This window comes from Streptomyces sp. NPDC041068 (assembly GCF_040647455.1).
Classification (GTDB): Bacteria; Actinomycetota; Actinomycetes; order Streptomycetales; family Streptomycetaceae; genus Streptomyces.
In genome coordinates this window covers 1-57,128 of the sequence record NZ_JBEZCG010000017.1, presented here as the reverse complement: position 1 = coordinate 57,128, position 57,128 = coordinate 1, and the positions used below count along the sequence as shown (strand labels likewise).

At 70.9% G+C, this 57,128-nt stretch carries 46 protein-coding genes and 2 tRNA genes (1 of these 48 running past the window's edge); 22 read left to right on the top strand and 26 right to left on the bottom strand.

Annotated features, from left to right (window positions below; all coding sequences use genetic code 11):
• The 3 genes from AB0B50_RS33525 to AB0B50_RS33515 all read left to right on the top strand — a co-directional run.
• On the top strand, window positions 1-301 hold the 3' end of the coding sequence (locus AB0B50_RS33525) for a hypothetical protein (protein WP_362339586.1). Its footprint begins 713 nt before the window's first position; 301 of the gene's 1,014 nt are visible here — the last part of the coding sequence; the start codon falls outside the window, past its left edge; it ends in the stop codon at window positions 299-301.
• A 114-nt stretch (window positions 302-415) separates the two neighbouring features.
• Complete coding sequence (locus AB0B50_RS33520; RefSeq protein WP_362339585.1) at window positions 416-1,375, top strand: hypothetical protein; 960 nt, start codon at window positions 416-418, stop codon at window positions 1,373-1,375.
• 93 nt (window positions 1,376-1,468) lie between these two features.
• The gene (locus AB0B50_RS33515) at window positions 1,469-2,362 is read left to right on the top strand and encodes a hypothetical protein (RefSeq protein WP_362339584.1); all 894 of its coding nucleotides are present in this window, start codon (window positions 1,469-1,471) and stop codon (window positions 2,360-2,362) included.
• 125 nt (window positions 2,363-2,487) lie between these two features.
• Here AB0B50_RS33515 and clpX read toward each other — a convergent pair whose 3' ends face one another.
• The 5 genes from clpX to AB0B50_RS33490 all read right to left on the bottom strand — a co-directional run bounded on the left by clpX (window position 2,488) and on the right by AB0B50_RS33490 (window position 7,317).
• The gene (gene clpX / locus AB0B50_RS33510; protein ID WP_362339583.1) at window positions 2,488-3,774 is read right to left on the bottom strand and encodes an ATP-dependent Clp protease ATP-binding subunit ClpX; all 1,287 of its coding nucleotides are present in this window, start codon (window positions 3,772-3,774) and stop codon (window positions 2,488-2,490) included.
• 167 nt (window positions 3,775-3,941) lie between these two features.
• Window positions 3,942-4,646, bottom strand: coding sequence for an ATP-dependent Clp protease proteolytic subunit (locus AB0B50_RS33505; RefSeq protein WP_362339582.1), 705 nt, complete (start codon window positions 4,644-4,646; stop codon window positions 3,942-3,944).
• Between the two features lie 62 nt (window positions 4,647-4,708).
• Entirely contained in the window at window positions 4,709-5,314 is a 606-nt protein-coding gene (locus AB0B50_RS33500; RefSeq protein WP_362339732.1) for an ATP-dependent Clp protease proteolytic subunit, read from the bottom strand.
• A gap of 387 nt (window positions 5,315-5,701) precedes the next feature.
• The gene (gene tig, locus AB0B50_RS33495) at window positions 5,702-7,078 is read right to left on the bottom strand and encodes a trigger factor (RefSeq protein ID WP_362339581.1); all 1,377 of its coding nucleotides are present in this window, start codon (window positions 7,076-7,078) and stop codon (window positions 5,702-5,704) included.
• 162 nt (window positions 7,079-7,240) lie between these two features.
• Window positions 7,241-7,317, bottom strand: a tRNA-Pro gene (locus AB0B50_RS33490).
• 142 nt (window positions 7,318-7,459) lie between these two features.
• On the opposite strand from AB0B50_RS33490, the gene AB0B50_RS33485 reads away from it, so the two are divergent.
• The 3 genes from AB0B50_RS33485 (at window position 7,460) to AB0B50_RS33475 (ending at window position 10,615) form a co-directional block, all read left to right on the top strand.
• Window positions 7,460-7,530: transfer RNA gene (locus tag AB0B50_RS33485), tRNA-Gly, on the top strand.
• Window positions 7,531-7,878: 348 nt separating this feature from the next.
• The gene (locus AB0B50_RS33480) at window positions 7,879-9,267 is read left to right on the top strand and encodes a family 2B encapsulin nanocompartment shell protein (RefSeq protein WP_362339580.1); all 1,389 of its coding nucleotides are present in this window, start codon (window positions 7,879-7,881) and stop codon (window positions 9,265-9,267) included.
• Window positions 9,254-10,615 (top strand): cysteine desulfurase, encoded by a 1,362-nt coding sequence (locus tag AB0B50_RS33475; protein WP_362339579.1) that lies wholly within the window; start codon window positions 9,254-9,256, stop codon window positions 10,613-10,615. Before AB0B50_RS33480 ends, AB0B50_RS33475 begins: the two co-directional genes overlap by 14 nt.
• Window positions 10,616-10,634: 19 nt before the next feature.
• On the opposite strand, the gene AB0B50_RS33470 is transcribed toward AB0B50_RS33475, so the two are convergent.
• Window positions 10,635-12,761, bottom strand: a complete 2,127-nt coding sequence (locus tag AB0B50_RS33470) for a serine/threonine-protein kinase (protein WP_362339578.1) — start codon at window positions 12,759-12,761, stop codon at window positions 10,635-10,637.
• Window positions 12,762-12,854: 93 nt separating this feature from the next.
• Window positions 12,855-13,049 (bottom strand): hypothetical protein, encoded by a 195-nt coding sequence (locus tag AB0B50_RS33465; RefSeq protein ID WP_055570088.1) that lies wholly within the window; start codon window positions 13,047-13,049, stop codon window positions 12,855-12,857.
• Between the two features lie 641 nt (window positions 13,050-13,690).
• On the opposite strand from AB0B50_RS33465, the gene AB0B50_RS33460 reads away from it, so the two are divergent.
• Window positions 13,691-14,902 carry an acyltransferase family protein gene (locus AB0B50_RS33460; RefSeq protein WP_362339577.1) on the top strand — a complete coding sequence of 404 codons (1,212 nt, stop codon included), beginning with the start codon at window positions 13,691-13,693 and terminating at the stop codon, window positions 14,900-14,902.
• Between the two features lie 22 nt (window positions 14,903-14,924).
• Here the strand turns inward: AB0B50_RS33460 and AB0B50_RS33455 are convergent, their stop codons facing one another.
• The 3 genes from AB0B50_RS33455 to AB0B50_RS33445 form a co-directional block, all read right to left on the bottom strand.
• On the bottom strand, window positions 14,925-15,380 hold the full coding sequence (locus AB0B50_RS33455) for an HD domain-containing protein (protein ID WP_362339576.1): 456 nt from the start codon (window positions 15,378-15,380) through the stop codon (window positions 14,925-14,927).
• 110 nt (window positions 15,381-15,490) lie between these two features.
• A complete protein-coding gene (locus AB0B50_RS33450; RefSeq protein ID WP_362339575.1) occupies window positions 15,491-17,944 on the bottom strand; it encodes an FtsX-like permease family protein in 2,454 nt (817 codons plus the stop codon).
• Window positions 17,944-18,714 carry an ABC transporter ATP-binding protein gene (locus tag AB0B50_RS33445; RefSeq protein ID WP_362339731.1) on the bottom strand — a complete coding sequence of 257 codons (771 nt, stop codon included), beginning with the start codon at window positions 18,712-18,714 and terminating at the stop codon, window positions 17,944-17,946. Before AB0B50_RS33445 ends, AB0B50_RS33450 begins: the two co-directional genes overlap by 1 nt.
• A 351-nt stretch (window positions 18,715-19,065) precedes the next feature.
• Between AB0B50_RS33445 and AB0B50_RS33440 the strand changes: the two genes are divergently transcribed.
• Window positions 19,066-20,271, top strand: coding sequence for a cation:proton antiporter (locus AB0B50_RS33440; protein ID WP_362339574.1), 1,206 nt, complete (start codon window positions 19,066-19,068; stop codon window positions 20,269-20,271).
• Here AB0B50_RS33440 and AB0B50_RS33435 read toward each other — a convergent pair.
• Window positions 20,205-21,341, bottom strand: coding sequence for a hypothetical protein (locus tag AB0B50_RS33435; RefSeq protein WP_362339573.1), 1,137 nt, complete (start codon window positions 21,339-21,341; stop codon window positions 20,205-20,207). The genes AB0B50_RS33440 and AB0B50_RS33435 overlap by 67 nt on opposite strands.
• A 1-nt stretch (window position 21,342) precedes the next feature.
• On the bottom strand, window positions 21,343-22,518 hold the full coding sequence (locus AB0B50_RS33430; protein WP_362339572.1) for a PP2C family protein-serine/threonine phosphatase: 1,176 nt from the start codon (window positions 22,516-22,518) through the stop codon (window positions 21,343-21,345).
• 161 nt (window positions 22,519-22,679) lie between these two features.
• On the opposite strand from AB0B50_RS33430, the gene AB0B50_RS33425 reads away from it, so the two are divergent.
• Window positions 22,680-23,909 carry a GNAT family N-acetyltransferase gene (locus tag AB0B50_RS33425; protein WP_362339571.1) on the top strand — a complete coding sequence of 410 codons (1,230 nt, stop codon included), beginning with the start codon at window positions 22,680-22,682 and terminating at the stop codon, window positions 23,907-23,909.
• Between the two features lie 10 nt (window positions 23,910-23,919).
• Here AB0B50_RS33425 and AB0B50_RS33420 read toward each other — a convergent pair whose 3' ends face one another.
• The 3 genes from AB0B50_RS33420 to AB0B50_RS33410 form a co-directional block, all read right to left on the bottom strand.
• On the bottom strand, window positions 23,920-24,138 hold the full coding sequence (locus AB0B50_RS33420; protein ID WP_362339570.1) for a superinfection immunity protein: 219 nt from the start codon (window positions 24,136-24,138) through the stop codon (window positions 23,920-23,922).
• A complete protein-coding gene (locus tag AB0B50_RS33415) occupies window positions 24,138-24,959 on the bottom strand; it encodes a DNA-formamidopyrimidine glycosylase family protein (protein WP_362339569.1) in 822 nt (273 codons plus the stop codon). The genes AB0B50_RS33420 and AB0B50_RS33415 overlap by 1 nt, the downstream gene beginning before the upstream one ends.
• Before the next feature lie 100 nt (window positions 24,960-25,059).
• Window positions 25,060-25,545, bottom strand: a complete 486-nt coding sequence (locus tag AB0B50_RS33410; RefSeq protein WP_362339568.1) for a ribose-5-phosphate isomerase — start codon at window positions 25,543-25,545, stop codon at window positions 25,060-25,062.
• Between the two features lie 183 nt (window positions 25,546-25,728).
• Between AB0B50_RS33410 and AB0B50_RS33405 the strand changes: the two genes are divergently transcribed.
• Both AB0B50_RS33405 and AB0B50_RS33400 read left to right on the top strand, forming a co-directional pair.
• Window positions 25,729-27,183, top strand: a complete 1,455-nt coding sequence (locus AB0B50_RS33405) for an amino acid permease (RefSeq protein WP_362339567.1) — start codon at window positions 25,729-25,731, stop codon at window positions 27,181-27,183.
• 170 nt (window positions 27,184-27,353) lie between these two features.
• Window positions 27,354-28,703 carry an FAD-binding oxidoreductase gene (locus AB0B50_RS33400; RefSeq protein ID WP_362339566.1) on the top strand — a complete coding sequence of 450 codons (1,350 nt, stop codon included), beginning with the start codon at window positions 27,354-27,356 and terminating at the stop codon, window positions 28,701-28,703.
• Window positions 28,704-28,749: 46 nt separating this feature from the next.
• Here the strand turns inward: AB0B50_RS33400 and AB0B50_RS33395 are convergent, their stop codons facing one another.
• Window positions 28,750-29,328, bottom strand: a complete 579-nt coding sequence (locus AB0B50_RS33395) for a biotin transporter BioY (RefSeq protein ID WP_362339565.1) — start codon at window positions 29,326-29,328, stop codon at window positions 28,750-28,752.
• 263 nt (window positions 29,329-29,591) lie between these two features.
• Here AB0B50_RS33395 and AB0B50_RS33390 point away from each other — a divergent pair, with 263 nt between their 5' ends.
• From AB0B50_RS33390 to AB0B50_RS33375, 4 genes are all read left to right on the top strand, one after another.
• A complete protein-coding gene (locus AB0B50_RS33390) occupies window positions 29,592-31,079 on the top strand; it encodes an amino acid permease (RefSeq protein WP_362339564.1) in 1,488 nt (495 codons plus the stop codon).
• Between the two features lie 146 nt (window positions 31,080-31,225).
• Complete coding sequence (locus tag AB0B50_RS33385) at window positions 31,226-32,680, top strand: amino acid permease (protein WP_362339563.1); 1,455 nt, start codon at window positions 31,226-31,228, stop codon at window positions 32,678-32,680.
• Window positions 32,681-32,853: 173 nt separating this feature from the next.
• Window positions 32,854-33,504 carry a superoxide dismutase gene (locus AB0B50_RS33380; protein ID WP_362339562.1) on the top strand — a complete coding sequence of 217 codons (651 nt, stop codon included), beginning with the start codon at window positions 32,854-32,856 and terminating at the stop codon, window positions 33,502-33,504.
• Between the two features lie 163 nt (window positions 33,505-33,667).
• Entirely contained in the window at window positions 33,668-33,874 is a 207-nt protein-coding gene (locus AB0B50_RS33375) for a hypothetical protein (protein ID WP_362339561.1), read from the top strand.
• A 4-nt stretch (window positions 33,875-33,878) separates the two neighbouring features.
• Here AB0B50_RS33375 and AB0B50_RS33370 read toward each other — a convergent pair whose 3' ends face one another.
• Entirely contained in the window at window positions 33,879-34,520 is a 642-nt protein-coding gene (locus tag AB0B50_RS33370) for a DsbA family protein (RefSeq protein WP_362339560.1), read from the bottom strand.
• 144 nt (window positions 34,521-34,664) lie between these two features.
• Here AB0B50_RS33370 and pepN (AB0B50_RS33365) point away from each other — a divergent pair, with 144 nt between their 5' ends.
• Window positions 34,665-37,241: an aminopeptidase N gene (gene pepN / locus AB0B50_RS33365; protein ID WP_362339559.1), complete on the top strand. Its 2,577-nt coding sequence runs from the start codon at window positions 34,665-34,667 to the stop codon at window positions 37,239-37,241.
• A gap of 208 nt (window positions 37,242-37,449) precedes the next feature.
• On the top strand, window positions 37,450-38,493 hold the full coding sequence (locus AB0B50_RS33360; RefSeq protein ID WP_362339558.1) for a hypothetical protein: 1,044 nt from the start codon (window positions 37,450-37,452) through the stop codon (window positions 38,491-38,493).
• Window positions 38,494-38,614: 121 nt separating this feature from the next.
• Here the strand turns inward: AB0B50_RS33360 and AB0B50_RS33355 are convergent, their stop codons facing one another.
• The 5 genes from AB0B50_RS33355 to AB0B50_RS33335 all read right to left on the bottom strand — a co-directional run bounded on the left by AB0B50_RS33355 (window position 38,615) and on the right by AB0B50_RS33335 (window position 43,862).
• Entirely contained in the window at window positions 38,615-39,766 is a 1,152-nt protein-coding gene (locus AB0B50_RS33355) for a serine hydrolase domain-containing protein (RefSeq protein ID WP_362339557.1), read from the bottom strand.
• A gap of 110 nt (window positions 39,767-39,876) precedes the next feature.
• Entirely contained in the window at window positions 39,877-41,676 is a 1,800-nt protein-coding gene (locus AB0B50_RS33350) for a TIGR03767 family metallophosphoesterase (RefSeq protein ID WP_362339556.1), read from the bottom strand.
• 257 nt (window positions 41,677-41,933) lie between these two features.
• On the bottom strand, window positions 41,934-42,398 hold the full coding sequence (locus AB0B50_RS33345) for an NUDIX hydrolase (protein WP_362339555.1): 465 nt from the start codon (window positions 42,396-42,398) through the stop codon (window positions 41,934-41,936).
• 9 nt (window positions 42,399-42,407) lie between these two features.
• A complete protein-coding gene (locus AB0B50_RS33340; protein WP_362339554.1) occupies window positions 42,408-43,310 on the bottom strand; it encodes a pyridoxamine 5'-phosphate oxidase family protein in 903 nt (300 codons plus the stop codon).
• 96 nt (window positions 43,311-43,406) lie between these two features.
• Window positions 43,407-43,862: a VOC family protein gene (locus AB0B50_RS33335; RefSeq protein WP_362339553.1), complete on the bottom strand. Its 456-nt coding sequence runs from the start codon at window positions 43,860-43,862 to the stop codon at window positions 43,407-43,409.
• 125 nt (window positions 43,863-43,987) lie between these two features.
• Here AB0B50_RS33335 and AB0B50_RS33330 point away from each other — a divergent pair, with 125 nt between their 5' ends.
• Window positions 43,988-44,542, top strand: a complete 555-nt coding sequence (locus AB0B50_RS33330) for a CGNR zinc finger domain-containing protein (RefSeq protein WP_362339552.1) — start codon at window positions 43,988-43,990, stop codon at window positions 44,540-44,542.
• A gap of 219 nt (window positions 44,543-44,761) precedes the next feature.
• A complete protein-coding gene (locus AB0B50_RS33325; RefSeq protein ID WP_362339551.1) occupies window positions 44,762-48,067 on the top strand; it encodes a S8 family serine peptidase in 3,306 nt (1,101 codons plus the stop codon).
• Window positions 48,068-48,136: 69 nt separating this feature from the next.
• Here AB0B50_RS33325 and AB0B50_RS33320 read toward each other — a convergent pair whose 3' ends face one another.
• Both AB0B50_RS33320 and AB0B50_RS33315 read right to left on the bottom strand, forming a co-directional pair.
• Window positions 48,137-48,862 (bottom strand): hypothetical protein, encoded by a 726-nt coding sequence (locus tag AB0B50_RS33320; RefSeq protein WP_362339550.1) that lies wholly within the window; start codon window positions 48,860-48,862, stop codon window positions 48,137-48,139.
• A 1-nt stretch (window position 48,863) separates the two neighbouring features.
• The gene (locus AB0B50_RS33315) at window positions 48,864-49,397 is read right to left on the bottom strand and encodes a sigma-70 family RNA polymerase sigma factor (protein ID WP_362339549.1); all 534 of its coding nucleotides are present in this window, start codon (window positions 49,395-49,397) and stop codon (window positions 48,864-48,866) included.
• A 178-nt stretch (window positions 49,398-49,575) separates the two neighbouring features.
• Between AB0B50_RS33315 and AB0B50_RS33310 the strand changes: the two genes are divergently transcribed.
• Entirely contained in the window at window positions 49,576-50,592 is a 1,017-nt protein-coding gene (locus AB0B50_RS33310) for an aspartate-semialdehyde dehydrogenase (RefSeq protein WP_362339730.1), read from the top strand.
• A gap of 51 nt (window positions 50,593-50,643) precedes the next feature.
• Here the strand turns inward: AB0B50_RS33310 and AB0B50_RS33305 are convergent, their stop codons facing one another.
• Window positions 50,644-51,843, bottom strand: coding sequence for an MFS transporter (locus AB0B50_RS33305; RefSeq protein ID WP_362339548.1), 1,200 nt, complete (start codon window positions 51,841-51,843; stop codon window positions 50,644-50,646).
• Between the two features lie 97 nt (window positions 51,844-51,940).
• On the opposite strand from AB0B50_RS33305, the gene AB0B50_RS33300 reads away from it, so the two are divergent.
• Window positions 51,941-52,819: a LysR family transcriptional regulator gene (locus AB0B50_RS33300; protein ID WP_362339547.1), complete on the top strand. Its 879-nt coding sequence runs from the start codon at window positions 51,941-51,943 to the stop codon at window positions 52,817-52,819.
• 12 nt (window positions 52,820-52,831) lie between these two features.
• Here the strand turns inward: AB0B50_RS33300 and AB0B50_RS33295 are convergent, their stop codons facing one another.
• Complete coding sequence (locus AB0B50_RS33295; RefSeq protein WP_362339546.1) at window positions 52,832-54,109, bottom strand: flavin-dependent oxidoreductase; 1,278 nt, start codon at window positions 54,107-54,109, stop codon at window positions 52,832-52,834.
• 233 nt (window positions 54,110-54,342) lie between these two features.
• On the opposite strand from AB0B50_RS33295, the gene pepN (AB0B50_RS33290) reads away from it, so the two are divergent.
• Entirely contained in the window at window positions 54,343-56,910 is a 2,568-nt protein-coding gene (gene pepN / locus AB0B50_RS33290) for an aminopeptidase N (RefSeq protein WP_362339545.1), read from the top strand.
• Window positions 56,911-57,128 lie beyond the last annotated feature (218 nt).

The following is a 57,128-nucleotide window of genomic DNA, read 5'->3' as shown; positions in this document are numbered from 1 at the left end:
GAGCGTCACGCTGGTCGGCGAGCCCAAGGAGTACACGCCCTCCGAGCTCGACGGCGCCGTGCTCAAGTGCCAGGAGATGAAGGTCGACCTGGGCAGCGGCGCCGGCACCACCGGCTCCACGTCAGGGTCGTCGGGCCCGAGCTCGATGTCCGCGTCGACCTGCATCTGGGGCGACCACAGCACCATCGGCTACGTCGTCGGCACGGACGTGGCGAGCGCCGTCTCAGGCACGGGCGTCGACCTCGACGAGGCAGCGACCAACTCGGCCAAGCTCCGCACGGAAGTCCGCGTCAAGCTCTGACGCCTGCCGGGGCGTGTGCGGCCCGGCTCCGTGTGAGGGGGCCGGTCATGCGGCCGGGCCCCCTTGCGTCAGGATGTCGGCAACACACCAGCGTTTCGGAGGGGAACCCCACCCATGAGCTACAACCAGCCGGGTCCGTACGGCGGGCAGCAGCCCCAGCAGCCCGGACCGTACGGCGGCGGGCAGCCCCAGCAGCCCGGCCCCTACGGCCAGCCGCCCCAGGCCCCGCAGCCCGGCTACGGGTACCCCCAGCAGGCTCCCCCGCCGCAGCCCCAGCCCGGTTACGGCTACCCGCAGCAGGGCGGCTACGGCCAGCCGCAGCAGCCCGGCCCCTACGGCCAGGTCCCCCCGCAGGCTCCGTACGGCCAGGTCCCGCCCCCGCCGCCGGGCGGCGGAGGGAAGAAGACCGGGCTCGTCATCGGCGCGGTCGCCGTGGTCGCCGCGCTCGGCGTCGGCGCGTACTTCCTGTTCAGCGGCGGCAGCGGCAGCAGCGGCGGCGGCTCCGTCGCGGACGACGGCCCGCACAAGCTGACCACGCCCGCCACGATCCTCGGCGAGTACGAGAAGAAGGAAGGCCAGACCGGCGGCTTCAACTCCAGCGACCTGGAGGCCGCCGAGAAGGCGGGCGTGAAGGACCCGAAGGACGTCGACGCCGGCTACAAGTCGGGGGACGAGAGCAACCCCCTGGCGCAGAAGGCCATTCAGTTCATGGGCGTCTACGGCGAGATCGACGACCCGGGCAAGGTCGTCGACGGCATGTTCGCCAAGCTCAAGAAGGACTCCGAAGGAGACAGCTCCGATACCGGCGAACTCGTCGGCAGCCCCAAGGACTTCAGCACGGACGACGCCGTCCTCAAGTGCCAGGAGTCCGTGATCAAGAACGACAGCCCGAGCGGCGGCTCGTCCTCGGCCGCCAAGGAGATGCGCATGCCGGTCTGCATCTGGGGCGACCACAGCACCGTCGCGGTCGTGGTCCCCGTCGAGGTCTCCGACGCCCTGGCGGGCAAGGTCTCGCTCGCCGATGCCTCGGCCACCACGCTGAAGGTCCGCAAGGAAGTCCGCGTCAAGGCCTGACACAGGCCTCCGGCACCGGACTCGGCACCACCGCACCACCGCACCACCGCACCACCGCACCACCGCACCACCAACGAGGGGAACCCCACCGCAGTGAGCTACAACCAGCCCGGCCCCTACGGGCAGCAGCCCCAGCAGCCCGGACCGTACGGCCAGCCCCCGCAGGGCGTCCCGCCGCAGCAGCCCTACGGCCAGCCCGCCCCGCCGCCCTACGGCCAGCCCGCCCCCTACGGGCAGCAGCCGCCCCAGGCGCCCTACGGGCAGTTTCCCCCGCCCCCGCAGCAGGGCGGCAGCAAGAAGACGGCCTGGATCGTCATAGGCGCGGTCGTGGCGGTCGCGGCGATCGGGGCCGGGGCCTACTTCGCTCTCGGCCGGGGCGGCGGCAGCTCGTCCGTCGCCGACGACGGCAAGACGTACGAGCTGACGACGCCCGCGACGGTGCTCGGCGGGTCGTACACGAAGGCGGAGTCGGCCGCAGGTGGCGGCGGCATGTCCTCCAGTGACCTCAAGGACCTGGAGAGCAAGGGCGTCACCGATCCCAAGGACGCGAACGGCCAGTACACCAGCGGCACGAGCACCAGCCAGAAGACCCTCAACTTCTCCGGTGTGTACGGCAAGATCGACGACCCCGAGAAGGTCGTGGACGCCATGTTCGCCGAGATGAAGAAGAAGTCCTCGCAGGACAAGACCGGAAGCGTGAGGCTCATCGGCGACCCCGAGGAGTTCTCCCCGTCCGGCTTCGAGAACGGCATCATGAAGTGCCAGAAGGCCGAGTACCGGATGGGCGGCGCCGACAAGGCCGAGACGGAGGAAGGCATCCCCAACACCTTCCAGACGCCGATGTGCATCTGGGGTGACCACAGCACGGTCGCCTCCGTCGGCCACTCCGACGCGAGCGCCACCCTCAGCGGCAAGGACATCACGCTGGACACCGTCGCCGACCTGGCGGCCAAGCTCCGCGCCGACGTCCGCACCGAGGCCAAGTAGCCCGGCAGCCCGGCAGCCCGGCAGCCCGGCAGCCCAAACAGCCTTCCACAGGCGTACGTCGAAGGGGGCGCCCCGCGATCACTCGCGGGGCGCCCCCTTCTTCGTACTGCTCAACCGGCCTTCGGTCAGGCGGACTTCTGCTCTCCGGCCCCCGGGCCCCGCACCTCGCGCGGCACCAGCGTCGGGTTCACGTTCGAGCGGACGACGTCTGCCGTGATGACGACGCGGGCCACGTCCTTGCGGGACGGCACCTCGTACATCACCGACTGGAGGACTTCCTCCATGATGGCGCGCAGGCCGCGCGCGCCGGTCTGGCGCAGGATCGCCTGGTCCGCGATGGCCTCCAGGGCCTCGCGCTCGAAGTCCAGCTCCACGCCGTCGAGTTCGAACAGGCGCTGGTACTGCTTCACGAGCGCGTTGCGCGGCTCGACCAGGATCTGGAGCAGGGCCTCACGGTCGAGGTTGTGGACCGAGGTGATCACGGGGAGGCGGCCGATGAACTCCGGGATCATCCCGAACTTCACCAGGTCCTCCGGCATGATGTCCTCGAACTGGTCCTTCTCCTCCATCTCGCGCTTGGAGCGGATGGTGGCGCCGAAGCCGATGCCCTTCGCGCCCGCGCGGGATTCAATGATCTTCTCCAGGCCCGCGAAGGCGCCGCCCACGATGAACAGCACGTTCGTCGTGTCGATCTGGATGAACTCCTGGTGCGGGTGCTTGCGTCCGCCCTGCGGCGGCACGGAGGCGGTGGTGCCCTCCAGGATCTTCAACAGGGCCTGCTGGACGCCCTCACCCGAGACATCGCGCGTGATCGAGGGGTTCTCGCTCTTGCGGGCGACCTTGTCGATCTCGTCGATGTAGATGATGCCCGTCTCGGCCTTCTTGACGTCGTAGTCAGCGGCCTGGATGAGCTTCAGGAGGATGTTCTCCACGTCCTCGCCGACATAGCCCGCCTCCGTCAGCGCCGTCGCGTCCGCGATCGCGAACGGGACGTTGAGCATGCGGGCGAGCGTCTGCGCGAGGAGTGTCTTGCCGGAGCCGGTCGGACCGAGCAACAGGATGTTGGACTTGGCGAGTTCGATCGCGTCGTCACGGCCCTGTGCGCCGCCGTTCTCTCCGGCCTGGACCCGCTTGTAGTGGTTGTACACCGCTACCGAGAGGGCCTTCTTCGCGGGCTCCTGGCCCACGACGTAGCCCTCAAGGAATTCGTAGATCTCGCGAGGCTTGGGGAGTTCCTCCCAGCGCACCTCGCTCGTCTCCGCGAGCTCTTCCTCGATGATCTCGTTACAGAGGTCGATGCACTCATCGCAGATGTACACACCGGGGCCTGCGATGAGCTTCTTGACCTGCTTCTGACTCTTTCCGCAGAACGAGCACTTGAGCAGATCGCCGCCGTCACCGATGCGTGCCACGAGGTGCTTCCCCTTCGCCTGGGAGACGCCACGTTCAGCGGCTCCTGGTGCCTCATATCCGACGGTACCTTGCCGGGCCCCCCGTTCGGGCCCCCCTTGGCACGGTTCGCTTCGACGTGGGTCGTGCGCAAACCGTGCCAAGGAGCGGCAGATGCTACAGCGCTGCGTCAGGCGACCGCGGAATTGTTCATCTTCCGAGTGGAGATGATCTGGTCGACCAGGCCGTAGGCAAGCGCGTCCTCGGCCGTGAGGATCTTGTCGCGCTCGATGTCGTCGCGGATCTTCTCGATCGGCGTCGTGGAGTGCTTGGCCAGCATCTCCTCCAGCTGCGAACGCATCCGGAGGATTTCGTTGGCGGCGATCTCCAGGTCGGAGACCTGACCGCGGCCGGTCTCGCTGTAGGGCTGGTGGATCAGGATGCGGGCGTTCGGCAGGGCCATGCGCTTGCCCGGCGTACCGGCCGCGAGGAGCACGGCGGCGGCGGACGCGGCCTGGCCCATGCAGACGGTCTGCACGTCGGGCTTCACGAACTGCATCGTGTCGTAGATCGCCGTGAGGGCGGTGAAGGAACCACCCGGGCTGTTGATGTAGATCGAGATGTCGCGGTCGGGGTCCATCGACTCCAGGCACAGGAGCTGCGCCATGACGTCGTTGGCGGAGGCGTCGTCGATCTGCACGCCGAGGAAGATCACGCGCTCCTCGAAGAGCTTCGCGTACGGGTCGTACTCGCGCACGCCCTGCGAGGTGCGCTCGACGAAGCGCGGGATGACGTAACGGGACTCGGCGCGGGCGCCGGTGAACTCGGCCTGCGCGGCCTGGCTGTACTCGGCCTGGGTGCGCTCGTAGAGGCCGCTGCCGGGGAAGTTGTTCATCTCTCTTGGTCTCCTGAGGAGCGTGGGCTGAGGGGTCGGCTTGCGGGCGCTGAGGGGGTGCCTCAGGCTCCCGTGCCGCCTCCGCCCGGCATGCCGGCGGCGCTGGACATGATGTCGTCGATGAGGCCGTACTCCTTGGCCTCCTGCGGGTCGAACCAGCGGTCGCGGTCCGAGTCGCGGGTGACCTGCTCGACGGTCTGACCGGTGTGGAACGCCGTCAGCTCGGCCATCTTCTTCTTGGTGAGCAGGAGCCGCTCGGCGTGGATCTTGATGTCCGACGCGGAGCCCGCGAGGCCCGCGGACGGCTGGTGGATCAGGATCTCGGCGTTCGGCAGGGCGAAGCGCTTGCCGGGCGTGCCCGCGCTGAGCAGGAACTGGCCCATGGAGGCGGCCATGCCCATCGCGATCGTCACCACGTCGTTCTTGATGTACTGCATGGTGTCGTACACCGCCATGCCGGCCGTGATCGAGCCGCCGGGGCTGTTGATGTACAGGAAGATGTCCTTGTCCGGCTCGGCGGCAAGGAGCAGCAGCTGTGCGGTGATCTTGTTGGCAATGTCGTCGTCGACCGGCTGGCCGAGGAAGATGATCCGCTCGCCGAGCAGCCGGTTGTAGACCTGGTCGCCGAGGCCACCACCGATGGAGGGGTCGCCGGCGGCGGAGGGCATCAGATTCGTCACGTATCCACCTGCTCGTCTTACGACGGCGCCGGGCCGTCTCACGTCTTCTAGGGACCTGGGTTCCCGCGTGCGCACCGCTCTCGGGGCGGCTTCGGGGACTCCCCTGCCCTCGTATTCATGGACCCTAACGCGCGGGGCCCTCCGGGGAATCCCGGAGGCCTAACTGTTCGCTGTGAGCGCAGGTTGCGCCCCGTCAGGGGCCCGGGGAACTGCGCGGCCCGCCCCCACGGGCCGCAGTCGCGTCTGCCACATCAGGCTCTATGGCGAGTGCGGTTTTCCGTGGGTTGCTCGCGTAGTTCCCCGCGCCCCTAAAGACCGGGCCCCAGGGACTGACGTCCCTGGGGCCCGGTAGTGCGTTCAGCGAAGCGAGGCCACTCAGGCCTCGGTCTTCTCCTCGGCCGACTCGGCCTCGACCGTCTCGGCGGTCTCGGCGGTCTCGTCCTCGTCGTCGAGGTCCACGACCTCGCCGTTCGTGTCCTTGACGGTGGCGGCCTCGACGACGACCGCGAGGGCCTTGCCGCGGGCGACCTCGCCGACCAGCATCGGGACCTGGCCGCCCTCGACGACGGCCTGGGCGAACTGGTCGGGGGACATGCCGGAGGACTGCGCGCGACGCATGAGGTGCTCGGTGAGCTCCTCCTGGCTGACGTTCAGCTTCTCCTTGTTGACGAGCTCGTCCAGGACGAACTGCGTCTTGATGCCCTTCTCCGCCTGCTCCTTGGTCTCGGCGTCGAACTCCTCGCGGGACTTGCCCTGGATCTCCAGGTACTTGTCCAGGTCGAGGCCCATCTGGCCGAGCTGGTGGTGCTCGAGGTTGTGCGTGCGGGTCTGGATCTCGTCCGCGAGGAGCTTCTCGGGGACGGGGACCTCGACCAGCTCGAGCAGCTTCTCCAGGACGCGCTCCTGGGCCTGCGTCGCCTGGTCGTACTGCTTCATGTTCTCGAGGCGCTTGCGGCTGTCGGCCTTGAGCTCGTCGAGGGTGTCGAACTCGGAGGCCAGCTGCGCGAAGTCGTCGTCCAGCTCCGGCAGTTCACGCTTGGCGACCTGGGTGACCTTGACGGTGACCTCGGCCTCCTTGCCGGCGGCCGAGCCGCCCTTGAGCTCGGAGGTGAAGGTGGCCTCGCCACCGGCCTCCAGGCCCTTCACGGCGTCGTCGATGCCCTCGAGGAGCTCGCCGGAGCCGATCGTGTAGGAGACGCCGGACGCGACGCCGTCCTCCAGGACCTCGCCCTCGACCTTGGCCTCGAGGTCGATCGTCACGACGTCGCCGTCCTCGGCGGCACGCTCGACCGGGGAGGTGGAGGCGAAGCGCCCGCGCAGCTCCTCGACGGCCTTGTCGACGTCCTCGTCGGTGACCTCGACGGCGTCGACCTCGACCTCGATGCCGGAGTAGTCCGGGATCTCGATGGTCGGGCGGACGTCGACCTCAGCGGTGAAGTTGAGGGTCTCGTTGTCCTTCAGCTCGGTGATGTCCACCTCGGGCTGGCCCAGGACGTTGAGCTCGGCCTCGTTGACCGCCTCGGTGTAGAACTTCGGGAGCGCGTCGTTGACGGCCTCCTCGAGGACCGCACCGCGGCCGAACCGCTGGTCGATCACACGGGCCGGGATCTTGCCCTTACGGAAGCCCTTCACCGTGACCTGCTGGTTGATCTTCTTGTACGCCGCGTCGAGGCTGTCCTTGAGCTCCTCGAAGGGCACCTCGACAGTGAGCCGAACCCGGGTCGGGTTCAGGGTCTCCACGGCGCTCTTCACGGTTCGGTCTCCTTGGTGGGCTGACTGCTGGGTTTCTGCCCGGATCAGAGACACACGGGCACACAGCTTGCATAGTAACGGCACGCGGGAGCCGACCCACAATGCGATCTTGGATGCGATCCCATGGAGGGGACGTGGAGTGGAACGTGGAGTGGAACAAGGTGGTCGGGGTGGCGGGATTTGAACCCACGGCCTTCCGCTCCCAAAGCGGACGCGCTACCAAGCTGCGCCACACCCCGTCGGTGCGACACGTAGGGTACATGCCCGCAGGCCATGCGGCCCCCGGTTAAACAGGGGCTCATGAAGGGGGTGTGCGGCGAAGGCCCGCGACCCGCTACGATGCCTGTCGTACCGCGGCTTCCGAGTCGTGGCGCGAACCGTGCGGGCGTAGCTCAATGGTAGAGCCCTAGTCTTCCAAACTAGCTACGCGGGTTCGATTCCCGTCGCCCGCTCTCACGAGAGAACCCCAGGCCCTCAGGGTCTGGGGTTCTTCGCGTTCCGGGGCCGGGGTTCTTCGCGTTCCGGGGCCGGGGTTCTTCGCGTTCCGGGGTGGTGTCCATAACGGGATCTTTCAGGGCCGCATAGCTCGCCCTCAGGGACGTATCGGGTCGGAATTCGACAGGCGGGGGCGCCCGCGGCGGAGCCCGGATCGGCTTCCTCGCCGCTCAGCGGGCCCGTGCCCGTTCCGGTAGCGGCGGTTTTGCGCCTGGCCTATGCCAAAGGCGGCGAAAGGGCCCTTGTGGTCCGGGATGTGCCGACCGGACGATCGGTCCCCTTCACCCGCCTTCAGGGAGGTTCCGATGACCGATCGTCTGTCCCTCGGACCGGATGCCGCACGGCAGCTGGCGACCGCGACCAAGACCACTCCGCAGATGCGGGGCATCACCCCGCGGTACCTGCTGCGCGCCCTGCCCTGGGTCGACGTGGACTCCGGCGTCTACCGGGTCAACCGCCGCCGCACCTATGTGCTCGGCGACGACAGGATCAGCACGTACGAGGAGAGCGGCACCTCCCGTGTAGTGCCCGGCGACTTACGCGAGGTGCCGTATCTGCGCGAGGCCGACGACGCCACCCTCGCCTCGCTGGCCGACGCCTTCACCGAGGTGACCTTCGAGCCCGGTCAGGTGCTCATCCAGGAGGGCGACACCGCGGACCGGCTCTGGGTGCTCGTGACCGGCCGCGCCGAGAAGCGGGTGACCGGACGGTACGGCGAGGACGCGCTGCTCGACATCGCCGGCGACGGGCAGTTCTTCGACCTCGGCGCGTGGACGCGCGAGGAGCCGATGCCGTACCGCGTGCAGGCCCTCACCCGCGGCACCGCGCTCGTGGCCGACCGTGCCGCGCTCACCGCCGCCGCCGAGCGCGAGGAGGGTCTGCGTACGGCGATGGAGGCCTACGCCGCCGACGACGGGTCGATGCCGGGCTCCGAGGTGCCGGTGGACCTGGCGTCGGGGCACGTGGGCGAGCCCGATCTGCCGGGGACGTTCGTCGACTACGAGGACGCGCCCCGCGAGTACCACATGACGCTCGCCCAGACCGTGCTGCGCGTGCACACCCGCGTCGCCGACCTCTACAACGGGCCCATCGACCAGACCAGGGCGCAGGCGAACCTGACCGTCGCGGCGCTGCGGGAGCGGCAGGAGGCCTCGCTCCTGAACCACCCGGAGTTCGGTCTGTTCAACAGCGTCTCCGCCGGGCAGCGCGTGCAGTCGCGCACCGGGGCGCCCACCCCCGACGACCTGGACGAGCTCCTGGCGAAGGTGTGGAAGCAGCCCGGCTACTTCGTCGCGCACCCCAAGGCGATCGCCGCGTTCGGGCGGGAATGTACGCGCCGGGGTGTGCCCCCGGTGACGGACAGCCGGTTCGGCGCTCCGCTGCTGACCTGGCGCGGGGTGCCGCTGCTTCCGTCGGACAAGGTGCGGTTCACCAACGGCTGGGGCGCGCACTCGGGCACCACCGAGATCCTGCTGATGCGGATGGGCGAGGCCGAGCAGGGCGTGGTGGGGCTGCGGCCCGGCGAGGTCGCGGACGAGGTCGAGCCCGGTCTGTCCATGCGGAACATGGGCGTCGACAACAAGGGCATCACGTCGTACCTGATGACGGCGTACTTCAACACGGCGGTCCTGGTGGAGGACGCCATCGCCGTCCTCCAGAACGTCGAGGTGGGCAACTACCATGACTATTCCTGAAGTTGTGGCGCCGGTCACCTCTTCTTCGCAGGTCACTCCCCAGGTACCGGCTCCGGCCGTCCCGCCCCAGGTCTCCGCCCCGGCCTCTCCGGAGGTCTCGCCGCAGATCGTGGAGCCCGCGTCGTCGCCCGGCGCCTTCTCCGCCGAGGCGGTCCGCCAGGACTTCCCGATCCTGCACCGCACGGTGAACGGCCACCCGCTGGTCTGGCTCGACAACGCCGCCACCACGCAGAAGCCGCGCCAGGTGATCGAGGCCCTCACCGCGTACTACAGCGCGGCCAACTCCAACATCCACCGCGGCGCCCACACCATGGCCCGCGAGGCAACGGAGTTGTACGAGGCGGGGCGCGGTGCGGTCGCCACGTTCCTGGGGGCCGAGTCGCCGGACACCGTCGCGTTCACGCGCGGCACCACCGAGGCGATCAACCTGGTCGCCCAGACCTGGGGGCGGGCGAACCTCGGTCCCGGGGACGACATCCTCGTACCCGTTCTGGAGCACCACTCGGACATCGTTCCCTGGCAGATGATCGCGAGGCAGACGCGGGCGCGGGTGGTTCCCGTCCCGCTGGACGCCGACGGGCAGATCGACCAGGCCGCCTATGCGGATCTGCTGTCCTACCGCACCCGGCTCGTCGCGATCAGCCACGCGTCGAACGTGCTCGGGACCGTGCCGCCGGTCAAGGAGATGACCGCGCTCGCCCACCGCTACGACGCCAGGGTCCTGGTGGACGGCGCCCAGGCGGTGGCCCATCTCCCCGTCGACGTACAGGACCTGGGGGCGGACTTCTACGTCTTCTCCGGGCACAAGCTGTTCGCGCCCACGGGCATCGGGGCGCTGTACGCGAAGCCGGAGATCATGGCTGCCCTGAAGCCGTGGCAGGGCGGCGGGAACATGATCGAGTCCGTGTCCTTCGACCGGACGACCTTCGCTCCCCCGCCGCACCTCCTGGAGGCGGGCACCGGGCACATCTCCGGGGTCGTCGGTCTGCTGGCCGCGTTGAACTGGCTGTCCGGCTTCGACAAGGACGCCATCGCGTCGTACGAGAACGCGCTCATGGCTTACGCGCAGCAGGCCATGGCGACCGTGCCGGGCCTGTCCCTGCTGGGGGCCGCGCCGGACCGGATCGCGGTGCTGACGTTCACGCTCGCGGGCCACGATCCGGCGACGGTGGCCGACTGGCTGGACCGCGACGGCATCGCGGTCCGCGCGGGCCACCACTGCGCGCAGCCGGCGCTCGCGCACTACGGCCTGGAGTCGGCGGCCAGGGCCTCCCTGTCGCTCTACAACACGTCGGAGGAGGTGGATCGGCTGGTGGGGTCGCTGCGGGCGCTTCAGCAGGCGGGCTGAGGGTCCGCCGGGTGTCCCCCTACGGGTTGCGTACGTCGACGGTGTACACGGACCGCAATCCGTAGGGGACGTACAGGGCGTCCCCCACCAGCGCCAGGGGGGCTCCGCTCTCGGGCAGCATCTGGCCCGCGCCGACGGACCGTCCGGGACGGGTCCAGGCCACTTCGCCGGTCTCCCGGTCGAGCGCGGCCAGGCGGCCACTGGGTGACGCCGTGTAGACGTGGGTGGCCGATGCCAGGGGACGGCCGGGGAACTCGACGGTGGAGTAGCGGTCCCAGAGCTGGCGGCCGGTGCGGGGGTCGACGGCGCGCACGCCGCCGTTGGTGTACGTGAAGTAGAGCGTCCCCCGGCTGAGCGTGAGGGTCGCCCCCGGGGACTGGGCGCGGGAGAGCCGCACGGTGCGCTTGTCGCGGCCGCTCGCGCTCACGGATACGAACGCGCGGAGCCTGGTCTCGGAGGTGTCGGCAAGCACGAGGCGCCCTTCGGCCTGGCCGATGAGGGTGAGGTTGCCGCGCGTGGTGACCGTCCAGACCGGTTTGCCGGTGGCCGGGTCGAGGCGGGAGACGTGGGTGCCCGACTTCTCGCCGTGGCAGACCCGATAGCCCTTCGCGGCAGCCTCCCGCAGCTGGCAGTCCTGGCCGGGGAACGGACGCGTCCAGAGGGCTTTGCCGTGCTCGGGCTCGAGCAGGGCGTACGACTCGCCGTCCTTGCCCAGCGCGGCGAGGACGCCGTCCTCCGTGGCCGCGACGGTGCTCACCTCCGGGGTCGGGTCGGGCGGCATGGCGCCTTCGCCCCGCTGGGTCGAGGTGGTCCACAGCTCGGCGCCGGACCGGGCGTCCAGGGCCTGGATCGCGTAGTCCTCGATGCCCACCTCGCCGCCCTTCGCCTCCGTCTGGTCGTTGCGGAAGACGAAGACGCGGTCGCCCGCCGTCCCGATGACCGTGCCCTCCAGACCGCCGGTGTCGTCGGGGACCGAGTCGACGGGCAGGCCCCACTCCTGCTTTCCGGTGGCGAGGGAGAAGCGGGCGGCCTTGACGTCGTCGCCGGCGCAGATCAGGCCCCGCTCGGCGGCGGCGCACCGCTCGAAGGCCCCGGAGGGTTCGCCCTTGCCGCCGGTGGTGTCCTTCGCCGTCCACTCGCGCCAGCCGGCGGGCAGTTGGCTCGCCACCGGGCCGTCGTCCCTGGCGAGCCACACCACCGCGCCCGCCCCCAGGACCGCGAGCAGCAGCCCGCCCACCGACGCCGCTGTCAGCAGCCTGCGGCGGCGTGGGCGCGGGGCGGTGTCCTCGGCCGCGGGGGCCGGAGGCGTCGGCTCCTGGGGGCGTCTGGGCGGGGCCGGTTCGCCCTTGAGCAGGGCGAGGAGTTCGTCCGGGGTGGGGCGCGCCGCGGGGTCCTTGGCGAGGCAGTGCTCGATGAAGGGGCGCAACTCGGCGGGTACGCGGTCGAGTTCGGGGGCGGCCTCGACGACGCGGGTGGCCGTCTCGTAGGGGCTGTCGCTGTCGAAGGGGCCGCGGCCCGTCGCCGCGTACGCGAGGACGGCGCCGAGGGAGAAGACGTCGGACTCGGGGCCGACGTCGCGCGGGTTGGTGAGCTGCTCCGGGGACATGTAGGGCGGGGTGCCCATGACGCGGCCCGTCTGCGTGAGGGCGTCCGCGCCCAGGGCCTCCGCGGCCCGCGAGACGCCGAAGTCGATGACGCGGGGGCCGTCCTCGGCGAGCATCACGTTGGCCGGTTTCAGGTCGCGGTGGACGACCCCGACGCGGTGGATGTCGCGCAGCGCCTCGGTGAGGCCCGCGGCCAGTTCGCGCAGCCGGTCCAGCGGCAGCGGGCCCTCGCGGCGCACATGGCCGCCGAGGTTCTCGCCGGGGATGAAGACCGTGGCCATCCACGGGCGCTCGGCGTCCGCGTCGGCGTCCACGACGGGCGCGGTGAAGGCGCCGCTGACCTGGCGCGCGGCGGCCACCTCACGGCGGAAGCGGGTGCGGAACTCCTGGTCGTCGGCGTACTGGCCGTGGACGACCTTCAGGGCGAGGCGGCGCCCCGACGCGGAGCGGGCGAGATAGACGACGCCCATGCCGCCGGAACCGAGCCGGTCCTCGATCGGATATCCGCCGATGCGGTCCGGGTCCGAGCCGCGCAGAACCATCCCGTACGCCCCCGTCCCCGCGGCACTCTTCCCCGCTCTCCAGTTCCCCTTCCCCGCAGCGTACGCCGCCTTGGGTGAGCGCCCCGAAGGGGCTCAGAAACTGATCGAGTTGATGGTCTCCGCCACTTCGTTGAGGAACCGATTTATCGACGGCGCCATGCCGGTGGACGCGAGGAAGAAGCCGAAGAGCACCGCGACGATCGCGGGCCCCGCCTTGAGCGATCCCCCGCGGATCAGCACCACAAGGATGATCGCCAACAGCAATACCACTGACAGCGAAATGGCCACACTGATCACACCCTAGGTCGGTCGCTCTCCCGGCCCGGGGGGTACGACCCCGCACACCCCCGCCAGGGACCATCGTGCCACCAACGGGCCCACTGTATGCGGCCGGTGACACATCGTCGGCCAACGCTTCCCGGGGCCCGCGCGCAGGGGCGCCCCAGGGGCGCATGAACAGCGCACCCCCGCACGGCAATTCGACGACCTGCGCACATGGGTAATTCGGCTTGATCGCTGCCATCGCCACACACGACGTTCGCAGGAAATTCGAATTGTTGCCGGGGGCACACCCGGGGCCTCGATCTTCAACGAACTCTCCGACCAACCGGACATTTCACCAGAGTCGCCCGCGGACGTTATGCACCATTTAAACCGGATGAGTTGTGACGTACTGGACACGATACAGCCGCATCTCTTTGTCGACTCAACCGATTCCCGGGTACCCGCCACCCGTTAAGCGGGATTCTCCCCCGGCGATTGACAGTGATTGGCCGTGATTGACAGGGGATTGAGTTGAGAGAAGTGACGAGGGTTTTACGAAAACACTGCCGCGACGCTAGGGTGCCTCAGATGTTCCACGCTGCCACCACCCCCGCAGGCGCAGTGCGGTCCCGGATCGTCTCACCGAGCTCTTGGTGGGAGGGCCTGTGACCAACTCGGTGCACCCGCACGGACGCCACCGGGCGCCGCTCCCCCCGGCCCAGGTGCCGACGGCCGAAGTACCTTCCCCCCGCGCCCATCACCCGACCCCGCAGGCCGCGACCGCTACCGCTCCCCCCACCCCGTCCGGCCACAGCACCGCCCAGAACGCCGCGAAACCCGCCAAGCAGCGGGACGCGTTCTTCGACAACGCCAAGTACCTGGCGATCGTCCTCGTGGCGATGGCCCACGCATGGGAACCGCTGACGGACCACAGCCGCGCCGCCGAGGCGCTGTACATGACCGTCTACACCTTCCACATGCCGGCGTTCATCCTGATCTCCGGCTACTTCTCGCGCAGTTTCGACATGCGGCCCGACCGCCTCAGGCGTCTGGTCACCGGCGTCGCCGTGCCGTACGTCATCTTCGAGGTCGCGTACACCCTCTTCAAGCGCTGGGCGGACGACGACCCGACCCAGCCGATCAGTCTGCTCGACCCCTGGTACCTCACCTGGTTCCTGGTCGCGCTCTTCGTGTGGCGGCTCACCGTGCCGCTGTGGAAGATCGTGCGCTGGCCCGTGCCGCTCGCGCTGGCCGTCGCCATGCTCGCCGTGATCTCACCCGACATCGGCGACGACCTCGACCTGCAGCGCGTCCTGCAGTTCATGCCGTTCTTCGTGCTCGGCCTCTTCATGAAGCCCGAGTACTTCCAGCTGGTGCGCCGCCGCGAGGTGCGGATCCTGTCCGTGCCGGTGTTCGCGTGCGCGGTGCTCCTCGCCTACTGGGCCGCGCCCCGGATGACCTCCGTGTGGTTCTACCGCCGGGACAGCGCCCAGGAGTTGGGCGTGCCGTGGTGGGTCGGCATCGTGATGACGCTGGCGCTCTTCGGCTGCTCCGTCGTCCTCACCGCGTGCTTCTTCGCGTGGGTGCCGCGCCGCAAGATGTGGTTCACGATTCTTGGCGCCGGCACGCTGTACGGCTACCTGCTGCACGGCTTCCTCGCCAAGGGGTCCCGTTTCTGGGGCTGGTTCGAGGACTACGAGTGGCTGCACAAGCCGCTCGGCGAGATCTTTGTGACCGTGGTCGCCGCGAGTGTGGTGACGCTGCTGTGTACGCCTCCGGTGCAGCGGATGTTCCGCTTCGCGATGGAGCCCAGGATGGAGTGGGCCTTCAAGCGGGATGCGGCGCAGTTGGCCCGGGAGCGGGCCAAGTCCGCGTAGCGGGGCCTCGACGCACCGGGGTCTAGCTGATTCCCAACAGGGCGCGCATGTCGGCGTACTTCGCCGTCAGGCGCGCCCTTGTCGTTGCGTCGAGCACCGCCAGGCGGGCCGGGTCCGCGTTGTGGGCCAGGTCCGCCTCCTTCACCAGGCGGGCGCCCGGTGTGGCGAGGATTCTCTGGGCGTACGACTCCTCGGGCTCGTCCTTGCGTTTGGTGAGGGCGAGGACGATGGCTTTCGTACGGGGGGTCAGGGCCGCCTCTCGAAGCCACTGTTCGGAGAGGGCGTCGTCCTCCACGGAGTCGTGGAGCCAGGCGGCGGCGATCTGGTCCCCGTCGCCGCCCCTCGCCTTTACGCCGTCGGCCACGGCTTGGAGGTGTTCTGCGTAGGGGCGGCCTGCTTTGTCCGTTTGGGTGGCGTGGGCCCTGCGGGCCAGGGCTTCCACCTCGGACAGGGGGAGGAGGGGTGGGGTGGGGTTCATGCGGTGATTCTTTCCCCTGGCCCGCCCCTTCCCGAAACTGGGGCTCCGCCCCAGACCCCGCTCCTCGAACGCCGGAGGGGCTGAGAGGTGCGGACGCCGGAAGGGCTGAGCTACGCCGACCTCAGGGCCGCCCTTGCCGGGAGCGTTGTCGATGCCAGGCCCAGGAGGAGGACCGCTCCTGCGAACGAGCCGTACACCAGCGGGGGGATGTACGGGGATTCGCCCGTCAGCCCGTTCATCATGGGGATCAGCGTGGCCAGGGCGATGGCCGAGCCGATCGCGATGCCCGCGACGGTGACCAGCAGGGCCTCCCAGCGGATCATCCGCATCACCTGGCGGCGCGTGGAGCCGATCAGGCGCAGGGTGCCGAGTTCGCGGCGGCGGTCCAGGACCGTCATCACCAGGGTGTTGACCGCCGCGACGGCCGCGAAGCCGCCGAGGACGGCTGCCATCGTGGTGTTCGCCCAGGCGTTGAGCTCGCGGTCCATGGACTGGGCGGTGGCATAGCCCTCACGGTCCTTGAGTGCGCCGAGGCCCGAGAGCGCCTGGGCGGAGCCGCCCTTGGTCCAGATCTCCGTGGCGAAGGACGACGTGACGTGGTGCTTCACGTCGGAGGCGGGGATGGTCACTTGGGAGAGGCCCAGGCCCCTGCCGTACGTCGCAACGATCTTCGGCGTTGCCTCGGTGCCGTCGGGCAGGAGGATTTCGAAGCGGTCGCCCACGCCCACGTGGGCGTTGCGGGCGAGGGACGCGTCGATCGCGACCTCCCCCTTGCCGAGCTCCAGGGCGCCCGTCTCGACCTTCAGGTCCTGGACCTTCGCGAGGTCCGCGGCCGAACCGGTGATGCCCTGCGTCGACGCCGACTCCAGCCAGCGGTCACCGCCCGAGCCCACCGGGACGAGGAGTGAGGTCTTGAGGAGGCCGACCGCCGAGGTGACTCCTTCCGTGTCCGCCGCCTTGGCCACCGCTCCCGGGGGCAGGCCCGTGTCCGACGTGATGATGTGGTCCGCCGTGATGCCCTCGCGCTGCTGGTCGGCGGCGACCCGCTCCTCGCTCGTGTGCATGAAGACGAGGACGGACGAGAACGCCATGGCGAGCACGATCGGGGTGATCGCGGAGGCCAGACGGCGGGCGTTCGAACGGGAGTTGGCGGCCGCGAGCGAGGCGGACGCGCCGGCGCCGCGCAGCGGAAGGCCGAACAGGGCCGCGCAGCCGCGGGCCACCAGCGGGCCGAGCAGGGCCACGGCGAGCATGAAGAGCATGACGATGCCGAGCGCGGCGTTGGCCGCGTCCTCGCCGGTGTTGCCCGCGGCGACCCCCGCGAGGACGGTGCCGCCGACCGCCGCGGCGATCCCCAGCGGCGTACGGATCCAGCCGACCGGCGTCCGCTCCACGGAGGCCTCGCTGAGCGCCTGGCCCGGCTTGATGCGGGAGGGGCGGCGGGCCGCCATGTAGCCGGCGCCGAGCGCGGTGAGGACGGCGACGCCGATCGCGGAGACCATGGGGATGAAGGAGACGGAGAGGTCCACGGCCTGAGGGATCGCGCCCTTCTCCTTCAACTGCCCGAACCACCAACTGGCCAGGGCGATTCCGGGCAGGACGCCGACCGCCGCGGCGAGGGGCGCGACCAGCAGGGTCTCGGTGGCGATGGTGCGGCGGATCTGGCGCGGGGTGGTGCCGATGGCCCGCAGCAGCGCGTACTCACGGGCGCGCTGGCCCACCGAGAGCGCGACGGTGCCGGCCGCGGTGAAGACGGCGGTCATGGCGGCGATGCCGCCGAAGGAGCCGCCGAGCGCGGTGAGCATCTCCTTGGCGTAGGCGAGTTCGGAGCCCTCCGCGGCGCTGCGGTCGTCGCCGGTGTGGACCTTCGCCTTGCTCCCGAGGGCGTGCGCCACCTGGGACTTGAGGGTGTCGTCGGAGACGCCCGCCTTGGGGAGGACCGCGATGGCGTCGACCTTGCCCGGGTGGCCCGAGATACGGAGGGCCTCGGCGTCGGCGAACCAGGCGGTGGACGCGCCCTGTTGTGGCTCGACCGTGCCGGAGACGCGGAAGTCGCGGGGGCCGTCCGCCGTGGTGAGCGTGGCGCGCTCGCCCACGGAGGCGCCGGGCGCGGCGAGGACGACCTCGCCGGGCTGCGGGGCGCGGCCCGCGGTCAGCTTCTCGCCGGTGAAGGCCGTGGAGCCCCAGCCGTGCGCGGTGACGTCCTTGCCGCCGGACCGCAGGGGGAAGCTGACGTCGGCGACGGCGGCGCGGGCGCCGGGCACCGAACCCGCCTTGGCCACGAGGGAGTCGTCGAGCCGCGCCTGGTCGGGCAGCGGGGTGCTGGTCTCGGACCTGCTGTCGCCGCTGCCGGTGACGAAGTGGGCCGACTGGTCGGCGGCGGCCACCACGGGCGCGCCGGTGTAGCGGTTGGGCGGCACGGAGGCACGCAGCCCCGTCTCCAGGAGGATTCCGCAGGCGGCGACGATCAGCGAGGCCATCATCAGCGCGACGAAGGTGCCGACGAACGCGGCGGGTTTGAAGCGGACGGCCGCGCGGGCGAGGCCGTTGGGCATGTACGCCATTACGCGGCCACCCCCGCGTAGGCGGCCGGGGCGGCCAGGGCGGTCATGCGGGCCTTGATCTGCTCCGCGGAGGCGCGCTCCAGTCGGTCGACGATGGAGCCGTCGGCGAGGAAGAGGACGCGGTCGGCGTGGGCGGCGGCGGCCGGGTCGTGGGTGACCATGACGACCGTGGCGCCCATGGTGTCGACGGCGGAGCGCAGCAGGCCGAGGATCTCGGTGGCCGTGGTGGTGTCCAGGGCGCCGGTCGGCTCGTCGGCGAAGATCACGTCGGGCTCGGTGACCAGGGCGCGGGCGATGGCGACGCGCTGCTGCTGGCCGCCGGAGAGCTGGCCGGGACGGCGGCTCCCCTTGTCGCCGAGGCCGACGCGGGCGAGCATCTCGGCGGCCCTGCGGCGGTCGGGGCGGCGGCCCGCGAGGCGCATCGGCAGGACGACGTTCTGCTCGACGGTCAGCGAAGGCAGCAGGTTGAAGGCCTGGAAGACGAAGCCGAGGCGGGTGCGGCGCAGGGCGGTGAGCTTGTTCTCGCTCATGCCGGTGATCTCGGTGCCGCCGAGGTGGACGGTGCCCGAGCTCGGCCGGTCCAGGCCCGCCGCGCACTGCAGGAAGGTGGACTTGCCGGATCCTGAGGGGCCCATGACGGCGGTGAAGCTGCCGCGCGGCAGTGCGAGGTCGACGCCGGCGAGGGCGTGCACGGCACCGGAGCCGCGGCCGTACTGGCGGCGGACCCCGCGCAGCTCGACGGCCCAGTCGCCGGGCAGGCCGCTCGGCATCGGGGGCACCGCTGCCGCCCTCGTGCCCCCGTCGGTCCGGTTCTTCCGTCGCAGCCCCATGGCCGTGCCCGCCTTCCGCTCGTGCGCCGCTGGGACCTCGCCGTGAGACGCCCCTGGTCGATGACTCGAACGTACGGATTCGGGGGTGGTGCGGACCATGAGGGCCGCTGGCGAAGAGGGGGTGGGGAGAACCCCACCCCGGGCCTTCAGAAGTCGCCGATCAGGTCGTTTGGTAACCTAAGTATTGACGCGTTCTTGACGCTCCCTTTGCTCTATTTCTCATGCCCAGACGACTCGTACCGACCAAACAGGAGGAACGGGCCCATCGGACACGCAGACACCTTGATAGCCATGGGCGGCGCCTTTCTCGCCGCCGCCGTCCTCGCCCGCCTCGGCGGCCGCATCGGACTCCCCACCATCCCCCTCTTCATCCTGGCCGGGATCCTCCTCGGCCCCCACACCCCCGGCGTGGTCCTGGTCTCCGACCCCCACGACCTGGAAATGCTCTCGGCGCTCGGCCTGGTACTCCTGCTCTTCTACCTGGGCCTCGAGTTCCACATGGACGACCTCAAGACCGGTGGCCGCAAGATGGCCGTCGCCGGCGGCATCTACCTCGCCCTGAACGTCGGCGCCGGCCTGGGCTTCGGATTCGCGCTCGGCTGGGGCACCTCCGAAGCGCTGGTCCTCGCCGGAGTGCTCGGCATCTCGTCCTCGGCGATCGTCACGAAGGTCCTCGTCGACACCGGCAGGCTCGGCAATCCGGAGACGAAGCCGATCCTCGGCATCATCGTGGTCGAGGACATCTTCCTCGCGCTGTACCTCGCGGCGCTGCAGCCGATCCTGTCCGGCGCGGACAGCCTCTCCGCCGCCGTGATGGACGGCGGCAAGGCCTTCGGCTTCCTGCTGCTCCTCGCGCTCGCGGCCCGCTTCGGCACCCGCGTGATCGGCCGTCTCTTCGCCATCAAGGACGACGAGCTGCTCGTCATCTCCTTCCTCGGCGCGGCCGTCTTCGTCGCCGGGGTCTCGGAGTGGTTCGGCGTCGCCGACGCGATCGGCGCGTTCATGGTCGGTCTGATGCTGGGCAGCACCGCGTCCGGCAACCGCATCCGCAAGCTGGTCCACCCGCTGCGGGACGCGTTCGGCGCGATCTTCTTCTTCGCGTTCGGGCTCTCCATCGACCCCGGCGACCTGCCGGTGGTGCTGTGGCCGGTCCTCGCGGCGGTCGCGCTGACGCTCCTGATGAACGTCCTCGCGGGTCTCGGGGCGGCGCGTGTGTACGGCTTCGGGGCGGGCCCCGCGGCGAACATCTCCACGACGCTCCTCGCCCGCGGCGAGTTCGCGCTGATCCTCGCCACGATGGCGGCGGGCGCGGGCCTGGACGAGCGGCTCTCGCCGTTCATCGCGGGGTACGTGCTGCTGCTCGCGGTCCTCGGACCGCTGGCCGCGGGGCGCTCGGAGTGGCTGGCGCGGATCCTGCCGGGCGGTCCTGACTACGCGGTTGCGGGGCCGAGTTCGCCGAAGAAGGCGGAGCGGGCCTCGGTGAACAGCGTGCCGTAGTCGGGTCCGTAGGCCACCGCCGCCGCGAACAGCGCGTCGACGGCGGCCCGGAGCGGGTCGTCCTCGACCGCGCCGAAGAGGGCGGGGACGGCCAGCGCGGCCCGGAGCATCTCCTGGCCGCTTCCGTCGGTGGACGCGACGAGGGTCTGCGGGACGCGCGGGTCGTCGAGCAGGCGGTCCCAGACGGGCTCGTGGTCGTCCTCGCGGTCGAAGGGCGCGGGCAGCGGCTGCCCGCGCTCTGCCGCGTCCAGGGCCGGGGCGATCCAGTCGATGCCGTCGAGCCCCGCCTTCTCGTAGGCGCGGCGCATGGCCCAGCGGGCGACGGAGCGTTGCCCTTCGGGGGTCGACCGGTCCAGGGCGTGCGCGAGTTCGGGGGCCAGCCCGATGATCCCGCCTATGTTTCCGCCCACGTTCCGCAGGCGGTCACTGGGGAGTTGGCCACCCCACTGCATGCGTTCGGCATGCTCCCGCTCCTCGCGGGCCCTGGACTCCTGTGCTGCTCGCTCGCGACGCCGCGTCTCGGCCCGTCGCTCGGCCGAGGGCAGGGCGCGCGCCGTTCTGTGCCAGTACGCCGAGCTGTCACCCGTCTGCTTGACCAGACGGTCGGGTGCGGGCGGTGCGGGCCAGAACTGCAGGAGGTGCTCCTCGATCCCGGGGCACTCGGTGATCTCCTGCTCCCGCTCGACGGCTTCGTCCAGCCGACTGCCGCAGTAGCGGACCCGGTAGTCGATCTCGTCGAGGCCCAGCGGGAAGCTCCCCATGCCGCCCCACAGGGCGAGTACCGTCTCCGGCCCAGCGGGGCGGAAGGAGACCTCGACGATCTCCTCCCAGTGGTCCTCCGGGAACGGCAGTTCCTCGTGGACCTCCACCGTGAAGTCGACCTCTCCGGTGTGCAGGGCGGTGACCAGGTACAGGAAGCCTGGTACTGCCGCGCCGCAGAGTCCGTTCGCCTGGCCCGCACGCGCGTCGTGAAATCCCCAGGCCGCCATGGCGTCCGGATCGCTCTCCACGTAGAGCTGGCCGTACGCCACGCTCACATGACCGCTCACCGGCGTCCGTACGACGCCCATCTCACGCCTCCCGGCAGATCAACAGCAGCGCCCTGTCGTCGTTCACGTCCTTCGCGACCGCCTCGATCAGATGCCAGGCCGCGCCGTGGAAGCCGCCCGCCACATACCGGTCGGCCTCGCCCGTCAGGCGGTCCATGCCCTCGGCGATGTCGCGGTCGGAGGTCTCCACGAGGCCGTCCGTGAAGAGCATCAGGACGTCGCCGGGGCGCAGCATGCCCTTGACCGGGTCGAACTGCGCGCCGTCGTAGACGCCGAGGAGCGGGCCCTGGCCGGCCTTCTCCTCCCAGCGGCCGCTGCCCGCGCTCAGCTGGAGGCCGGGCGGGTGACCCGCGGAGAAGAGTTCGTAATCGCCGGTCTCCAGGTCGAGGACCAGGTGGATGGAGGTCGCGAAGCCCTCGTCCCAGTCCTGGCGCAGCAGATAGCCGTTGGCGGCGGGCAGGAAGGCGTGCGGGGGCAGCGAGCCGAGCAGACCGCCGAAGGCGCCGGACAGGAGCAGCGCGCGCGAGCCCGCGTCCATGCCCTTGCCGGAGACGTCGGTGAGGACGGCCTCCAGGGTGCGGCCGCCGTTCGTGCGGGCCGCGACGACGAAGTCGCCGGAGAACGACTGGCCGCCGGCCGGGCGCAGCGCCATCTCGCGGTGCCAGCCGCGCGGCAGCTTCGGCAGCTTGCTCTGGACGCGGATGCGCTCGCGCAGGTCGAACAGCATCGTTCCGCCGCCGCGCCACGGCACGCCGACCCGGCTGCGGAACTGCGCGATGAGCAGCCCGAAGAAGCCGCAGGCGGCGACCACGAGGACGACGCCGGGCGTGACGCGCGAGGGACCCTCCGCGTACGGGCCGAGCTGGACGGACTCCACGATCAGGGCCACCGCCGACGCCGCGTACAGGCCGAGGAGGCTGGCGGGGCGCAGCAGCAGGCCGCCGGCGACGATGGGCAGGACCAGGGCGGCCGGCGAGCACCAGACGTTGTTGACGATCGTGCAGATGGTGATCACGGGGATGGTGAGCAGCAGTCCGGCCAGGGCGACCCAGTCGGAGCCGTCGCCGCGGAAGTAGTCGACGCCGGATTTGCGCAGCGCGATGCGGGCCCGGTGCAGCCGCTTCTTCATCCGGGCCGTGAACGTCTCGGCTTCCGCACGCCGCTCCCGCCGTGCGTGCCGTTCTCCTCGTACCGCCATTGCTCGTGGACCCTATCCAGCGGGCCGGGCACTTCGCACGGGAGGTCCCAGTTGTCCCCCGTCAGGGGCACGTCCCGGACGGTCGGCGACGGGGCTCCAAGAGCGCGGCGGAGCGCGGAAATCCTGTCGCAACGCCCGTATCGCCCTGGTAGTCATGGCATATGACGAAAGACTTGAGGGTGCTCGACGAGGCCGACTGGGACACGTGGTACGGAACGCTGGAGCGCGCCTTCGGGGGTGTCGCCGAGTCCGCCGACGAGCGGGCGCTGTGGCGCTCGCTCACCGAGCTCGACCGGTCGATCGGCGTGTGGGACGGGGACGCGTGCGTGGGGACGGCGGGGGCCTTCTCCTTCCGTCTCGCCGTGCCGGGCGGTGCCCTGGTGGACGCGGCGGGCGTGACGATGGTCGGCGTCGCGGCCACGCACCGGCGGCGCGGCATCCTCACCTCGATGATGCGCCGCCAGCTGGACGACGTCCGCGCGGGCGGCGAGCCGTTGGCCGTGCTCACCGCGTCGGAGCCGGTCATTTACGGCCGGTTCGGGTACGGCGCGGCCACCCACCAGATGAAGGCCTACATCGACACGGCCCGCGTCACTCTGTCCGCACCGTCCGGTACGGACGACGTACGTCTTCGGTACGCGGAGCCCGCCGACGTCCACGAAGCGTGCGAGGCGCTGTACGCACGCCGTGTGACCGAGCGGCCCGGCATGCTGGCCCGGCAGCCGGGCTGGGACCGGCTCAGGCTGCTCGACCCGGAGAGCGAGCGGGGCGGCGCCTCCCCGCTGCAGTGCGTGGTCGCCGAGCGCGCGGGAGACCTGGTCGGGTACGCACGGTTCTCGGTGAAGCCCGAGTGGGACTGGAAGGGTCCCAAGGGCTCGGTCCACGTGCGTGACGTCGAGGCCCTGGACCCGGCGGCGTACGCGGCGCTGTGGCGGTTCCTCTTCGGCATCGACCTGACGTCGTCGGTCGTCGCGCACAGCCGTCCGGTGGACGACCCGCTGCTGCAGCTCGTCTCCGACATCCGCCGGTGCGACCTCACGGTGCGGGACGCGCTGCACGTACGGCTCGTCGAGGTGGGCGCGGCGCTCCAGGCGCGTACGTATCAGGCGCCTCTGGACGTGGTGTTCGAGGTCGAGGACGCCTTCTGCCCCTGGAACGAGGGGCGTTGGCGGCTCACCGGGGACGCCAAGGGCGCCTCGTGCGAGCGCACGGACGACGCGGCCGATCTCGCCCTGTCCGTACGGGAGTTGGGCTCCGCCTATCTCGGCGGTGTGTCCCTGTCCTCGCTCGCGGGTGCGGGCCGGGTGCGGGAACTGCGCCAGGGCGCGCTGACCGAGGCTTCGGTGGCCTTCGGCTCGGACGCGGCGCCGTGGCTGCCGCACGGGTTCTGACCGGCGGGGTTCAGGCGGGTTGGTGCGCCGGGACCTTGGGCTTGCGGGTGGCCATGTGGAGGGCGACACACCAGCCGATGACCGAGGCACCGAAGACGAGGTTGACGACGAGGACCAGCCAGCGGTTCTCGGCGCCTCGGTTGAAGGCGATGAGCGACGGCAGCAGGTAGACCGCGGTGACGAGCACCGTGAGCACGACGGCGCCCAGGACGCCTATGTCACTGAACATCAATTACTCCCCGAGGGGCGCTGGCAGGTCGGGCACCAGAAGAGATTGCGGGCGGCGAGGTCGGCGGTGCGGATCTCGCCGCCACAGATGTGGCAGGGCAGGTTCGCCCTGCGGTAGACGTACACCTCGCCGCCGTGGTCGTCGACGCGCGGCGGGCGGCCCATCGCCTCGGGGGTGTGCTCGGGCCTGACGGTGTCGATGCGGCCCCGGCGCACGCCCTCGCGCATCAGATCCACGAGGTCCGCCCAGATCGCGGTCCACTGCGCCTCGGTGAGGTCCTTGCCCTGGGTGTACGGGTCGATGCCGTGCCGGAAGAGGACTTCCGCGCGGTAGACGTTGCCGACGCCCGCGATGACCTTCTGGTCCATGAGGAGGGCGGCGACGGTGGTGCGGCTGCGGGCGATGCGGCGATAGGCCCTCTCCGGGTCGTCCGCGCCCCTGAGCGGGTCGGGGCCGAGCCGGTCGTGTATCGCCTGCTTCTCCTCGTGCGTGATGAGGGCGCAGGTGGTGGGGCCGCGGAGGTCGGAGTAGTACGTGTCGTTCGCGAGGCGCAGGCGGACGGTGTCCGTGGGGGGCGGGGCGGGGGCCTGACCCAGGGTGTACTTGCCGAAGAGGCCGAGGTGGACATGGACCCAGTCGGCTTCGCCGAAGCCGAGGAAGAGGTGCTTGCCGTGGGCCTCGGTGGCCTCCATCACCTGGCCGGTGACGAGGGCCGCGCTGTCGCTGAACTTGCCCTGGGGGCTGGTCGCCGTGACCTGACGGCCCTGGAACCGGTCCTGGTGGTCGGCGGCGAGCCGGTGAATGGTGTGCCCCTCCGGCACGGGTCCCTCCGGGGGTTGGTGCGGGCAAATCGCCTTGGCGGCTCGTCCTCGGACGCCGGACGGGCTGAGAGATCTCCAGCACCGCCCGGCGAAGAGCCGACTACTGCTGCGGGTGCCCGGCGGGGATCGGGGGCAGCTCCCCCGTCTCCTCGTAAGCCGACAGCATCTCGATGCGGCGCGTGTGACGCTCCTCACCCGAGTACGGCGTACCCAGGAAGATCTCGACGAACTTCGTCGCCTCTTCCTGCGTGTGCATGCGGCCGCCGATCGAGATCACGTTGGCGTTGTTGTGCTCACGGCCGAGCGCGGCCGTCTGCTCGCTCCAGGCCAGGGCCGCCCGCACGCCCTTCACCTTGTTCGCGGCGATCTGCTCGCCGTTGCCGGAGCCGCCGATGACGATGCCGAGGGCGTCGGGGTCCGCGGCCGTCCTCTCCGCGGCGCGGAGGCAGAACGGCGGGTAATCGTCCTGGGCGTCATAGATGTGGGGCCCGCAGTCGACGGGCTCGTGGCCGTGGCTCTTGAGCCATTCGACCAAGTGGTTCTTGAGTTCGTAGCCGGCATGATCCGAGCCGAGGTACACGCGCATGCGTCCGAGTGTGGCACGTCCGGGGGCGGGTAGCCGCGACGGGGCAGGCTCTCGATCTTGCCGATCGGGACCTTGGTCCAGGCCTTTGGTCGGAATACAACGATCCGGATTCAGGACTTCCGTCCCGTTCACCCCTGAGTTTGAATGCGGGGGCTCGTGACCCGAGAACTTAAGGATTCGTCCATGACCTCGCAACCCTCCCTTGCGAAGGCAGACAGCACCCCCGCATCTCCTGGGGATCCGCAGTCTGGCGACAGTGGTGACACCGGCGACGGCCTGAAAGCGGGTCTCAAGAACCGCCACCTCTCCATGATCGCCATCGGTGGTGTGATCGGCGCCGGACTCTTCGTCGGCTCCAGCTCCGGCATCGCCGCGGCCGGGCCCGCGATCCTCGTCTCGTACGCCCTCGTCGGCGCGATGGTCGTCCTCGTGATGCGGATGCTGGGCGAGATGGCCGCCGCGCGGCCGACCTCCGGCTCCTTCTCCACCTACGCCGACCAGGCGCTCGGCCGCTGGGCCGGGTTCTCCATCGGCTGGCTGTACTGGTTCTTCTGGGTCGTCGTCCTCGCGGTGGAGGCCACCGCGGGCGCGGTGATCCTCAACGGCTGGATACCCGCGGTCCCGCAGTGGGGCTGGGCGCTCATCGTGATGGTGGTGCTCACCGCGACCAACCTCGTATCGGTGGGCTCGTACGGCGAGTTCGAGTTCTGGTTCGCCGGGATCAAGGTCGTCGCGATCGGCGCGTTCGTCGCCATCGGCCTGCTCGCCGTCTTCGGCGTGCTGCCCGGCTCCGACAACCCCGGCGCCGGATTCGCGCACCTCACCGACGCGGGCGGCTTCCTGCCCAAGGGCGCGGGCGCCATCCTCACCGGCGTACTGATGGTCGTCTTCTCCTTCATGGGCAGCGAGATCGTCACGCTGGCCGCGGGCGAGTCCGAGGACCCGCAGCGCGCGGTCACCAAGGCGACGAACAGCGTCATCTGGCGCATCGGTGTCTTCTACCTGGGCTCGATCTTCGTCGTCATCACGCTGCTTCCGTGGAACGACAAGTCGATCACCGAGAAGGGCAGTTACGTCGCCGCGCTCGACTCGATCGGCATTCCGCACGCCGGTCAGGTCATGAACGTCATCGTGCTCACCGCGGTCCTGTCCTGCCTCAACTCCGGTCTGTACACCGCATCCCGCATGGCGTTCTCGCTCGGCCAGCGCGGTGACGCGCCCAAGGCCTTCGCGCGGACCAACAAGCGGGGCGTGCCGCAGGCCGCGATCCTCGGCTCCGTCGTCTTCGGCTTCCTCGCCGTCTGGTTCAACTACCAGTGGAAGGACACCGTCTTCGACTTCCTGCTCAACTCCTCGGGCGCGGTGGCCCTGTTCGTGTGGCTGATCATCTGCTTCACTCAGCTGCGCATGCGCGGGATCATCCTGCGCGAGGAGCCGGAGAAGCTGGTCGTGAAGATGTGGCTCTTCCCGTACCTGACGTGGGTCACGATCGCGATGATCTCGTTCGTGCTCGTCTACATGCTCATCGACGAGGCCGGGCGCAAGCAGATCCTGCTCTCGCTCCTCGCGGCGGCGTTCGTGGTCGTCTTCTCGCTCGTGCGGGAGAAGATCCGCCCCCGCGACGTGACGTCCGGCTGACCGATCTCCCTGCGAAGCCCCCGCGGTCGGACCGCGGGGGCTTCGTCGTGTCCGCATGACGTCCGCGTGATGTCCGCGTGACACCCGCCGGGAAAACTTGACGGCGGGTGTCAGGTTATTGCGGGATGCTCCTCTCCGTCAGACAGAAGTACGCAGCTCAGCAGGCGTACGTGACTCAACGGAGGCTCGCCGTGGACTTCATCGACCAGCGACTCGTGTTCCGGCCCGACGACGCCGGGTACGACGAGGAACTCGCCGGATTCCAGACGGGCTTCGCGGTGCGGCCCGCCGTCGTGTTCGCCGCCGAGAGCGCCGAGGACGTCGTCGCCGCCGTGTCGTACGCCGCACAGCAGGGGCTGCCCATCGGCGTCCACGCCACCGGGCACGGCCTGCCGGGCGCCTCGGAGGGCGGTGTCCTCGTCAGCACGCGACGCCTCGACTCCGTCACCGTCGACCCCGAGGCCCGCACCGTCACCGTCGGCGCGGGCGTCCGCTGGGGCCAGGTCGTCGAGGCCGCGGCGCCGCACGGGCTCGCTCCCCTCAACGGCTCGTCGCCGAGCGTCGGCGCCGTCTCGTACACGCTCGGCGGCGGACTCGGCCTCCTCGCCCGGGAGTTCGGCTACGCGGCCGACCACGTGCGCTCCGTCGACGTCGTCACCGCGGACGGCACCCTGCGCCACGTCACGGCCGACGGCGACCCCGAGCTCTTCTGGGGCCTGCTCGGCGGCGGCGCCAACCTCGGCGTGGTCACGGAGCTGGAGATCGGCCTGGTGCCGGTGGCCAGGGTGTTCGGCGGGGCCATCGCGTTCGACGGCCGCGAGGTCGACACGAGCGCCCTGCTGCGCGGCTACGAGGCGTGGACGCGGACCGTGCCCGACGAGGTGACCTCGTCGGTCTTGGCCCTGGTGTACCCGGACATCCCCCAGCTCCCGCCGCATCTGCGGGGCCGGTACCTCGTCTCGGTCCACGTCGCGTTCACGGGCTCGGCGGCGGAGGGCGAGCGGCTCGTGGCGCCGCTGCGGGAGCTCGGGCCCGCGCTGACGGACACGCTGCGGGAGATGCCGTACACCGAGAGCGCCTCCATCCACAGCGACCCCGACTTCCCGCACGCCTATTACGCGGACAACGCGGTCCTGAGCGACCTCGACGTCGAGGCGGCCGGTGAACTCCTCGCGCTGACCGGGCCGCAGGCCTCCTCGATGCACGTGGTGAAGATCCACCACCTGGGCGGGGCGCTCGCGCGGCCCGCGCACAACGCCGTGTCCCACCGCGAGGCGGGCTGGGCGGCCATGATCCTGTCGTCCCTGGACGGCACGGACGTCGCGACGCTGCGGAAGGTGCACGCGGAGGCGTTCGGGAAGGTGGCGCCGCAGACCGTGGGACGGTTCCTCAACTTCGTGTTCGGCGGCGGCGACAGGACCGAGGGGATCTACGCCCCGGACACGCGAAAGAGGCTCGCCGAGCTGAAGGCCACGTACGACCCGGCGAACCTCTTCAGGCGGAACTACGACGTCAGTTGAGTACGGGTCTTCGGACCGCTCAGCCGAGTACGGGACTTGGGACCGCTCAGCGGTCGAGGAACTTCCACGCCGTGGGCAGCGCGCCCATCGCGAGGGCGGCCTTGAGGGCGTCGCCGATCAGGAAGGGCGTGAGCCCGGCGGCGACGGCCTGGGTCAGCGACATGCCGGTGGCGGCGGCCAGGTACGGGACGCCGACCGCGTAGATGATCGCGGAGCCGAGGACCATCGTGCCCGCGGTGCGCCACACGGAGCGGTCGCCGCCGCGGCGGGCGAGGGCGCCCACCACCGTGGCGGCGAGCAGCATGCCGAGGACGTAGCCGAGGGACGGCGCGGCGACACCGGAACCGGCCTCCGCGAACCACGGCATGCCGGCCATGCCGACAAGGGCGTACAGCGCCAGCGAGAGGAAGCCGCGGCGGGCGCCGAGCGAGGTGCCGACGAGCAGCGCGGCGAAGGTCTGCCCGGTCACCGGCACCGGGGAGCCCGGCACGGGCACCGCGATCTGAGCGGCGATCCCGGTGAGCGCGGCGCCGCCCAGCACGAGGGCCGCGTCCTTGGCACGGGACGCGGGCAGCAGGTCGGCGAGGACCTGGCCGGGGCGGGTGGTGGCGGCGGCGATGCTCATCGGGACTCCGCGGGGACGTGGGCAGGTTGGGACGCGTCGACGCTATCCCAGGCGGGGGCGGGGCCACACGGTGTCCGGCCGACAACCCCGGGGCAGGGCCTTGGTGGGCTCCGCACAAAGGGGGTCGTGTACACCTCGGGGGGCGTGATGCTCGTCACGGAGGTCGGCGGGTGGGTGGCTCGTTTTGCGCGGAGAGCTGCCGCCCGGGGAGACTGTAGGTTCCCGCCAAAGTCTTTTGAGCCCCGAGAGCAGCGCTGAGCACCATGCACGATCCCCAGGCCACGGCCGCGCCCCTCGGGGACGGGCCCCGGGCCACCGCCGCGCCCCTCGGGGACGGGAACGAACCGCTCGCCGGCGGCCTGAAGCAGCGCCACCTCACCATGCTCGGGCTCGGCGGGGTCATCGGGGCCGGGCTCTTCGTGGGATCGGGCGCCGGGATCTCCGTCGCGGGGCCCGGCATCGTCGTCTCGTACCTGATCGCGGGCGCGCTCGCGATGTGCGTGATGCGGATGCTCGGCGAGATGTCCGCCGCGATGCCCGCGTCCGGCTCCTTCTCCGTGCACGCCGAGCGCGCGCTCGGCCGCTGGGCCGGGTTCAGCGTCGGCTGGCTCTACTGGTTCCTCCTTGTGGTCGTGCTCGCCGTGGAGGCGACGGGCGCCGCGCAGATCGCCAACGCCTGGGCGCCCGCCGTGCCGCAGTGGGCCTGGGTGCTGATCTTCATGCTGGTCTTCACCGGGGCCAACCTCGCCGCCGTGAAGAACTTCGGCGAGTTCGAGTTCTGGTTCGCGGCCCTGAAGGTCTTCGCGATCGTCGCCTTCCTGATCCTCGGCCTGCTCGCGATCTTCGGCGTGCTGCCCGACACCGACCCCGTGGGCCTCACCAACCTCACCGGGCAGGGCGGCTTCCTGCCGAACGGCTGGGAGGGCGTCGTCTCGGGCGTGCTCGCCGTCGTGTTCGCGTTCGGCGGCCTGGAGGTCGTCACGATCGCGGCCGCCGAGTCCGACGACCCGGTGCGCTCGGTCGCCCGCGCGGTGCGCAGCGCCGTCTACCGGATCCTCTTCTTCTACGTCGGCTCGATGCTGGTCATCGTGACGGTGCTGCCCTGGACGGCACAGAAGGCCGGCGTCAGCCCGTACGTCGCCGTGCTCGACTCGATCGGGGTGCCGTCCGCCGGGACGATCATGAACATCGTGGTGTTCGTGGCGCTGCTCTCGGCGCTGAACGCCAACCTCTACGGCTCCTCCCGCATGGTCTTCTCGCTGGCCGAGCGCGGCGAGGCCCCCAAGGCCCTCCTGAAGGTGTCGGGCGGCGGGGTGCCGCGCCGGGCGGTGCTCGCCTCCGTCGCCTTCGGCTTCGTCTCGGTGCTGCTCAATCTGAAGTGGCCGGACTCGGTCTTCCTCTACATGCTCAACTCCGTGGGCGCGGTCCTCCTCTTCGTCTGGGCGCTGATCGCGGTCTCGCAGCTGCGGCTGCGCCGGCGCATCGAGCGCGAGGCCCCGGAGCGCCTGGTGCTGCGGATGTGGGCGTTCCCGTATCTGACATGGGCGGCGCTGGTCGCCATGGCCGCCGTGCTCGTCCTGATGCTGGGCGACGACGGGGCGCGGCCGCAGCTGCTGTGGTCGGCGGGGGCGACGGGTCTCGTCCTTGCGGTCGCGGGGCTGCGGGAGTGGCGCGAGAGGTGCGAGAGGCGCAAGGGGCACGAGGGGCACGAGGGGCACGAGGGGCACGAGAGGCACGAGGGGCGCGTGTAAACAGCAGATGAACTTGTTGTGTGCATTTCTTCACAACGTGTGAGCGTCGTGTCCGTATAGCGGTCAGCTGTTCCCTGTCAGCGGTACCGGACCTCAGACTGTGGGCCGCTCGCTCCCCCGTCTCAGCTACTGAACAGGGCACGCCCATGTCTCGGACGTCCACCCCCCAGGACACAGCACCCGACGCAGCACCCAAGGCCGACTCCCCGCTGGCGCACGGCCTCAAGCAGCGGCACCTCTCCATGATCGCCCTCGGCGGTGTGATCGGCGCGGGCCTCTTCGTGGGCTCCGGGGCGGGCATCGCCGCGGCCGGCCCCTCGATCGTCCTCGCCTATGCGATATCCGGCGCGCTCGTCATGCTCGTGATGCGCATGCTGGGCGAGATGTCGGCCGCGAACCCGGCATCGGGCTCCTTCTCCGTCCACGCCGAGCGGGCCATCGGCCCCTGGGCGGGCTTCACCGCGGGCTGGGGCTTCTGGTTCCTGCTCTGCGTCGCCGTCGGCCTCGAAGGCATCGGCGCCGCCAAGATCATGGTGGGCTGGTTCCCCGACAGCCCGGAGTGGGCGTGGGTCGCCCTCTTCATGCTGGTGTTCTGCGGCGCCAACCTGACGGCCGTGAAGAACTTCGGCGAGTTCGAGTTCTGGTTCGCCGCCCTCAAGGTCGGCGCCATCACGCTCTTCCTCGGCATCGGCGTCCTCGCGATCCTCGGCATCCTGCCCGGCTCGGACATCTCGGCCCCCGGCCTGGAGAACCTCACCGGCGAGGGCGGGTTCATGCCGAACGGCACGAACGGCCTGATCATCGGCCTCCTCGCGTCCGTCTTCGCGTACGGCGGTCTGGAGACCGTCACGATCGCCGCCGCCGAGTCCGAGAACCCGGTCAAGAGCGTCGCCAAGGCCGTGCGCACGGCGATGTGGCGCATCGCCCTCTTCTACGTCGGCTCGATGCTCGTCGTCGTCACGCTGCTGCCGTGGGACAACAAGGAAGTCGCCACCAAGGGTCCGTACGTCGCCACCCTCGACCACCTGGGCATCCCCGGCGCCGGCGAGATCATGAACGTCATCGTCCTGATCGCCCTGCTCTCCGCGATGAACGCCAACATCTACGGCGCCTCGCGCATGTCGTACTCCCTCATCGAGCGCGGCCAGGGCCCCAAGGCGCTCGGCAAGGTCTCGGGGGGCGTGCCGCGCTACGCGGTCCTCGCCTCCTCCGTCTTCGGTTTCGTCTGCGTACTGCTCAGCTACTGGCGCCCGGACGACGTCTTCCCCTGGCTGCTCAACATGATCGGCGCGATGATCCTGGTCGTCTGGATCTTCATCGCGGCCTCGCAGCTGATCCTGCGCCGCCGCACGGAGCGCGAGGCTCCGGAGAAGCTGGTCGTGAAGATGTGGCTCTTCCCGTTCCTGACGTGGGTGGCGCTTGCCGCGATGGCGTACGTCTTCTACTTGATGACGGACCAGCCGGACACGCGCAAGCAGCTCCTCGCCACAGGGGCGTTGACGCTGGCGCTGGCCGTGATCGGGGTCGTGCGGCAGAAGATGGCGGAGAAGAGGGGGACTGCGGTCGACACCGCCGACACCGCCGGTTCCGCCGACGCCTAGGCCTCGCCTCGAACCACGCGAAGAGCCCCGGACCGGAAGGTCCGGGGCTCTTCGCGTGTCCGGATATTCCCTTGTGGACCTAGGACGAAGGGCTGATCAACTTCGCGGGTCTCCTGCTGCTAGCCTGCAGTTGCGCATGAATTGCAATAAGCAGCAGTCGGAGGGCTCGGATCATGGCCATTTACACGCTTCCTGAACTTCCGTACGACTACGCGGCGCTCGAACCTGTCATCAACCCGCAGATCATCGAGCTGCACCACGACAAGCACCACGCGGCGTACGTGAAGGGCGCGAACGACACTCTTGAACAGCTGGAGGAGGCGCGCGACAAGGAGACGTGGGGCGCCATCAACGGCCTGGAGAAGAACCTCGCGTTCCACCTCTCCGGCCACATCCTCCACAGCATTTACTGGCACAACATGAACAGCCCGAAGGACGGTGGCGGCGGCGAGCCGCTGGCCGCGGACGGCGTGGGCGACCTCGCCGACGCGATCACCGAGTCCTTCGGTTCCTTCGCCAAGTTCAAGGCGCAGCTGACCAAGGCCTCGGCGACGACGCAGGGTTCGGGCTGGGGCGTCCTCGCCTACGAGCCGCTCAGCGGCCGCCTCATCGTCGAGCAGGTCTACGACCACCAGGGCAACGTCGGCCAGGGCTCGACGCCGATCCTGGTCTTCGACGCCTGGGAGCACGCCTTCTACCTGCAGTACAAGAACCAGAAGGTCGACTTCATCGAGGCCATGTGGCAGGTCGTCAACTGGCAGGACGTGGCCAAGCGTTACGCGGCCGCGAAGGAGCGGGTCAACAGCCTGCTGCTGGCCCCGTGAGCCAGGGCTGTCGTCCGCTCCCCCGGTGACAGCCCGTGTACGCCCTGCCTCGTGATCGTCTTCTCAACCTTCGCTGAGGCAGGCGGATGAAGGAAAGGCCCCCGTGAGGACGTGACTCACGGGGGCCTTTCGGTATGCCCGGTTCCGGTGGACCGTGTGGGCCATGTCTGATCCCTCAAAGCGCTGCCTCAACTGCCAAGACAGCTTCCAGAACTTCCAGAGGCCCCAGGGAGACGCACTGGAATTCGTCGTCGCCAGGGTGGGAGTCGCGGACTCGGGCAAGTACTGGCGATGCGGCCGCTCGGGCTGCCGCCGTGTGCAGAACTACTTCAACTACCAGGACGGATTCGACCTCCCGCCACTGCTCTGAGTGCCTAGTCGAAGATCGGGCCCTGCGTCCTCGTGCGCTTGATCTCGTAGAAGCCCGGGATCGACGCCACCAGGAGCGTGCCGTCCCAGAGCTTGGCCGCGTCCTCGCCCTTGGGGGCCGGGGTGACGACCGGGCCGAAGAAGGCGATCTGCTCACCGTCGGCGCCGGGGACGGCGATGACGGGCGTGCCGACTTCCTGGCCGACCTTGTCGATGCCCTCCTTGTGCGAGGCGCGCAGCTCGGCGTCGTAGGCGTCCGAGTCCATGTAGTCCGCGAGGTCCGTCGGCAGGCCCACGTCCTCCAGGGCGCCGACGACGGCCTCACGGGTGGGGCCCTCGCCTCGGTTGTGGAAGCGGGTGCCGAGCGCGGTGTAGAGCTTGCCGACGACCTCGTCGCCGTGCTTCTGCTGCGCGGCGACGGCGACGCGGACCGGGCCCCAGGCCTTGGTCTCCAGCATCTCGCGGTACTCCGCGGGGACCTGGTCGAGCTTGTCCTCGTTCAGGACCGCGAGGCTCATCACGTGCCAGCGGACCTCGATGTCACGCAGCTTCTCGACCTCGAGGACCCAACGGGAGGTCATCCAGGCCCAGGGGCACAGCGGGTCGAACCAGAAGTCGACGGGGGTCTTGCTGCCGTTCTCGGACATGTCTCTCCCTAGGGAATCCGTTCACATCTGGCCGGGAAAACGTCCGTGGCACACCGGGGCATTCCCGGATGTCGGCCGCCGACGGCACATGCGAGGATCGTAGACATTCGTACGAGTCATGCGAGTCACAAGGGAGTGCCGCCCGTGCCCGGTGAGAATCTGTCCCGCGACGAGGCCCACGAGAGGGCCGCGCTGCTGTCCGTCGATGGGTACGAGGTCTTCCTCGACCTCCGCTCGGCGGTGGGCGAGAGCGGTCAGGAGCCGCGCACGTTCCGCTCGGTGACCACGATCCGCTTCCGCAGCGCCGAGCCGGGCGCCGCGAGCTTCGCGGACCTGGTCGCGCCGAGCGTCACGGCCCTCTCGCTGAACGGCAAGGACCTGGACCCCTCCGAAGTCTTCGACGGCGCCCGGATCACGCTGGAGGATCTGGCCGAGGAGAACGAACTGGTGGTGGACGCCCAGTGCGCCTACAGCCGCACCGGTGAGGGCATGCACCGCTTCGTCGACCCGGAGGACGGCGAGGTCTATCTCTACACGCAGTACGAACCCGCGGACTCCCGCCGCGTCTTCGCGGGCTTCGAGCAGCCCGACCTGAAGGCGCCCTACCGCTTCGAGGTGCAGGCGCCCGAGGGCTGGACCGTGTGGTCGAACGGCGTCGGGGAACTGACCGACGGCATCTGGAAGTTCGCCGAGACGAAGCCGATCTCGACGTACATCACCGCGGTCGTGGCCGGCCCGTACCACTACGTGACGGACTCCTACGAGCGCGTCCTGGAGGACGGCACCCGCCTGGAGATCCCCCTCGGCGCGATGTGCCGCAAGGGCCTCGCCCCGCACTTCGACGCGGACGACATCTTCCTGGTCACCAAGCAGGGCCTGGACTTCTTCCACGACAACTTCGACTACCCCTACCCCTTCGGGAAGTACGACCAGGCGTTCGTGCCGGAGTACAACCTGGGCGCGATGGAGAACCCGGGCATGGTGACCTTCCGGGAGGAGTACGTCTTCCGCGGCAAGGTGACCACCGCGTCGTACGAGCGCCGGGCCAACGTGATCCTGCACGAGATGGCGCACATGTGGTTCGGCGACCTCGTCACCATGCGCTGGTGGGACGACCTGTGGCTCAAGGAGTCGTTCGCCGACTTCATGGGCTCCTTCTCGATGGTCGAGGCAACCCGCTTCACCAACGGCTGGATCACCTTCGCCAACAGCCGCAAGGCGTGGGCCTACCGCGCCGACCAGCTGCCCTCCACGCACCCGGTCACGGCCGACATCCGCGACCTGGAGGACGCCAAGCTCAACTTCGACGGGATCACGTACGCGAAGGGCGCGAGCGTCCTGAAGCAACTCGTCGCGTACGTCGGTCGTGACGCGTTCCTCGAGGGCGCCCGGCGCTACTTCAAGCGGCACGCGTACGGCAACACGGTCCTCGGCGACCTGCTCTCGGTCCTCGAGGAGACCTCCGGGCGCGACATGACCTCGTGGTCGCGGTCCTGGCTGCAGACGGCGGGCGTCAACTCCCTGACCCCGCAGGTCGTCCTGAACGCGGAGGGCCGGATCACCGAGCTCTCCGTGGTGCAGGAGGCCGCCGAGTCGCACCCCGAACTGCGCCCGCACCGCGTGGCGGTGGGCCTGTACCGCAGGGCGGCCGGCGGCGCCCTGGAGCGGTACGCCCGCGCGGAGGCCGACGTCGACGGGCCGCGCACGGTGGTGGCCGACCTGGCCGGCGAGGAGGCTCCCGAGCTGGTCCTGGTCAACGACGACGACCTGACGTACTGCAAGATCCGCTTCGACGAGAACTCGCTGGCGACCCTGCGGGAGCACCTCGGCGACATCACCGACCCGCTGGCTCGCGCGCTGTGCTGGTCGGCGCTGTGGAGCCTCACGCGGGACGGTCTGATGCCCGCCCGTGACTTCATCGGTCTGGTGCTGCGCTTCGCCGGGCGCGAGAGCGACATCGGCGTGCTGCAGATGCTGCACATGTGGGCGAACACCGCCCTCACGAGCTACGCCGCCCCCGCCTGGCGCGAGGAGGGCGGCCGCGCGCTCGCCGAGGGTGCGCTGCGGGAGCTGCGGATCGCGGAGCCGGGCAGCCAGCACCAGCTGACGTGGGCGCGGTTCTTCGCGACGGTGGCCTCTTCGGCGGCCGATCTCCAGCTGCTGCAGGGCCTGTTGGACGGCACGGCCAAGATCGACGGCCTGGACGTCGACCAGGAGCTGCGCTGGGCGTTCCTGAGCCCGCTGGCCGCGCACGGCGCCGCCGACGAGGAGGTCGTCGCGGCCGAACTGGCCAGGGACGACACGGCTTCCGGCAAGCGGCACCAGGTGCGGTGCCTGGCCGCGCGGCCCTCCGCCGCGGTCAAGGCGCAGGCCTGGGCCTCCGTGGTGGAGTCGGACGCGCTCTCCAACGCGCTGGTCGAGGCGACGATCGCCGGGTTCGCGCAGCCCTCGCAGCGGGAGCTCGCCGCGCCCTACGTCACCAAGTACTTCGACGCCATCGAGCGGGTGTGGGCCGACCGGTCCATCCAGATCGGCATGGATGTGGTGAGGGGCCTCTTCCCGCATCTGCAGGGGGACGAGGCGACGCTGGCGGCCGCGGACGCGTGGCTCACGGCGCACGCCGAGTCGGCGCCCGCTCTGCGCCGACTGGTCCTTGAGGCCCGTGACGACCTCGCGCGCTCGCTGCGGGCCCAGGCCTGTGACGGCGGCGCCGCGGCCTAGAGCTGTTCGATTCGGCGGGCGTCCCGTGGTGCCTGGCGGCACCGCGGGGCGCCCGCTTTCGCCTTTCCGTCCGCACGGAAAGGCGAGCGAGCAGGAACTCTCTTCATCGACCGTCGAACGTCCGTGCTTTAGGGCGAGCTTGTCCGGATTTGTCGACGAGCGTGTAACAGCGGTTAGCGGGGTGATCGGCCGAGGGAACGACCGGGTCATGAACCACAACACCCCGCTCTCCCCGCTCCCCCTGACCCACCTCGCCGACGCCCAGCTCCGCGTCATGAGCACCGCCCAGCTCCGCGAGCACGGCATCTCCTCCGCCGACGCCGGCGCCCACTGCCGCTCCGGCGGCCCCTGGCAGCAGCTCCTGCCGGGCGTGTGCCTGCTGCACCCCGGCCCGCCGACCAGCGAGGAGCGGCTGCACGGCGCGCTGCTCTACGCCGGCCGCCCGCCCGCCAAGAGGGCACACGGCATCCCCGGCCAGCCCGGCGCGGGCGAGCCGCACGCCCCGTACGCGGACGCGATGATCACGGGCCTCGCGGCGCTCGCCCTGCACCGCTTCTCCTCCGCTCCCCCGCTGCTCTCCCTGGACCGCATCGACGTCCTGGTGCCCCGCACCCGCCGCCTGCGGTCCGTCGGGTTCGCGCGGCTCGTGCGCAGCCACACGATGCCGACTCCCCAGCAGATCACGGGAGTTCCGGTGGCCCCCGTGCCCCGCGCCCTCGCCGACGCGGTCGCGCAGCTCGCCGAGGCGGGCGCCGTGCGGCGGCTGCTCACCGAGGCGGTGCGCGGCGGCCACTGCGAACCGGCCGCCATCGTCCGGGAGTTGAACCACGCCCGGCTGCTCAACCGCCCGCACGTCGTGGACGCCGTCGACTCGCTGCTCGCCGAGGGGCGCGCCATCGCCGAGGACCGGCTGTACCGCATGGTCGCCGAGCACGGGCTGCCCGATCCGCTGTGGAACGTCGACCTGCGGCTGCCGGGCGGGCCGCACCTCGGCGGCGTCGACGCCTACTGGCCCGACCAGGCCGTCGCCGTGGAGCTGGACACGCGGGCGCCTCGTCAGGACGAGGACGCGATGTGGTCCGAGTACGCCCGTAAGCGCGAGACCTTGGAGCGGCTCGGGATCACCGTCGTCCACATCACCCCGAAGAAGCTTCGGGATGCGTTGGAGCAGCAGGCGGCGGTCGTGCGGACCGCGCTGATGGCCTCCGGCGACCGGGAGCCCGCTGCGTATGTGGTGGTTCTGCCGAGATGACGGGGGCGTAGCGCTCTGCTCGGCAGGAGGGGAGTGTAGGGGCGGAACCCGACAGGGGGTTCCGCCCCTACACATATGTGTGCGGGCCGCATATGGCTGAGCGCGCAGCTCCCCGCGCCCCTTACGGGGCGCAGAACTCCGCGTCGAAGACCGCGGGTACCGACTCGGATGGGCCGTTGAAGTTCACGGCCAGGGCATGGGTGCCGTCCGCCGTCGAGGCCGCGCCCGATGACGAGCCGTGGATGCCGCCGCCGTGGCCCCAGGCCACCGTGGAGCAGGAGGTGGCGAAGGGTTCGAGGCCGAGGCCGTACCGCCGGCCGGGCTGGTCGTCGCCCTTCGGGACGGTGGTCATCATCTCGGCGAGCTGCTTCTTCGGCAGGAGCCTGCCGCGCAGCAGCGCCGTGTAGAAGCGGTTCAGGTCCGCCGAATTCGAGATCATCTCGCCCGCCGCGCCCGCCACGGACGGGTTGAGCTCCGTCACGTCGTGGTTCTTGGCGTCAGGAGCGTCCGAAAGCTTGGTGTACGCCCGCGAACTCGGCTTCGGCATGGCCGGGTCGGTGCCCGGGACGGACGTGGCGCGCAGGCCGAGCGGTTTGATGACGCGCTGCCTGATCTGCCGCGCGTACGGCGTGCCCGTGGCCTTCTCGATGATCATTCCGGCGAGTACGTAGTTGGTGTTGGAGTACTTCCATGCGGTGCCGGGCGCGAAGTCCGGCTTGTGGCGCATGGCGACGGCGACCAGCTGTTCGGAGGTCCAGGTGTCGTAGCGGTGTTTGAGGAAGTCCTCCGTGAACACCATCTGCCGGAAGTCCCCGTCCGACGTCACATCGAAGATTCCGCTGGTGTGGTTGAGGAGTTGGCGCAAGGTGATCCGGTCGCCGTCGTGGCCGTTCCCCTCGACGACGCCCGGCAGCCACTTCCCGACCGTGTCGTCCAGGTCCAGTCTGCCCTCGGCCTCCAGCTGGAGGAGGACGGTCGCGACGAAGGTCTTGGTGATGCTGCCGACGCGGTACCGGTCGTGCTCTCCGCGCGGGGTGCCCCGGTCCAGGTCGCCGATGCCCGCGGCGGCGTTCCAGGGGCCGTGCCGGTCCGTCGCCTGCGCGGTCACGCCGGGGGCGTCCTCGTTCACGGCGGCCTCCATCGCGCGCAGTGTCGCGCGGTGCCGGTCCCCGTCTCCGGGCGTCGCCGCGAGCGCGGGGGCCGCGAAGGCCCCGGCGGCCACCGTCGTCGCGACCGCCGTCGCCGCCCGCCTCCATCGTGTGCGTACCGCCATGTCCCGCCCCTTCCGTTCACAGCCCTGTCGGCCGTTGTCGGCCGTTGTCGGCCGGAGGGACCCGCGGACTCGGCGCCGGGGTTGAGCGGCATCGCACGGTTGAGCCCTCTTCAGCCTTTCCGCAGGATCAGTTCCGTGTTCCGGTCCCCCGCCTCGCCGCCCAACGCGGGCTTCGCGCCAGGGGCGTTGAAGGACAGCTCGCGGTAGAGCGCGGCGAGGCCGGTCTGGGAGAGGTCCGCGAAATCGGTGCGGTGCGGGGCGGCGGACTCGATGAGCGTGGTGAAGAGCGAGATCGTGCCGTCGTGGTTGTCGGTGAGCTCCACCACCCGTGCCAGCTGCGGGAAGTCGATGTGCGAGGCGGTGGACACCTCCCAGAAGGAGCCGTGCGGGGTGCGGTGCGGGGTGATGGCGTTCTTGTGGCTGTGGCCGTTGACCCAGGCGACGACCGAGCGGTGGCGGCCCAGCAGTGAGACGATCTCGTCGCCGCCGTGCCGGGCCTCGACGGGCCGGGCCGGGTCGTGCCGCAGGTTCCGCATGGTCCTGCTGGTGTGATGGCTGAGGACGACGACGTACGAAGGGCCGCCGGAGTGCCGCTCGTTCGCCCGCAACTCACGCTCCAGCCGGCGCAGTTGCGACGTACCGAGGGAGCCTTCGTAGTGGCCGCCCGGGTCGGTGGTGTCCAGGCTGATGCCGAGCACGTCGTCGCTGATGCGGAAGGAGTAGTACTGCGTGGCGGAGGCGAGGTTCTCCTGGGTGTAGCCGTGACCGACGGGGCCGGGGCCCGCGTGCGCCGGGTCCAGGTGCGCCTGGACGTACTCGGCGGGGGTGAAGGGCGCCCGTGACGCGTCCGGCGTGATGGACCGCATGCGCCGCACCTCGCTCTTGAGGAGTTCCTTGAAGTGTGCGCCCTTGGGGTCGCGACCCTTCTTCACGGCCTTCCACAGGGCGGCGCCGCGCGTCTCGTCCAGGGACATCAACTTTCTTCCCCCGACGGCGAATTCGGTGAAGTACGAGTCCTTGGGCGCCCAGCAGCCGCCGGGCAGCGCGTCGTGGTTGCCGACCGTGGAGTACCAGGGCAGGCCGAGGCCGGGGCTGTTGACCTCGCGTATCGCGGCGTCGAGGAAGCCGTGCAGACGCGGGAAGCCGAGCTGCTTGTCGGCGTCGCGCAGGGCGTCGTCCGGGTGCCAGAACAGCTTCAGGCCGCTGGACTGCACGCCTTCGTAGCGGCGCGGGTCGCCGGTGTTGGGGGTGATGCGGCCGCCGTTCATCACCTTCAGGAACCAGTCCAGTTCGGCGCGGGAGTTGTTGTCGGTGTTGTCGCCGGTCGTCACGACGCAGTGCAGGGGCGCGCCGGTGGCGGGCGCGCCGCGCAAGGCGTTGACCCGCTCGACCAGGGAGACGGCGCCGACCACCGAGAGGGACTCGTGCGGCCGCCAGGCGCTCGCGGTCTGCGCGCGCAAGTACTCGTAGCGCAGGGGGTGTTGTACGTCGACCAGGTGCAGGTCCGTGAACTGCACGAACGCGGCGAGCGGGGTGCGCCGCCCCTCGCGGCCCGCCTTGGCCGCCGCGAGGTCGCCGCGCACGACGCGTCGCCAGGCGGGCCCGTCGCCGAGCCGCCGGTATCCGGAGGTGCCGCGCGCGGCGGCGACGGTGAGCAGGGTGGTGCCGCTCTTGTAGGGCGCGAGCGGCGCGGCGGGCGCGGGCCGGGAGCGCGGGACGACGGCGTGCCCCGCGGACGCGGCGTTGCCGGAGCCCGCGCCGGGGCCGAGCGCGTAGCCGATCCCGGCGGAGAGGGTGACCGCCCCGGTGGCGGCCAGGAACGCGCGGCGGTCGAGGGAAGCGGTGGCCGTGGTCGCCGTCCGGGCGGCGGCCGTGGCGGTTGCGGTGGCGACGATGCGTATGCGCGACATGGCGCGGTCTCCCCGGGTGCGAACGCGTCGGCAGTGGTCACGGGGGGCTCGGGCCTGGCTGCGGCCTGCGAACTCCCCGCTCGTACTGGATCGTTGGCAGCGGGGATGACCTGCGCGTGAACGAGACCGCAACGGGCAGCGCCGATCACCGTACGTGGATCATCAGGCACCCTGCGCGGTCACGCACCCCTCTCCGGGCGGAGAGGAAGCGGTCACTCCACGTTCACCTTTCGGGGAAGGGAAGGCGGAGTGCGGGGTCAGCGGGCGGGGCCCGGGGCGCGGCTGTGTCCGTCGGCCGGGCGGTTGCGCCACAGCTCCAGGCCGATGTCGACGAGACCCACGCGGTCGAGGTCGGGCACGGACTCCAGGGGGTGCCAGGCCGCGAGGTCCGTGGAGCCCTCGGTCTCGTGGCGCAGCTCGCCGCCGGTGATCCGCCCCTCGTACACGATCCGCAGGCCGTGGAAGTCGGCGACGGCGCCGAGCCTGCGCGGGTAGCGGCGGCGCAGGCTGTCGACGCCGAGCAGCGCGATCGGCTCGACGACGTAGCCGGTCTCCTCGTCGGCCTCGCGGATCACGGTGTCGTACGGATCCTCGCCGTGGTCCATCCCGCCGCCGGGCAGCGTCCAGCGCTTGCTGCCGTCACCGGCCACCCAGCGGGCCAGCAACACCTGCCCGTCGCGTACGCATACGGCGTAGGCCGCCACCCTCAGCTCTTTGTGCACAGGGTGACGCTAGCCCCCGGGGCGCGGATTGGCAGGGGAGAACTCCGGGTCGGACCAACGCCACGGGCTCGCGGACGGGGTCTCGATCGCCTCCGCCACGCTGAAGCGGAGCGTGCGGGTGCCGTCCTTCGCGTACGTCGTGCGGGCCGTGCCCGTGAGCTGGAGGGTCGTGCCCGTCGTCCAGTCGAGGAAGAGGAGGCCCGCGCGCGGGTCGGCGGCGAGGTTGCCGAGGGTCAGGAACATGGAGTTGCCGGGGAAGTCGTCCCATTCCAGTGCGTACGGGGACAGGACGCGCACAAAGCCGGGGTTGCCGCCGCGGTGGCTGGCGTCCGCCCCGTGCGCGTGGACCGTGGCGACGAAGAACGTGTCGGCGGCGGCGACGAACGCCCGCTGGCCCTCGGTGAGCCGTGCGCCGCGCCGGGGCCCACCGGGGACCTCCGGCCGCCGCCCCTCGTACAGCTCCCGCTTCTGCAGGTACTTCGGGCAGTTGGAGAAGACCTGGTCGGCCTCGATCGCCAGGCCCCGCGGCGTGGGCCGTGACCTGCCGTTCAGACGCATGCGGCGCCGGGTGCGCGGGTCGAGCGCGAGGGTGCCGACGGGGGTGCCCTCGCGGGCGAGGGCGGCGGCGAGGGGGTCGGTCGCGGGCGAGGCGCCCGCGACCGAGATCTGCCGGGGCCCCGTGGCCCGTACGAAGCCGGGGTCGCCGGTCAGCAGTGAGGCGTGGACGGCTCCCGTCGCGTCGGCGGCGCCCAGCACCAGCATGGGCTGGATCTCCAGGAAGGCCGCGGCCACGGGACGCAGGCCCTGAGCCATGGAGCGGCCTACGTGGTCAGCGAGGTCTCTTACACCGAGCTTGTCCTGCACGGAGCGGGAGCCTTGGTGGTAGGGGGTCTGGACTGCGTCCGGGGCCATCGTGGACTCCAGTGGGGTGTGTGTCGGCTGCGGGTGCGTTGTGGCTTGTCGCGCAGTTCCCCGCGCCCCTTGCGGGGCGCCCACCGCGAAGGGCGGCTAGAAGAAGCCGCATGTCGGGGCCGACTCGACCGGGGCCGTCGCCCCCTCCGCGCCGGACGGGCTGTAGATCTCCAGGCGCGTGCCGTCCGGGTCGTGGAAGAAGATGCCGCCGGACGCGGCGCCCTCGCCGTGCGGGACGACGCCCTCGTACGCGAACTCCACTCCGTACGCCCGCAGCGCGCGCTCGTACTCCTGGACCCGCTCGATCGTGTCGACCTCGATCGCGAGGTGGTGCAGGCCCGCGTTCCCCGCGGAGTACGCGGCGTCGGCCTGCTCCCAGAGGGTGAGCACCGGGCGGGACCCCTCCCCGAGGAAGGCGAAGCGGCGGCTCTCCTCCTTGCCCTCGCCGATGACGCCGTATCCGAGCACGTCGCGGTAGAAGGCGAGCGAGCGCTCCAGGTCGGTGACGTTCAGGCCTATGTGGCCGGTGCGCGGAGCGGTGGACGTGGTCATGGCTCTCCCCTGGGTCTGATGGCCGGCTTCGCGCCGACTAACCGTTGAAAGCGAGATTAAGGGTTAGCCGTCTCGGTCGTCAACCAGTCACGTACCCTTGACCGGTTAGCACCGAAGGGAGCCCCATGTCCGCCGCCGAGACCCCGCACGACCCCCGCCCCCTCACCGGCGAGCCGCTCTCCCTCGATCTGCTCAACACCCGCTGGATGCACGACGGCGTACGCCAGGACCTGCTGACCGGCACCGAAGGGCTCGCGGTCTGGCTCGCGACCAACGGGCTCGACGGGCGCTTCGCCGCGGACGGGCCGACCCTGGAGCACGTCCTGCGCGCCCGCGACGCGCTCGCCTCCGTCGTGGACAGCCCCGGCGACCCGGCCGGGATCGCCCGCGTCGACAAGGTCCTCGGGCACGGCCGCATCCGCGCGACGCTGACCGCCGAAGGCCCCGGCGAGAAGCCCGAGTTCAAGGACGCGTCCTGGGGCGCGGCCTGGCTCGCGGCGCGCGACTACCTGAACCTCCTGGCCGCCGCGCCCGACCGGATCCGCGGCTGCGCCCACGAGGCGTGCGTCCTGCACTTCTTCGACACCTCACGGAACGGCACGCGCCGCTGGTGCTCCATGGCGGCCTGCGGGAACCGCGCGAAGGCGTCGCGGCACTACGCGCGCTCGCGCGAGACGTGACGGGGCCGGGAACAGTTCCCGGCGCAAGTCCCCCTATGCACCGCCTTGTCCACCATGACGTATGGCGGAATTACGCCATGCCCGATCACAGCTCGGACAACTCTCCCCAAACGGCAGTCACTTGCGTAAGGCTGAGCGGTCATCCGGCCCCGCATTCCGGAACTTCCCGGACTCGGGGCCGTATCGACCCTCCTCCCGACTTCACGCACAGGGATGCCGATGCCCAGATCCAGTTCCAGCGCCAGACGTGCGCCCCGCCTCGCGATAGCCGTCGGCCTGACCGCCGCGCTCTGCGCGACCGGGGCCGCCCCGATGGCCTTCGCGGCGGACGACGGCGGCCCCGCCGACAGCGCTGCCGCCCCCAAGTCCGCGGGCGACAAGCTCGGTTCGGCCGACGCCGATCTGCTCGCCGACGCCAAGGCGGACGGCGAGAAGACCGTCACGATGATGGTCGCCACCGCACCCGGCGCCACCGAGCAGGTCGCGGGCCGGCTCGACGCCGTCAGGGGCGGCTCGGTGGGCCGCGCCGACGACAAGCTCGGCTACGTCCGCGCGACCGTGCCGACGGGCAAGGCCGACGCCGCGATCAAGTCGGCGTCGAAGCTGTCGTCCGTGCACGGCATCGACCTGCGCCACGAGATCGAGCTGGACGACCCGACGCCCGCCGCCGACCGGGCCAAGGGCGCGAAGCCCGGGGCGAAGGGCACGTACCCGGGCCCGGACAAGAACACCCCGGCGAAGAACCCGTACAACCCGTCCGCCGAGACGGGCGCCGTCGACTTCGTGAAGAAGCACCCGAAGGCGGACGGCCGCGGCATCACCATCGGCATCCTGGACTCCGGCGTCGACCTCGGCCACCCGGCGCTGCAGAAGACCACCACCGGCGAGCGCAAGATCACCGACTGGGTGACCGCGACCGACCCGATCGTGGACGCGGACGGCACCTGGCGGCGTATGACCAACCCGGTCAAGGGCCCCGTCTTCACCTGGGACAGCGAGACGTGGAAGGCCCCGGCGGGCTCCTTCCAGGTCAACCGCTTCCGTGAGTCGGCCACCACCGGCGGTGACGCCAAGGGCGACATCAACCGCGACGGCGACACCACCGACAGCTGGGGCGTGCTCTACGACCCGGCCGCGGGCACGGTCCGTATCGACCTGAACGACAACAACGACTTCACCGACGACGAGGTGCTCAAGCCGTACAAGGACGACCACCAGGTCTCCTACTTCGGCAAGGACGACCCGGCGACCGACGTCGTCGAGCGCGTCCCCTTCGTCGTCGAGATCCGCAAGGACGTCCCGACCGACCCGTACGGCGGCGACTGGGTCGGCAAGAAGGCCGACTTCGTCAACATCGGCGTCATCGAGTCCGAGCACGGCACGCACGTCGCGGGCATCACCGCGGCCAACGGCCTGTTCGGCGGCAAGATGAACGGCGCCGCCCCCGGCGCCAAGCTGGTCTCGTCGCGCGCCTGCACCTGGACCGGCGGCTGCACCAACGTCGCGCTCACCGAGGGCATGATCGACCTCGTCACCCAGCGCGGCGTCGACATCGTGAACATGTCGATCGGCGGCCTCCCGGCCCTGAACGACGGCAACAACGCGCGCGCCGAGCTCTACACGCGGCTCATCGACACCTACGGCGTCCAGCTGGTGATCTCCGCGGGCAACAGCGGCCCCGGCGCGAACACCATCGGCGACCCCGCCCTCTCGGACAAGGTCATCTCGGTCGGCGCCGCCATCTCCAAGGAGACCTGGGCCGCCAACTACGGCTCCCAGGTGGAGCGTTCGTACGCGATGATGCCGTTCTCCTCGCGCGGCCCGCGTGAGGACGGCGGCTTCGCGCCGATCATCTCGGCGCCCGGCTCGGCCATCAACACCACGCAGACCTGGCTGCCGGGCTCCCCGGTCGCCGAGGCCGGCTACAAGCTGCCCGCCGGCTACTCGATGCTGCAGGGTACGTCGATGGCGTCCCCGCAGGCCGCGGGCGCCTCGGCGCTGCTGCTCTCCGCCGCGAAGCGGGAGAAGATCGACCTCACCCCGGCGAAGCTGCGCACCGCGCTGACCTCGACCGCGGAGCGCATCCGCGGCGAGCAGGCGTACGCGCAGGGCACCGGCCTGATCGACGTGGTCGACGCCTGGGACGCCATCGAGGACGACGCGAAGGCGCACACGTACACGGTGAAGGCCCTGGTCGACACCGCCCTGGAGCAGGAGCTGAAGAAGCCCGGCACCGGCATCTACGACCGTGAGGGCGGCCTGAAGGCCGGCCAGAAGCGGACGTACGACGTGACGATCACGCGCACCTCGGGCCCGGACCGCGGCATCCGCCACGAGCTGGACCTGGAGAACAACCACGAGGGCACGTTCAAGCTGCTCGGCAAGGACAGTGCCGGCACCGTGACGCTGCCGCTGAACAAGCCGGTCACCGTCAAGGTCCAGGCGAAGGCCAAGTCCGCCGGGCTGCACAGCGCGATCCTCACCGTCGACGACGAGCGCACCGAGGGCGTCGACCAGCAGATCATGTCGACGGTCGTCGTCTCCGCGCCGCTCGCCAAGCCGTCGTACACCTTCTCGGCGTCCGACTCGACGCAGCGCAACACCCCGAAGTCGTACTTCGTGACGGTCCCCAAGGGCGCCAAGTCCCTGGAGGTCTCCCTCGGCGGTCTGAAGGACAAGAGCCAGACCCGCTTCATCGCGATCCACCCCTACGGCGTCCCGGTCGACTCGACGTCGTCGATCGTCTGCTACCCGAACTACGAGAACCCCGCCAACACCTGCCGCCCGGACCTTCGTTCGTACGCGGAGCCGCAGGCCGGTGTCTGGGAGATCGAGGTCGAGTCGCGCCGCACGTCGCCGCTGCTCGACAACCCGTACAAGCTGAACGTCGCCGCGCTCGGCGTCGCCTTCGACCCGGCCACCCAGGCGCTCCCCGAGGCCAAGGTCGGCACCCCGGCGCCCGTCTCCTGGAAGGCCACGAACAACTTCGCGGCCGTCGACGGCAAGCTGAAGGGCGGCTCGCTCGGCTCGTCCAAGTCGGCGCGGCCCGGCATCAAGCAGGGCGAGACGCAGACCACCGAGGTCGTCGTGCCCGAGGGCGCCGAGCGGCTCGACGTGGCCATCGGCTCGACCTCGGACGTCGCCGCCGACCTGGACCTTGCCGTCAAGAAGGACGGCGCGGTCGTGGGTTCCTCCGCGGAGGGCGACTCGGAGGAGTCGGTCAGCCTGAAGAAGCCGGCCGCGGGCACGTACACGATCGAGGTGACGGGCTACTCGGTGCCGTCCGGTTCGACCGCGTACGACTACCGTGACGTCTTCTTCTCGGGCGCGCTCGGCCAGGTCACCGTCGACGAGTCGAAGGCCGTGAAGCTGGCCAACGGCGCCTCGGCGCAGATCGACGCGAAGGTCGAGGCGAAGACCCCGGCCGCCGGGGGCCGTGAGCTGTTCGGCGAGGTGTCCCTGCTGAACGCGGGCGGCACGGTCGCGGGCAGCGGCAGCGTGAAGGTCGAGAAGGTCACGCCGTAACGGATGTCCTCAAGCGCCGGACGGGCTCGGCCGAGCCCGTCCGGCGCTTTCTTCTTCACCGCTTCTTCTTCACCGATCACACCGGATCTTCTTCGAGCCCGGCAGGGCCTTGTCGATCATGGTGCGGAGGTGGGTGCGGTCCTTGCCCGTGGCCCAGTTGTCCGGCTCCGCCTCGCCCCGGGGGATCGTGATCAGGACGCGGTCGCCCGTCCTCAGGCGTGGGTCCACGTCGTGGTCCATGGGGAAGACGACCGTGTCGTCACCGGTCAGCGGCTTGATGTACCGGCTCACGTCGAGCGTGATCCGGTCCCGCCCTGCGCCCGGCACCGCGTCGACCGCCGTGACCGTGCCCTCCACGATCAGGCGCGAGCAGGCGACGAAGCCCTCGGGGGTGAGGTCCGCGTCCGCGGAGCCGTCGCCGCCCCGCGCCTCGGACGCGGCCCCCTTCGACGCGTCCTCGTCGTCCATCGCGCCCTGCCCGGCGTCCACCGCCAGATAGGCGAGCCCGCCGACCACGACCGCGGCCAGCGTGGCGGCGGCCGTGCCGAGCGCGACGGTGAAGCGGTGCCTGGCCGCCGAGCGCGGGGCCCTGATCGGCACGGCCTCCTCCCGCGGCGCGGGTCCTGCCGCCAGCGCGTCGCCCGCGGCGCCGAGCCGCTCCCTCAGCAGCGTGACGTCCGCCACGGCCGCGGCGTGGGCCGCGGCGAAGTCGGGGTCGCGCAGCGCCTCCTCCGGGAGCGGCTCGTCCGTGATCGCCGACATCAGCGCGTCGAAGTCCCTGTCCTGTCCGGGCACGTCACACCACCTCCCCTTCGTGCAGCCGCGCCCGCAGGAGCCGTACCGCCGTGTGCAGTCTGCTCTTGACCGTGCCCTCCGGTATGCCCAGCTCGTCCGCGATCGCCCGCACCGGCAGATCCGCGTAGAACCGCAGGACCACGACCTGCCGCTGGGCGTCCGGCAGCTCCCCGAGGCCCTGGGCGACGGCGAGCGAGGTCGCCCGCGCCTCCGCCCCGTCCTCGTCCGTCGCCTCGCGCCACAGCACCGCGAGCCGCTCCCCGAGCCGCTCCTGCCTGCGCCGGGCCCGGTGCCAGTCCATGGCGAGGTTGGAGGCGACGACGGCGGCCCAGGCGGACACGTCACGCGGGGCCTCGCGCCCGTCGGCCGCCCGCTCCAGGAGCTTCAGCCTGACCTGCTGCACCCCGTCCGGCAGATCGGCGTGCGGCACACCGCCGAGCGCGAGCACGGCCCTGACCCGGTCCTCCTGGGCCGCGTCCAGCGGGTCCGCTCCCCCGGCCCCCGTCTGCGCGCGGCGCGCTTTTCTGCGCAGCAACGTGCCCCTCCCCTCCCCGCGTTTCCCCTACGACGCCGGGGGCGCCCGAAACGTTCGGACGAATGTGGCGTCCCGCACCTCGGACAATGGATTGGACAACGCGGCCCTGGACAGACGCATCATGGAGCAACCGCAGGCCGAGGTCACCAGGCCGCACGCACATACGGAGGAAGTCCCTGTGAAGGTCGGAATCGTCGGAGCCACCGGTCAGGTCGGCACGGTCATGCGCAAGATCCTCGCCGAGCGCAAGTTCCCGCTCGACGAGCTGCGCCTGTTCGCCTCGGCCCGCAGCGCCGGTTCGGTCCTGGACGGCGTGACGGTCGAGGACGCCTCCACGGCCGACTACTCGGGCCTGGACATCGTCCTCTTCTCGGCCGGTGGCGCCACCTCCAAGGCCCTCGCCGAGAAGGTCGCCTCGCAGGGCGCCGTCGTGATCGACAACTCCTCGGCCTGGCGCCGTGACCCCGAGGTCCCCCTCGTCGTGTCCGAGGTGAACCCGCACGCGATCAAGAACCGCCCCAAGGGGATCATCGCCAACCCGAACTGCACGACGATGGCCGCGATGCCGGTCCTCAAGCCGCTGCACGCCGAGGCGGGCCTCGAAGCGCTGGTCGTCGCCACCTACCAGGCGGTCTCCGGCTCCGGCCTCGCCGGTGTGGACGAGCTCTTCGAGCAGGTCAAGAAGGTCGGCGAGGACGCCCCGAAGCTCACGCACGGTGGCTCGTCCGCCGAGTTCCCGGCCCCGAACAAGTACGTCGCCCCGATCGCGTACAACGTCCTGCCGATGGCGGGCTCGGTCGTGGACGACGGCCTGAACGAGACGGACGAGGAGCAGAAGCTCCGCCACGAGTCCCGCAAGATCCTGGAGATCCCCGAGTTGAAGGTCTCCGGCACGTGCGTGCGCGTCCCGGTCTTCACCGGTCACTCCCTCCAGGTCAACGCCCGCTTCGCGCGGCCGCTGAGCCCCGAGCGCGCCACCGAGATCCTCTCCTCGGCCGAGGGCGTCGTCGTCACCGAGGTGCCCACGCCGCTGGTCGCCGCGGGCAAGGACGACTCGTTCGTGGGCCGCATCCGCAAGGACGAGACGGTCGACAACGGCCTGGCGTTCTTCATCTCCGACGACAACCTCCGCAAGGGCGCGGCGCTGAACGCCGTGCAGATCGCGGAGCTGGTGGCGGCCGAGCTCAAGGGCTGACGCCTGCTGGTACGACTTCTCGTGCGCCTGCTCGTACGACGCCGGGGGCGGTCACTCTTCGCGGGTGGCCGCCCCCTTCGCGCACGCCACCGCCACCAGTGCGAGGGCGGCGAGGGCGCCGCCGAGCCACAGCACGCCGCCCGCCCCGCTGCTGTCCGCCACCCGGCCGCCGAGGAAGGCGCCGAGCGCGATGGCCACGTTGAACACGCCCGCGAAGAGCGCCGACGCCGTCTCGCGGGCGTGCGGGGCCGCGGCCATCACCCAGTTCTGGGCGGAGACCGACACGCCTCCGTAGGAAAGACCCCAGGCCACGAGCAGCGCCACGGACGCGGCGAGCGAGCCGCCCGCGGGCACCATCAGGAGCATCACGGCCGCGAGCCCCGCGCAGATGGCAAGGAGTGACCTGCGCGGGTCGCGGGCCGCGACGGCGCCGCCCACGAAGTTGCCGACGATGCCGGCCGTTCCGTAGGCGAGGAGAAGCCCGCTGATCAGGCCCGCGCCGATGCCGGGCACGCGCTCCAGGACGGGGCGGACATAGGTGTACGCGGCGAAGTGGCCGGTCACCAGGAGCGTGACGGCGAACAGCCCGGCCCGCAGCCTGCCGATACGCAGCAGGCCCGCGAACGCGCCGATCCTGATCCCCTCGCTCGCGGGCAGCTTCGGCAGGACCGCGGCAAGCAGCCCCGCGACGGCGAGGGCGAGCACGGCGAGGGCCGCGAACCCCCAGCGCCAGCCCGCCAGTTCCCCCAGGAGCGTGCCTGCGGGCACGCCGACCACGGACGCCACCGCTATGCCGCTGAAGATCACCGCGGTGGCCCGGCCCGCGGACTCCTCGCGGACCAGGCGGACGCCGAGCCCGGCCGCTATGGCCCATACGCCGCCTATGCAGACGCCGACCAGGACGCGGGCGCCGAGCAGGACACCGAAGGCGGGGGCGAGCGCGGAGGCGACGTTGGCGGCGGCGAGCAGTGCCATGAGCACGCACAGGACGGTGCGCCGGTCCGCCCGGCGCACCGCCACGGGCAGCAGCAGGGCGGCGAGGGCCGCGACGACGCCGGGCAGGGTGACGGTGAGGCCCGCGGTGCCGTCGGAGACGCGCAGGCCCGAGCCCATGGAGGTGAGGAGTCCGACGGGAAGCATCTCGGTGGTGACGACGGAGAAGGTGGCCGCGGCCACCGCGACGACGGCGAGGCGGCCGCGCGGCCGCGCCGGTGCGGCCTGGAGCGTGGGGAGTTGTGTGCTCTGAGACATGGCATCCACCCTCCGGGGGTGTCCGGCCGGGAACAACGCCGAAGATCTCATCCTTGTATGAGCCGGACTCATCGATCACGGGAGAAAGACGCGCGCCATGGACGGACCGGGGAACGGACTGGAGATCCGGGAGCTGGAGTGCTTCCTGGTGCTCGCCGAAGAGCTGCACTTCGGGCGGGCCGGCGAGCGGCTGTACGTCTCGCAGAGCCGCGTCAGCCAGCTGCTCGCCGCCCTGGAACGTCGGATCGGCGCGCGCCTGGTGGAGCGTACGAGCCGCAGGGTCCGGCTGACCACACTCGGGGAGCACTTTCTGGCCGAACTACGCCCCTCCTACGCGGAGTTGGCGTCGGTCGTCGAGCGGGCGAGGGCGGCCGCGCGGGGCGTCGACGGCACCTTGCGGATCGGTTTCCAGGGGACCGCGGACGCCCGACTGATGCGGGCCATCGAGGCCTTCCAGGAGCGCCACCCGGCCTGCCTCACCGAAATCGTGGAGATCCCCTTCGCCGACCCGTTCGGGGCGGTGCGGTGCGGTGACGTGGACGCGGGCATCGTGCTGCTGCCGGTCCAGGAGCCGGATCTCGTCCTCGGCCCCGTCTTCTCCCGCCAGCGGCAGAACGTCGCCGTCTCCGTGCGGCACCCCTTGGCCGCACGCGAGGTGCTCACCCCGGCCGACCTGGAGCACACCCCGCTCATCTCGGCGGGCCCACCGGCCCCCGCCTATTGGCGCAAGGCCCACGCCCCCTCACCCGCACGGGCCCCGGAGGTCCGCACGCTCCAGGAGGGCCTGACCCTCGTCGCGGCGGACCGGGGCGCGATGCTCCTGTGCCAGCCGACGGCCTCGTACCACGGCCGCGAGGACGTCGTGTACGTCCCGGTCGACGGCGTCCCCGACTCGGTGCTCGGCATGGTCTGGCACCGCGACGCGGAGACGGAACGGGTGCGGGCGTTCGCGCGGGCGGTCGCCGCGGCGGAGTGAGGCGCCCCGCCCCTACACCACCCCCCAGGACCCGCGCCCGTTCAGCTCCGCCACGTCCACACCCGTCGTCCTGCGGTAGGCCTCGTCCAGGGAGGCGAGTTCGGCCGGGGTCAGGACGTCCTCCACGTGGACGAAGCCGTCGGGGGCGCGTTCGGCGACCGTCTGGAGGATGCGGTCCGCCGGCATGTGGCGGTTGGCTAGCACGATCGCGTTGACCGGCTCCCTGCGCACCTCCTCGTACGCCCGCAGGCCCGCCTCCCGGTCCGGTGCGGTGTGGGCGAGGCAGCGGGCCAGGACGCGGGCGTCGAGGATCGCCTGGGAGCCGCCGTTGGAGCCCACCGGGTACATCGGGTGCGCCGCGTCGCCGAGCAGGGTGACCGGGCCGCGGCCCCAGCGGGGCAGCGGGTCCCTGTCGACCATGGGGTACTCCAGGATGTTCCGGGTGGCCGCGAACATGGCGGGGACGTCCAGGTCGCCGATGCGCCAGCCCGCGTAGTGCGGCAGGACGTCGGAGAGCCGCCCCGAGCGGTTCCAGTCGGCGGGCCCCGCCATCCCGTGGTGGTGCGTCAGCGGGAACCGCACCTCCGCCACCCAGTTGAGCAGCGCGCGCCCGCGGTCCTGGGCCCGCCGCGAGATGGGGTAGACGACGAGCTTCGCGGTGGCGTTGCTGCCCGCCACCGCGACCGTGCGCCCGCCGAGCACCGGCTGCCAGTCGACGGTGCCGCGCCACATCCGGATGCCGTTCCACAGCGGCGGCCCCTCGCCCTGGTGCAGCATGGCCCGCACCGCCGAGTGCAGCCCGTCCGCCCCGACCAGGGCCCGCACCCGCACCGCGTACTCCCTGGCGCGCCCCATGTCCCGCAGGATCACGCGCAGCGCGGAGCCCTCGCGCTCGGCCAGCCGCACGAAGGCGGTGCCGGTGCGCACCGCGTGGTCGCCGAGCCGGTCGCGCACCGCGTCGAGCAGCAGCAGCTGCAGGGCGCCGCGGTGGATGGAGTACTGCGGCCAGTGGTAGCCGAGGGCGAGGCCGCGCGGCTCGGCCCAGATGCGGTTGCCGTGCCGGTCGAAATGGACCATCTCCTCGGGGGCCACGGCGGTCGCCGCGAGCTCGTCGCCGAGGCCCAGCTCCGTCAACTCCCGCACCGCGTGCGGCAGAAGGTTGATCCCCACGCCGACGGGGCGCAGCTCGTCGGTGGCGTCCACCACGCGGCAGTCGATGCCCGCCGCGTGCAGACTGAGCGCCGTGGTCAGCCCGCCGATGCCCGCGCCCGCCACCAGTACGTCGATCATGACCGCCGCGCGGTCGGGCCGGTCGGGCCCAACCCCTCGATTCCCGGCATCTCCCGTATCCCCCTGTGCTCCCCGACCGTCCTTGTGGCCGTGGTCGGCGGCCTGCCCGGAGCGGTGCGAACGCGCGGAGCGTAGCCCCGTGACAGCGGGAGAACAATGGGCCGGGCGGCCATCCGGGGCCGCATGGAAGGATGGCCGGAAACACCACAAGTCGCACCCGAGGAGATGACCGCGTGCCCGGCACCAATCTGACCCGCGAAGAGGCGCAGCAGCGTGCGAAGCTGCTCACCGTTGACTCGTACGAGATCGATCTCGACCTCTCCGGCGCGCAGGAGGGCGGCACCTACCGCTCCGTGACGACGGTGCGTTTCGACGCCGCCGAGGCGAATGCCGAGACCTTCATCGACCTGGTGGCCCCCGCGGTCCACGAGGTCGTCCTGAACGGCCACGCCCTGGAGATCGGCGCGGTGTTCCGCGACTCGCGCATCGCACTCAGGCACCTCGCGGCCGGCCGCAACGAACTGAAGGTCGTCGCCGACTGCGAGTACACCAACACCGGTGAGGGCCTGCACCGCTTCGTCGACCCCGTCGACCAGCAGGCCTACCTGTACACGCAGTTCGAGGTGCCGGATGCCCGCCGCGTCTTCGCCTCCTTCGAACAGCCGGATCTGAAGGCCACGTTCCAGTTCACCGTGAAGGCGCCGAGCGGCTGGACGGTGATCTCCAACTCGCCGACGCCCGAACCGAAGGATGACGTCTGGCACTTCGAGCCGACGCAGCGCATGTCGACGTACGTCACGGCCCTGATCGTCGGCCCGTACCACGCGGTCCACTCGACGTACGAAGGTCCCGACGGCCAGTCCGTGCCGCTCGGCATCTACTGCCGCCCCTCGCTCGCCGAGTTCCTCGACTCGGACGCGATCTTCGAGGTCACCCGGCAGGGCTTCGACTGGTTCCAGGAGAAGTTCGACTACAACTACCCCTTCCCGAAGTACGACCAGCTCTTCGTGCCGGAGTTCAACGCGGGCGCGATGGAGAACGCGGGCGCGGTGACCATCCGCGACCAGTACGTGTTCCGCTCGAAGGTGACCGACGCCGCGTACGAGGTGCGGGCCGCCACGATCCTGCACGAGCTGGCCCACATGTGGTTCGGCGACCTGGTCACCATGGAGTGGTGGAACGACCTGTGGCTGAACGAGTCGTTCGCCACGTACGCCGAGGCGGCCTGCCAGGCGTACGCGCCGGGCTCGAAGTGGCCGCACTCGTGGACGACGTTCGCCAACTCCATGAAGACGTGGGCCTACCGCCAGGACCAGCTTCCCTCCACGCACCCGATCATGGCGGACATCCGTGACCTGGACGACGTCCTGGTCAACTTCGACGGCATCACGTACGCGAAGGGCGCGAGCGTCCTGAAGCAGCTCGTCGCCTACGTCGGCGAGGACGAGTTCTTCCGGGGCGTGCAGGCGTACTTCAAGCGGCACGCGTTCGGCAACACGCGCCTGTCGGACCTGCTCGGCGCCCTTGAGGAGACCAGCGGCAGGGACCTGAAGACCTGGTCGAAGAAGTGGCTGGAGACGGCGGGCATCAACGTCCTGCGCCCGGTCGTGGACGTCGACACGCAGGGCGTCATCACGTCCTTCGCGGTCAAGCAGGAGGCGCCCGCGCTGCCCGAGGGCGCCAAGGGCGAGCCGACGCTGCGGCCGCACCGCATCGCCATCGGTCTCTACGACCTGGACGACGCGTCCGGCAAGCTGGTCCGCACGGACCGCGTGGAGCTGGACGTGGACGGCGAACTGACCGCGGTGGACGCCCTGGTGGGCAAGCACCGCCCGGCGGTCATCCTGCTCAACGACGACGACCTCTCGTACGCGAAGGTCCGCCTGGACAGCGAGTCGCTCGCCTTCGTCACGGACCACATCGGCGACTTCGAGGCGTCGCTGCCGCGGGCGCTGTGCTGGGCGTCGGCGTGGGACATGACGCGTGACGCGGAGCTCCCGACGCGCGACTACCTGAACCTCGTCCTGTCCGGCATCGCCAAGGAGTCGGACATCGGCGTCGTGCAGTCGCTGCACCGCCAGGTGAAGCTGGCCCTCGACCTGTACGCGGCTCCGGCGCGCCGGGATGCGGCGCTGACCCGCTGGACGGAGGCGACCCAGGAGCACCTGCGGGCCGCGGAGCCGGGCAGCGACCACCAGCTGGCGTGGGCCCGCGCCTTCGCGGCGACGGCCCGCACGGACGCCGAACTGTCCCTCCTGGAAGCCCTGTTGGACGGCTCGGAGTCGGTGGAGGGCCTCGCGGTCGACACGGAGCTGCGCTGGGCGTTCGTGGTGCGGCTCGCGGCGACGGGGCGGCTCGACGAGGCGGGCATCGCGGCCGAGCTGGAGCGCGACAAGACGGCGGCGGGCGAGCGGTACGCGGCGTCCGCGCGGGCGGCGCTGCCGACGGAGGAGGCGAAGGCCGCGGCGTGGTCCTCGGTCGTCGAGTCGGACACCCTCCCGAACGCGATCCAGGAGGCGGTGATCGGTGGCTTCGTCCAGACCGACCAGCGTGAACTGCTCGCGCCCTACACGGAGAAGTTCTTCGCGGCGATCAAGGGGGCGTGGGACTCCCGCTCGCACGAGATGGCGCAGCAGATCGCGACCGGCCTGTACCCCTCGCTGCAGATCTCCCAGGCGACGCTGGACGCGACGGACGCGTGGATCGCTTCGGCCTCGCCGAACGCGGCGCTGCGGCGTCTGATCACGGAGTCGCGGTCGGGCGTGGAGCGGGCGCTCAAGGCTCGCGCCGCCGACGCGTAGCCCTCGGGCCGGGCGGGGGAACGGTACTTGGCCTCCGCCCGGGCTGACTCCCTTACGGCCACGGCCCCGCGCCCTTACCGGGTGCGGGGCCGTGGGCTTTTGGGAGCGGGGCCGTGGCCTCTTCGGGTGCGGGGCCGTGGGCTTTTGGGAGCGGGGCCGTGGCCTCTTCGGGTGCGGGGCCGTGGGCTTTTGGGAGCGGGGCCGTGGCCTCTTCGGGT

Excerpts from the sequence above, each read along its gene's own strand:
- AB0B50_RS33520 (WP_362339585.1), top strand. The coding sequence starts at position 416 with ATGAGCTACAACCAGCCGGGTCCGTACGGCGGGCAGCAGCCCCAGCAG.
- AB0B50_RS33505 (WP_362339582.1), bottom strand. The coding sequence starts at position 4,646 with ATGAACAACTTCCCCGGCAGCGGCCTCTACGAGCGCACCCAGGCCGAG.
- AB0B50_RS33500 (WP_362339732.1), bottom strand. The coding sequence starts at position 5,314 with ATGCCCTCCGCCGCCGGCGACCCCTCCATCGGTGGTGGCCTCGGCGAC.
- AB0B50_RS33480 (WP_362339580.1), top strand. The coding sequence starts at position 7,879 with ATGACCGATCGTCTGTCCCTCGGACCGGATGCCGCACGGCAGCTGGCG.
- AB0B50_RS33475 (WP_362339579.1), top strand. The coding sequence starts at position 9,254 with ATGACTATTCCTGAAGTTGTGGCGCCGGTCACCTCTTCTTCGCAGGTC.
- AB0B50_RS33470 (WP_362339578.1), bottom strand. The coding sequence starts at position 12,761 with ATGGTTCTGCGCGGCTCGGACCCGGACCGCATCGGCGGATATCCGATC.
- AB0B50_RS33455 (WP_362339576.1), bottom strand. The coding sequence starts at position 15,380 with ATGAACCCCACCCCACCCCTCCTCCCCCTGTCCGAGGTGGAAGCCCTG.
- AB0B50_RS33450 (WP_362339575.1), bottom strand. The coding sequence starts at position 17,944 with ATGGCGTACATGCCCAACGGCCTCGCCCGCGCGGCCGTCCGCTTCAAA.
- AB0B50_RS33445 (WP_362339731.1), bottom strand. The coding sequence starts at position 18,714 with ATGCCGAGCGGCCTGCCCGGCGACTGGGCCGTCGAGCTGCGCGGGGTC.
- AB0B50_RS33440 (WP_362339574.1), top strand. The coding sequence starts at position 19,066 with ATGGGCGGCGCCTTTCTCGCCGCCGCCGTCCTCGCCCGCCTCGGCGGC.
- AB0B50_RS33435 (WP_362339573.1), bottom strand. The coding sequence starts at position 21,341 with ATGGGCGTCGTACGGACGCCGGTGAGCGGTCATGTGAGCGTGGCGTAC.
- AB0B50_RS33430 (WP_362339572.1), bottom strand. The coding sequence starts at position 22,518 with ATGGCGGTACGAGGAGAACGGCACGCACGGCGGGAGCGGCGTGCGGAA.
- AB0B50_RS33425 (WP_362339571.1), top strand. The coding sequence starts at position 22,680 with ATGACGAAAGACTTGAGGGTGCTCGACGAGGCCGACTGGGACACGTGG.
- AB0B50_RS33420 (WP_362339570.1), bottom strand. The coding sequence starts at position 24,138 with ATGTTCAGTGACATAGGCGTCCTGGGCGCCGTCGTGCTCACGGTGCTC.
- AB0B50_RS33410 (WP_362339568.1), bottom strand. The coding sequence starts at position 25,545 with ATGCGCGTGTACCTCGGCTCGGATCATGCCGGCTACGAACTCAAGAAC.
- AB0B50_RS33405 (WP_362339567.1), top strand. The coding sequence starts at position 25,729 with ATGACCTCGCAACCCTCCCTTGCGAAGGCAGACAGCACCCCCGCATCT.
- AB0B50_RS33395 (WP_362339565.1), bottom strand. The coding sequence starts at position 29,328 with ATGAGCATCGCCGCCGCCACCACCCGCCCCGGCCAGGTCCTCGCCGAC.
- AB0B50_RS33390 (WP_362339564.1), top strand. The coding sequence starts at position 29,592 with ATGCACGATCCCCAGGCCACGGCCGCGCCCCTCGGGGACGGGCCCCGG.
- AB0B50_RS33385 (WP_362339563.1), top strand. The coding sequence starts at position 31,226 with ATGTCTCGGACGTCCACCCCCCAGGACACAGCACCCGACGCAGCACCC.
- AB0B50_RS33380 (WP_362339562.1), top strand. The coding sequence starts at position 32,854 with ATGGCCATTTACACGCTTCCTGAACTTCCGTACGACTACGCGGCGCTC.
- AB0B50_RS33375 (WP_362339561.1), top strand. The coding sequence starts at position 33,668 with ATGTCTGATCCCTCAAAGCGCTGCCTCAACTGCCAAGACAGCTTCCAG.
- AB0B50_RS33370 (WP_362339560.1), bottom strand. The coding sequence starts at position 34,520 with ATGTCCGAGAACGGCAGCAAGACCCCCGTCGACTTCTGGTTCGACCCG.
- AB0B50_RS33360 (WP_362339558.1), top strand. The coding sequence starts at position 37,450 with ATGAACCACAACACCCCGCTCTCCCCGCTCCCCCTGACCCACCTCGCC.
- AB0B50_RS33355 (WP_362339557.1), bottom strand. The coding sequence starts at position 39,766 with ATGGCGGTACGCACACGATGGAGGCGGGCGGCGACGGCGGTCGCGACG.
- AB0B50_RS33350 (WP_362339556.1), bottom strand. The coding sequence starts at position 41,676 with ATGTCGCGCATACGCATCGTCGCCACCGCAACCGCCACGGCCGCCGCC.
- AB0B50_RS33340 (WP_362339554.1), bottom strand. The coding sequence starts at position 43,310 with ATGGCCCCGGACGCAGTCCAGACCCCCTACCACCAAGGCTCCCGCTCC.
- AB0B50_RS33335 (WP_362339553.1), bottom strand. The coding sequence starts at position 43,862 with ATGACCACGTCCACCGCTCCGCGCACCGGCCACATAGGCCTGAACGTC.
- AB0B50_RS33330 (WP_362339552.1), top strand. The coding sequence starts at position 43,988 with ATGTCCGCCGCCGAGACCCCGCACGACCCCCGCCCCCTCACCGGCGAG.
- AB0B50_RS33325 (WP_362339551.1), top strand. The coding sequence starts at position 44,762 with ATGCCCAGATCCAGTTCCAGCGCCAGACGTGCGCCCCGCCTCGCGATA.
- AB0B50_RS33305 (WP_362339548.1), bottom strand. The coding sequence starts at position 51,843 with ATGTCTCAGAGCACACAACTCCCCACGCTCCAGGCCGCACCGGCGCGG.
- AB0B50_RS33300 (WP_362339547.1), top strand. The coding sequence starts at position 51,941 with ATGGACGGACCGGGGAACGGACTGGAGATCCGGGAGCTGGAGTGCTTC.
- AB0B50_RS33295 (WP_362339546.1), bottom strand. The coding sequence starts at position 54,109 with ATGATCGACGTACTGGTGGCGGGCGCGGGCATCGGCGGGCTGACCACG.